Origin of the sequence: Luteolibacter pohnpeiensis (genome assembly GCF_016595435.1) — a bacterium.
Classification (GTDB): Bacteria; Verrucomicrobiota; Verrucomicrobiia; order Verrucomicrobiales; family Akkermansiaceae; genus Luteolibacter; species Luteolibacter pohnpeiensis.
In genome coordinates, this window is sequence record NZ_JAENIJ010000027.1 from 1 (window position 1) to 57,671 (window position 57,671).

Here is a 57,671-nt window from a genome sequence, read left to right on the forward strand (position 1 = left end):
TCGATCGCGGCAAGCGGCGTGATCGATTGGCGGATCATTTCACCGGATTTGTCGCACAGGGGTTTGAAGGGCGCATTCTCTCTTTTGATGAACAATCAGCTCACATCTTTGCTGAGATCGCAGCGCGCCGCAATAAGAAGGAACTTAGCGGAAATGTCGTTGATATGATGATCGCTGGTATCGCCAAGAGCGTAAACGCTTCAATTGCGACCCGGAATACGAAGGATTTCGCCACCTCTGGTGTTAAACTGATTGATCCATGGCAGACGAATAGTTGATGGGGGAGTTCTACGATGCAGTCAGATGATAGAAATTTTCCAGCAAAGCCCCGTTGGTTAGAAGTTTACGTCATCCGAAAGTGATTGATGTTCTGTTCGAACTGAAAGATTTCATCATTGGCGCGGTTATACTGGTTTCTTCCAATCCACTGCCTTCAACTGATGCTTTCAAGACGTGATTTTTTACAGCGTGCCGCCATGTTATCCGGAGGCCTGGGAGCTTTGTCTGCAATGCCTCCGGCCATCTTAAAGGCACTGAACATCGAACCCGAAGAAGGTAGCACCTTCATGGACGCCGAGCATGTGGTGATCTTGATGCAAGAGAACCGGTCGTTTGATCATGCATTCGGAACTCTACGTGGCGTTCGTGGCTACGAGGATCCACGCGCCGTTACCCTGCCTGGAGGCAATCCTGTGTGGCTGCAAACCGACAGCGATGGCGATACGTATGCTCCTTTTGGTTTGAAGATTCATGAGACGAAGGCGACCTGGATGGGCTGCTTGCCCCATGTCCGCAGCTCGCAAATTGCTGCGGGAAACGATGGCAAGCACGATTGCTGGCTGAAGGCGAAGCAATCTGAATATGAGGAATATTCGAAATTGCCCTTAACCCTTGGTTACTATGACCGCAACGATGTTCCGTTTTATTATGCATTCGCAGATGCATTTACGATCTGTGATCAACATTTCTCCTCGGTTCAGTCATGCACCACACCCAACCGACTTTTCTTGTGGACGGGGACGAACCGCGATCCGCGTGATCCCGAGGCTCAGGTTCGACTTGATAATGATCAAATCGACCATGATTCCCATGCCGATTGGACGACGTTTCCCGAGCGCCTGCAGGATCTTGGAATCCCTTGGAAAATCTATCAGAATGAGATCGATTTCCCAACTGGGCTGACTCACACGCAAGACTCGTGGCTTGGCAATTTCGGGGACAATACGATGGAGTATTTTTCCCAGTATCACGTTGAGTTTGCTCCGGCTCATGTTGCTTTTTTGAAGGATCAAATCGGCGATCTAACCAGTCAGTTAGAAGAGGTCGGTGACGGCACTGAAAGCTTGGATGTGGATCAAAATAAAGACACCAAAAGAGCTGAGTTAGCCAAGCTTAAGGAAGAGCTTGAGGCATGTTCACCGGAAGCATTTGGAAAATTATCCGCTCGCGAACGCGCCCTTCATCAAAATGCATTTACGACCAATACGGGTGACCCGCTGCAGCGTGAAATCGTGACTCTCGAATATCGAGATGGTGATACAAACCGTAAAGTCAAAGTGCCCGCTGGCGATGTATTGCATCAATTCAGGCATGATGTGAAGACCGGCAAATTGCCTACGGTTTCGTGGTTGGTCGCCCCGGAAAACTTTTCAGACCATCCGAGTGCGCCTTGGTATGGAGCTTGGTATGTTTCGGAAGTCTTGGATATTCTGACGGGTGATCCCGAAGTTTGGAAAAAGACGATCTTCATTCTAACATATGATGAAAACGATGGCTACTATGATCACATTCCGCCATTCGTTCCACCGCATCCGGCCGAGCCGGGGAGTGGTGCGGTGTCGGATGGCATTGATACCGCTTTGGAATTCGATGAAACCGGCCATCCGATTGGTCTCGGATATCGGGTGCCGATGGTGATTGCATCGCCTTGGTCGCGCGGCGGGTATGTTTGTTCCGAGGTTTTCGACCACACCTCAGTGCTTCAATTTCTGGAGGTGTTTCTGGCGAAAAGAACTTCTTCAAAGCTGAAAGAAACAAACATCAGCACTTGGCGCCGGACGATTTGCGGAGATCTAACTTCAGCCTTTCAATCCAATGGCATGGAAAAAGGGGAGAATCCTTCACCCGTGAAGCGCGACCCGTTCGTTTCCCAAATCCACCGCTCGAAGTTTAAAGGGCAACCCGACAGCTATAAAAGTTTAACGATGGATGAGATTCAGGAAATTCGCCAAAACCCGCAGAAGTCACCCTTGTTGCCGCAGCAGGAACCAGGTGGTCGGCCATCACGTGCTTTGCCCTATGAACTCGATGCCGAAGGTCGCCTGAACCGTGATGAGGAGAAATTCTCAATCATCTTCGAAGCGGGACAACGTGTGTTCGGAGAAAAGAGTGTAGGTGCACCATTTCAGGTCTATGCACCTGGCATTTATCATCGGGATGAGGTCGCGGAGACTTCAGATACGGAGACGACCGACGAGACATGCCGTAGGTGGTCATTTGCGGTGAGTGCCGGTGACAAAATTGAATATTCCTGGCCGCTAGCGGCCTTCGAAAACGGTCTCTACCACCTGCGTAGCTACGGGCCCAATGGATTTTATCGGGAATACCGCGGTGACATGACCGATCCAGGAATGGATATCGGCATTTCCTACGAGACGAATACCGGCGGACAACTTGTGGTGGATCTGAAGAACCTTCAGCGATCGAAATCAATTCGAGTCATCATTACGGATCTGGCCTATGGGAGCGCCCCCATCATCAAGACTCTGTCTCCCAACCAATCGGTTTTGCAGCGGCTTGAACTCACAGGACAGTTCAATTGGTATGATTTCAGCATCACCATCGACGATGCCCCACACTTCCTCAGACGTTACGCCGGTCGCGTGGAAACAGGAAAAGACGGCATGAGCGATCCTGTGATAGGCCGCCGTGGTTCAATGCTCGGAAATGGGATTCAATGAAGATTTTTTAAGCACTAGATGTCTATCAATGCTGTGGTCCCGTGTAACAGCACTTGCTGATACGCTCCTCAGCTGCACCAAGATAGATAATCAGCTCTGACTTGATTTGGCTTCGTTAAGAGCCTTTTCAAACCATGCAATTACTTGTTTGTAATACTCTTCGCCATAAGTGGTAAGAAACGACTGTGTTTTTTCATCTTTGAGATTCCGGAGTGCTGCTGCCCGCTCGGTGCAGTAGGCTTCGGTGAGGTGGAGCCCGCATTTTTGGGTAATTGCTAATTTCCAGTCTTCGTAATTGGTAAACGTGTGCATGTGACGAATCGATGAGCATCCTTATCAAAGATGAATGCAGTTGCAAATGATTTGCATAAAATGCAGAGGGAAGTTAACACCGCTTTGTGAGTACGCCATCTGATGCTGAAAGTAGCGATAGTTCCTTGCCAGTCTTGGGAAAAAGAAAGGTTTTCGCAAGCGGGCTTTGGCTGGGCGGTGTGCCGGGACTTCCCACCATACAAGATATTTCCCAGCCTGTGGTGGAACCTTCACCCAGTCCGATCCAGAACCCAAAAGAGGAGGCGAAGCGAGTCGTGAAACGACTTAACCGTATCGCGGCCGATCACTTGCAGTCCGCAGCGAGGATGGGGGTGAAACCTGAAGACCTGAGTTTCCAATTAGTGATCGATTGGCTTCGGCAGCATGCCGAAGGCAAAAATCCGACATTACGGTCGTGTGGCGATGAAATTCTGGATTACCTCCACCAAGCTCTGATCGACGATCTTTTGTTGGAACCTGCGAATATTCTTTTGGCCACACGGACCGGGCGAGACTCGATCCGATATGATGCGATGGACCCTGCCTTTTGGCTGGAATGTCTGGATCTTTTTGAAACTGCTCTTTCCGAATCTCAATGAATCCGAGTTTTCGTATGGTGGCGTGTTCATGGATCAGGCGGCTGAGGAAAGTCGTTTTGCCAGCTCCCAGAAATCCGGTGATTAAAGTCACATTCATGCCATCAAAGAACGGGGGTGATAGTGCGTCGGGCATAACGGACTAGCGGGCAAGCCGTGTGGGCAGTGCAGTGAAGAAATCGTTGATGCCTATAAACCCTTCATCGCCATGACTCCTTGATCTAACTGATACACAACCTGCCTCGGCTTCGCGTCTGCCAAGAATCAGCATGAGGGGAGTCTTGTCGAGTTGAGCTCGGCGGATTTTTGCACCGATTGGGTCCTTGCTGCCATCGATTGCAGCTCTGACCCGTAGTTTTTTACATCGTGAATGTAGCTCGGCAGCCATCTCCGATTGTCCATCGCTAATGGGAAGAATGCGGATTTGTTCCGGAGCCAACCATAACGGAAAATCGCCAGCGAAATGCTCAATGAGAAGTCCCATGAAACGTTCAATGGAACCAAAGACGGCGCGGTGAATCATCACTGGACGGTGGGGGCAGTTGTCCTTGCCGGTGTATTCAAGGGAGAATCGTTCCGGTAGGCTGAAGTCGACCTGGATTGTCCCGAGTTGCCATGAGCGGCCGAGGGCATCAAGTGCCATGAAGTCGAGCTTAGGTCCGTAGAATGCGGCTTCGCCTAGACCGGTGGTGTGTTCGAGTCCTAGCTCTTTCACCACTTCAATGATGCAACGTTCAGCCGGATTCCAGAGCTCATCCCCACCGGCATATTTGTTCCTGTTCTCTGGATCGCGGAGGGACACACGACATTTGGTTTTGAGATCAAAAACGGCCATCACTTCCTGAACGAGACTCAGACAATTCTTGAACTCGTCCTTCAGCTGATCCGCGGTGCAGAAAATATGTCCGTCATCCTGCGTGAATCCACGGACACGCACCAGTCCGCTCAATTCTCCACTTTGTTCCATCCGGTAAACGGTGCCGAATTCCGCATAGCGCTGTGGCAGGTCGCGGTAGCTTCGAGGTTCCACTGTATAGGCCTGGATGTGCATTGGACAGTTCATCGGCTTCAGCAGGAACTGCCGGTCATCGATGTGAATCGGTTCGTACATACTATCTGCATAGTAGGGATAGTGGCCGGATGTTTTGTAGAGATCAATCGACCCTATGTGTGGCGAATGGACGCTGTCATAGCCGTAGTCAAAAAGCTTCTCTGCTATCAGTTTCTCCAACTCGTTGCGGATGATGGCTCCTTTTGGTAGAAGCAGGGGAAGTCCGCTGCCGATGGTAGGGTCGATGCGGTAGAGCTTGAGCTGCTGACCCAGCTTGCGATGGTCCCGCAGGGCTGCTTGTTCGAGCTTTATTAAGTGATCCTCAAGTTCTGAGGAGTGGAAGAATGCCGTTCCATAAATGCGTTGGAGCTGCGGCTGAGTCTCATCGCCCCGATGGTATGAACCGGCGATTGATTGCAGCTTGAAGGCACCGATTTGGCCGGTGGATTTCAAATGAGTTCCTGCACAAAGATCGGTAAACTCGCCGTTTTGAAAGAAGGTGATGGTTTCTCCTTCGGGGATGTCGGCAAGGCGGCCGACTTTGAAAGCCTGGCCACGGCTCTGGAAATAATCCAATGCTTGCTCACGTCCGATTTCCTTCCGGATGAACTGCTGATCCTCCGCGACAATGGCACGCATCGTTTCTTCAATGGCCGGGAAATCCTCAGGGCTGAAACGGTGCGATCCGGTGACGTCGTAATAAAATCCGTTGGCAGTGGGTGGCCCGATGTCGAGCAGGGTGTCTGGAAACAAGCGTAGGATGGCAGCGCCCATTACATGAGCGGTGGAGTGGCGAAGTTCTTCTAGCGGTGACATGTATGAAATCGAGAAATGGTGAATCCGTGGAGTGGGGCAGGTAGTTCGTGAATGATGATGAATTTCTTACCCACAGCATGGGCCGCCATCGTGTGAGCAAGAAGGTGCAGCGACAGTTGGCGACGATCGACCTCGTAACCCCATCGGACGGAAGCCACCGCTGATCACCCGGCGGACCGGCTGGCCGGTTTTCGGATCGCAGGACAGAGGCGCCTCTTTCATGCTTTGCTTGAGTTCGAAAGCACGGACTTCCGGATAATCTTCGGTTGGGATAGTTTCGTATTGATAGGTGGGCATTTCAGGTGCGGAGTTCGCTAACTTGGAGAGGTTGAATGTCGAACTTCGGGTTTTGACCAAGAAAACGGCACGGGTTATTGTGGAAAACCTCTATGGCTTCTTGAAGGCTGTGACCACGTCGGCGGAATTCCATAATGCATTCCTGCAAGGTGAATGGATCACTCGGTCCCCAATCGGCGGATGAATTCACTAAAATTCGCTCCGTTCCGTATCGTTCCAGTGAATCAACAACACGCTTTGGGCTGCATTTGGTGATAGGATAAAGTGTCATTCCGACCCAGTAACCGGCATCCAGACAAAGGCGGATCGTTTGCTCTTCCACGTGATCAATCCAGATCTTGGAGGGGGCTACATCGAGACCTGCCAGAATTTCCAAAGTGCGTTTGGTGCCTTGCATTTTGTCACCGAGATGTGGCGTGTGAATGAGGACCAGTTGATGGTGCTTCATGGCAAGTTCGACATGTGCCTGCAGCGCGTCGCACTCATTCCGTGTTGAATGGTGGAGACCGGTCTCACCTATGCCCAGAACAGTGGGCCGTGAGAAAAATTCCGGCATCACCTTTAAGACTTCGGTCGTCAGCTCCCTGTTCTCAGCTTCCTTTGGATTCACCGCTACCCATGAGAAGTGCCGTATCCCATAGTGGGCAGCGCGGGTTGGTTCGAAATCACTAATCTGGCGGAAATAATCGATGAAGGTTTCCGGATACCTGCGGTCAAAGCCGGCCCAGAAGGCAGGCTCAGCTACGGCAACGACCCCGGACATCGCCATGCGTTCATAGTCCTGGGCAGTACGGGCAATGGCGTGATAATGCGGCTGAATGATTTGCATGCGATGCTGAGGTCAGGTAGCGGCGAATAATTCCAACAGCATCTCGGTTCTTTCGGAGCCGAATTCCGGCGATGCCAGTTGCTGCAATGCTTGGCGCAGCACCCGCAGTTTTTTGTCATCCGGTGCGGGCACGCCTGATCGCTGGACTGCTGAGTCGTAGCGATCGAACCATGCAGCTAATTCCAGCGCCATGTACCGAGCCTCCAGGAAATAGGTGTCTACGACCTCTTGCGGTTCGAGCATGATCACGAAAGCTGACGTGGAACTTGAGAGGAATGATGATGGACGATCGGACTGCCCTGCGTGAGATCCATGGCAAATGTGAACCTAGCTTCAAAGCTAAGGATTTCGCCATCGATCGCAAACCGGAAGCAATAGATTCCGCTGATCACATCCATCGAGCCAACGGTTTGGCTGCGAACGGTTTTTTCGTGGAGGCTGACGCTAAGTTCGTCCCGGCTTGCCAAGCGTTCGAAATATCGGCGGCGGCCTTCTTCGTTAGCGATTGTTCGAGATGAGAAGGTGGGAAGTAGGACGGCGTCAGCGGAGTAAAGCTCCAAAACTTTCTCAGTCTCACCTTGATTGATTCCGTGGATCCAAGTGTCCAACAGTTGTCTCGAATTTATTGATGCGATCATGGCTAAAAATCAGGCTGTAACCCGATATCGACCAGTTCATCGCATTTGGGTGCGCATAAACTGGAATTTTAAGGATTACGCCTGCGCAAATACATCAGGAATGAGTCACAAATGCAAATAATTTGCAAAAAGAAATTTATGATCACTGGGATATCGGTCGCGCAGGCGAGCCTCATAACTCTAGAATAGGTTTTTGTATCTAGCTGGTTCCTGCTTTCACAATTGCTAAGCCGTTGTCTGTGCCAAGAGAAGTGGCGCTTGGGAGCGGTGAAGAAAGGCCAAGCAAGGTTCCAAAAAGCTAAGCCAAGAAGCCAAGAAGCCAAGACACAATACCCTAAGCGCTGCGCGCTTAGGAAAAAGCCAAGTTGCCAAGGTCGTGCCAAGTATCCGGCAAGCCGAAAACAAGGGTAGGCCAAGCCGAATGCAAGTATTTGCCAAGTTAAAAAACAACGGTCCGGCAAGGCGGGTTTGGCGTATCAGAGGGTGATGACCTCCAACTTTGAACCCTATCTGCCCCTGAACCAAAGCCGTCTTGAGCCTTGGCGCTCAGAAATCATAGCGATGCGCTCAGCGGGTTGGCCGTGCCGGAACATCGCTAACTGGCTCGCCAGCCACAAAAAACTCGAAGTCAGCAGGGAAGCCGTCAGGCAGTATTGTGTCAGACGAAGGATTGCGAAGTGTACAAAACGCCCGTTGTTCGAGAAGGTCGATGATTCGGGTGATGGCGCAGTGGTTACACAAATTCACAGGACTTCACCGGCGAAGTCCCACCGCATTCAGAAGCGGTTTCATTACGACGATCAGAACCCGATTGATCTCAAAAAGATATGATCACCGTCACTCAAATACGGGGAGGGGGAGGATACATGAGCCAGCATCTCTCGATGAATGACTATTATTCAGAGGGAGAAGAAGTGGTCGGTCACTGGTTAGGTAAGGCCGCTGAACAATTAGGGATCGAGGGGCAACCAGTAAGGCAAGCGGACTTCGAAGCTTTGCGGTCCAACCGTCACCCCCAAACTGGACAGAAATTACGTCCACGCAGGGCAAAGGTTGCTTACCATGATTTTGTGGTTTCAGCTCCCAAGTCCGTGAGTATTGCCGCCATGACAGGCGGCGATGACAGGCTGTTGAAAGCATTTGACCACTGCGTAAGGAACACATTCGAGCGCCTTGAGGGGTTTGCTGCCATCCGGGTCAGAACAGGTTCGTCTTATCAATCCGAGGAGTTAAAAGTCACTGGGAATGCAGTGGCCGCAGCCTTTCGGCATGATACAAGCCGCATGCTTGATCCCCAGCTCCACACGCATTTGGTATTCGCGAATTTGACATGGGATGAATCTAATAGTCGATGGCTTGCGCTGCAGCCAAAGCAAATGGCCGAACAGGCTGGTGGAGCAGTCCGTAGAGCATTTTATCGTGAACTCGAACATGCATGTCAGCAACTTGGCTATGAAACCGAACGTGTTGGCGAGGCATTTCGCTTGAAAGGCATTCCTCAGGAAATGGAGGCTCTGCTTAGCCAACGGTCAGTTCAACGGCGGGCATTCGAACACCGATATACGGACGTTTTTGGTCAAGCTCCCGACAAAAAGAGGATCGAACAATTCATCAAGGAAGGGCATTCCTCTGCTACGAAGCGGTTCCGGAAGGAATACACCGCGAAGTTTGGTGCAAGTCCGAATTCAAAACTAGAGCAGTCATTCATTCGTGATTGGCGCTCGGCAAAAATGGAGACTTCTAATCGTAGCAATGTCCATGCTTTGCAGCGAGAACGCCTTGGCGACGTCAATCTAAAACAGCTTGATCGGATTGTCGAAGTGACGAAGCGTTCAACTGAGATCATCATGCAACCAGTACCGCAACAGGAATCGCTCATAAAGCAGATGCCTCCGAAAGTTGGATCTGCAATGAAATCATCAGAACCTAAAGTCACAAAGAAACGAGCGAAGGTAAATCGGATAGAAGCAGCTAGAAGACTGCGACGAGGGATGGCAGTGACAAGAGCGTTACAGGGACAGCCTCGGGGAATAATCCTTCGTCAAATCAGCGAATTGAATCGAAAACGTCATGAACGATAGTACTTTTGAATGTTATGATATAGAACCCGGCTCTCCAACATTGACCTTGGTCTTACCCGATCAGGAAAAGATGCTGCCATGGAGTGCATTTCACGAAGGGGATTTCAAAGAGGATAAGATTCTCCTAAAAATGGACGCTTGGTCCATCCAGATTCTTGGGGCTGATCTTGGGGCACTTTGGCGTGCCTTACAGCTACAGGATGTTAGAGTGATCCGGCCCCTAGATCATGTTGAGCCTGGGGATAGCCATGTGTCAAAGTTGGTTTTAGATGCATCATGAACTGATTTGATTTTAGTATTAATACTATGGCATTTTGGATATTTTAAGATGTATATCAATATGTGCGTTATTTATGATTTTTATTAAATTGTGTGAGTGAATAAAATTTTGAGAAGCTTGGCAATATGGTGATGTAAATCAAAATATGTATTTAATTAAAAATGAAGTATAGACTGGTTGTGGTGCTGTATCAATCAGTGAGACTGGGCAGTTCTGATTAGAGTGGATAGAGCGTATAGGAATCGGTGGAATCACTGACCTGCCAGCCGGAGTTCGCAAGTTGTACACGCAACAAGTCGGCATTGTGCCAATCTTTGTGTCTTCGCGCGTGAAGCCGTTCGGCAGCTAGTGCGTGAACCCATGGCGGGGCTTCTCCCTCGTGGTTCGGAGAAAGTATGATTCCGAACAGATGGAGAACCAAAGCGAAGCCATGCTGATATTGCTCACACTGTGCTTGACTGCAGCGGTCGGCATCGAGATCAGCCGTGATTTTTCGAGTGATGGTAAATAGTCGCCCCAGTGCTTCGGCACTGTTGAGGTCATCACATAGGGCTTCGACGACTGGTAGAAACACACCGAAGCCCTCGGGTGCGGGAAGCAGGTAGCCAGGGTCTCCGCCAAGACGCTGATGGAGGAGACCGAGACGTGAGATGGCTTTCCGTGCTGCGGCTAGTGAAGCAAAAGTGAAGTTCAATGGCTGGCGATAAGTCCCGGACATCAGGACATAACGCAGTTCATTGGCGGAATATCCTCGATTCCGCAGATCTGCCAATGTGTGAAGATTACCCAGCGATTTACTCATTTTACGTCCGTCCACCAGTAAATGGGCGATATGAAACCAGTGTTGAACGAAAGGCTTGCCAGTGGCGGCTTCACTTTGAGCGATTTCATTTTCATGATGTGGAAAGATGAGATCGACACCACCTGAGTGGAGATCGAAGCTTTCGCCAAGATGCTTCATCGACATCGCGCTGCACTCGATGTGCCAGCCCGGGCGGCCCTGTCCCCAGGGGGAATGCCAGGAATTTTCTCCGTCATCGGGCCGATAAGATTTCCATAACGCGAAGTCGGCGGCAGATTCCCGTTCGTATTCATCTTGTGACAGTCTACCAGATCCAGTGGTGATCGACCTTTCGTTCAGTCGGGATAGAGCACCGTATTGTGGGAATGATGCGGTGTTGAAATAAACCGATTTGTCATTCGCAACATAAGCATGACCTTTCGAAAGTAGCTTTTCGATGAGTGCGATCTGATCTGGAATGTGGGCGACAGCTGATGGTTCGATGTGAGGTGGAAGTAAATTCAATTCGGCACAGTCACGGTGGAAGCGCCCGGTCCACTGTCGGGTGAAAGTGGCTAGTGTCTGGTTTTCCGCTTGGGATCGGAGAATCGTCTTGTCATCGACATCAGTTAGATTGCGCACATGTCGGGTAGGGGTGCCTGTCATCTCGACAACACGACGAAAAAGATCCTGCATGACGAAGGTCCGAAAATTGCCGATATGGGCAGGACCATAAACCGTGGGACCGCAGCAATAAAACCGAAGTGTCGTGCCGTCCGATGGCAGGATCGGGCATAGTTTGCGCGACATGGTGTCATAAAGGCTGAGTTGCATGGGACAGGTTTGTTAGATGATAAGAGTTTGAGACATGAAGTTGGGGATCAAGCTTCGTCTAATAATTTTAACAGTACCTCGGTTCTTGGAGTGGAATTGTCTCCGAACGCGAGATAGGCCATTGCCTGGCGAATGGCTCTCAACTGGCTTTCCTGTTCATCAGTGATCTTTCCGTTTACTCTGGCAGCATCCCATTGGTCGAAAATTTCGGCCATTGCCAAAATGGTGTCACGCGCTTCGAGGCATTGATCGTCGATGAGATTTTGAAATGTAGGCATTAAAGGTCAAATTGGTCGACGAAGGTTTCTGATAGATTTTGAAACTGCCTGAATTCTGTATAAATATAACAGTGCGGTTTCAGAGAAATCTCATGAACGTCAATGCTGGTAGTGGTTTGATCGATGATCAGATTCTTATTCAGAAATTTTCTGCTTATGGTGAGAAAGCAAGGCGGGGAGTCGGGTCGGCGTGAAGTTGACTTCCCCTGCACTTGGAGGCGGAGCCGCAAGAAGCTCTTTCAAGGATTGCTGAATCGCTTGAGAATCGAGTTTGATACCGATGAAAACCGCACAGGGTAAGGTGGTTTCAGGCATTTTCCCTTTGAGAATGGTCGGGCGTTCAAGCTCATCGTCCGTACGCTGAAAAAAACAGGCTTCATGTTCACTGTTGATGAGTCTTACAGCGCCTTTAATCCTGAGTATGTGAGCTGGGAATGAGACTAGCCAACGGATGAGATCTTCTTCGCGAAGTGCTGGGAGTTCAATTCGCGTGGCGACGTGGTGATGAGCGTGCCCGATTGGTGCTGACAAATTCAGCTCTGGCTGGGGAATCGCGCTTTGCGACAAAGCCCGGATCACTTTTGCGAAGTCGGGAATAGACAGAACTCTTTCTGCATGCGGATTAATTTTTGATAAGTCGGTTCTGAGTCGTAGTTGTTGCTTTAAGGAAGCAGCAGAGCTTCGGTTCGTCAGGATATGGCTTGCTGTTGCTGCCTGTGCGCGCTCCAAACTCCGATCCCAAGGTAGCAGCCGTTTTTGCCAGCGTTTTTCATTGATTATGTTGACTTGTAAGACCGGACCGAAGCGTTGGAAATGTCGAGGCAGCAAGGTGACGAGCTCGATCAGCGGATAGGGATCGGTCGTTCCATTTGCCTCTATGAAAACTATTGGTGGTGGCTCATTTCTGATTGCATGCAGTGTCCGGTTCAGCGCGTCGCTTGATTCGCAACAGACGCATCCAGCAGAGATGGCATGCACTTCGTCGACGACTCCCTTCAAGGTAGCTGAGTCGATTTCAGCGTTCAAGAAATCGTTTAGAATGACATAAGGGCGGCGAGCGCAATCCGACAACAGGGGTAACAATTCGCGGAGGAACGTCGTCTTTCCGGCACCTAGGAAGCCGGTGACAATTACCAATGGTATTTTGTTAGAAATCGTTAGAGTGTTACTCATCTTCGGGAATTTTCACGCTTGGGCCAAAATGCTGCCTGGCGTGTTCAAGCAATTCATTGGGATCAAGTTGAGGGCCGATGCAGATCGCGGATGTCGGAACCCGGTCGCTGATGGGGACTTCGAGAGGTTTCGGCATGGTATCGAGTCCGACCCGTTCGAACAATTTGCGACATCCAGGTTCCTCGATAAGGGTGACGAGCGCTTTTGCCCTGATGACGGATTCGGGCAATGACGCCAACCAGGAAGTAACCTGTTTTAGTCTGAGGCGAGGAGGGAGGAGAATCTGACAGCCAGTGAATGTGTGCGAAAGATGATGTCCGTGTTGGTGATGAGCGTGAGCGGAGGGATGTTCTTCAGTTTTGCTAACGACAACGGGTGACGAGGTGGCGATGACTCCTGCTAAATTTGCCGCCAAGCGACTTGCGATGGTCCTTGATGCGTAGGGATTCAATTTTTGAATCTGGGTAAATAATTCCTTCCGTTTGGACTTCGGCACAGAATCCAGGTGGCTCAGCAGAAAATGGCTCGCGGTTTGCAGCTGCTGGACTTCGAGTTCATCGTAATAGCCACGGTTGCCGAAATGCCTGGCATCAATGACGCCGATTTGCCAGCGCGGGCGGAACCGGAGTTTTCGCTCGAGCAATGTGAATGATTCTAACAGCGGAATGGGGTCCGCAGTGCCATTGAGCTCCACCAACAAAACATCACTGCGTGTTGTTTGAGCTGCGACAGCGAGATCTACCAAATCTTTCAAGCCACTGCAGCAAGCGCAGCTGGAAGCAAGTGGGGCAATGGTAGCTGCTTTTTCCTGCAAGGTTTCAGCATCGAGGTTGGCATTCTCGTAATCGTTGAGAATAACGTCTGCGGTAAGTTGATGCGGCACGAGTTGCTGCAACAGATCACGCAGGAAGGTGGTTTTCCCAGCTCCCAGAAATCCTGAGATCAGCACCATGGGACGCATGGAAACCAGTTCTGGCAAAGGTTCAAGAAGCATCACTCAAAGACGAGTCGGATTCGGGGTGTCACCATAAACTGCAACGGGGTCGAATGCTTTGCCGGTCTCAATAAAGGTCAGCTGGATGGGTTTTTCTGACTTTCGACCTATCGGAACCTCGCGATAGAAACAGCTCCGGTAACCGACGTGACAGGATGCCTCCTGGCCACCACCAACCGGAGGAGTGAGTCCTACTTCGATTACCACGCAATCCTGATCATCATCGATCAGCATGCGTTTCACCTGTTGTACCATTCCTGAAGTCTCACCCTTTTTCCAAAGCTTGCCGCGGGAACGCGACCAATAATGAGCAAGGCCGGTCTCAATGGTCAGCTGCAATGCTTCCCGGTTCATCATGGCAAACATCAACACTTGCCGTGTGTTCGAATCGAGGGTGATGCAAGGAATCAATCCATTGCTATCAAACCTAGGAGCAAACTGATCGCTTTCCTCCACTTGCTCAACGCTCAATCGATCACGATAAATTCCAGTATTCTCTGAGTTGCTCACGGAAGGAGTAAAACCTGCGCGATCAGCAAACGCAAATAAATTGCATTAAAAATTTTGATGCACCAAGACCAAACAAGTGTCGTTAGAGGGGATCGCTCCGTTTCCAATCGGAACCCCTAATGTCAAATCTCAGCCCATCCAAAGGGCCTTCGACTACTTCAGCGACCAGAAATTGAAGCGAGCAAAGGGTATTGGCGGGGATGAGAATTTCTCCCTTGAATCCTTCAGGATAGTCTTGGCCAACCAAACGCTGGGTTGAGAAATCCTTGGCCAATCGGGCATAATTTCGGCTTGAGTTCATTCGCACGCCATCGCTGAAGGTTAGCTGCGAGTGCCTGTGGGCTGAGAGGGAGCTGTGCGTTCGGCCGCAGCCTTGGAGTAGGCACGGGCCCTCGCATCCTGAGGTTCAGCTGCGCTGGGGATAGCACACTCGCAGTTGGTGCAGCATTCCAGGTCCTCCTGAAGCATGCCCATTTCGGCAAATGGCTCCAGTGCCTTAACGTCCAGACTGAGTCTAGTTGCGATTTCTCGGGCGATCACTCCAAACCTCGCGCGGAATTTATAGATGAAGCAGAATTTTGCTTCCCGGTGCTGCAGCAGCGGTCCGCTGTAAAACAGATTCGGTGTGATGGTGCTTTCATCCGCCTCCTCCGTGAATACGACTCGGCCTTTTTGAATTTCGAAATGTTCGATGACCTGCATCAGGCTGCCGAGGAAACCTGTTGCCAGAATCGGTTGGGTGGAGATGGTGAAAGGAATTTCGTCGCGGTCGAACAAGACCCATTTACCACCGGTCGATAGCACGCGCGAGATGTCGGCATTGCGGTAAAGGTGGAGGCGGCTTTCGCGGCCGGGGAGGGTTTCTCTCAAACGATCCCTGGTGTAAGGACTCAGGGCTGCGCTCGGATCGGTGGAAGAATCTCCCCATGGCTCGCCACGTGAGAATAGGTGAACGGTTTTCCCCGCACGCAGCAGATGAATAGCAGCATCGATTCCGCTTTCATATCCACCAATCACTGCAAATTCATTGCCGGATAGCTGATTCCAGTCCGTGACCTTGGTGTTGTGGATACAGTGTTCAGCTCCATCAATGTTGTTTTCGAGTGGATAGAAATATTCACCCGCAGCCCAAACAACAAAACGTGATGTGAAGCGGCCGGAACTGGTTTCCAATTCAAAGCACGAGTCGGAGCTATTTGGCTCGGAAGCGTCTTTGCGGATTTCTTCGACGCGAATATTGCATCTCACATCGATCTGATGATGGCTGGCAACCGCACGCAGATAGGTCGCATATTCTGCTCCTGTCGGGTGTTCAGAACGCAGAAAATCAGCCGGAGAGGTGTCTGGTGTAATGGCGTTCAAATCCAGGTGCTTGAATGGATTTGAGTAAAACGACGGTGTGATCAGGCGCATTTGTTTAGGCCAGTGACCGAAGGACGCACCGATGGTTTTGGCTTCCAGGATCGCCATTTTTTTCACTCCACAAGCTTGGAGGGCAACTGCGACTCCAAGTCCTGCGGGACCTGCGCCGATTATCAGCACATCGAAATGGGTTTCGGAGGATGATTGGATTGGATTCATGGAATAATGAGGCCGAGTATGATTGCGACGATGACGGAGGTGAGCGCTTGTCGACCTGCAAGCTTTGCCGCAACCGACCAGCCGAGTTCATTGCGGACTGTCCAAAGGGTCACAAGGCAAGCGGTGAGAGTTCCCGCCAGCCAGACCAGGGTGAATGCCTGACCGGTGCTCAAGGTGGCAGCCATGGAGCCGTTTCCTTGATTGATGATGAGGAGACCGTCCTTGCGGAGAATCGAAAACACTACGGCTGGTGCGGTCCATCCGGGGAGATGGAAAATGGACAATGCTGGAGAAAGAAGGGTTGCCAGTGTTGTAAGTAGGCCGATTTGTTCGAGCACGGCACCGACGATGCAGATCAGCAGGAAAATTGGCATCGCCTGGAATAGAAACTGGAGCAGAGAGGATTTGATCTTCCACCAAATCGCCAGAGGTTTCGGCCACTGGAGGAAGGATCTTTCACGTGATGGCAATAGCACCCGATTGGTGGCGGAGCCATTCCAGATTCGGGTATGGATCAAGCTGACCACAAACAGCAGAGCAAGGTACGGTGCAAATAGTAATCCGTGGCCACTTGCGCCGAGAACGGACAAGGTTGCGCCGATTTGGTAACTGCAGGCACTGCCGAAGGTGATCATGGAAACGCACGATCGGCGGGTGCAGCGTGAGCAGGCACGGCTTTGCTGCACGGCGACTACATTGCAACCATAACCAGTTAGAACAGGCATCAAGTCCCGACCTCCCAATCCAAATGCCCTTAGCAACGGATCCAAGCTGCGAATCATGCGGTCCTGGAGTCCGGATTGTTCGACCAAAGCAGTTGAGATCGAGAGAAACAAGACCACAGGGAACGCCCATAAAAACGAATACCACCCGAGTGTGATCAGACCGTATTGGCCGCAGAAAATAGCAGCAAGAAATGGTGGCAATAATTCACCTAGCCAACTCGTCAGCGATTGGATCACGGATCTGTCGATCATTGGCTGAACCGCATCCGCCAAGCGGAAGGCGGCGATCACCGGTAGCGCCCACAAGGCCCCTAACAGCAGGATGGAAATCAATGGCCCGATGATCGGGCGTTCGAACCAAGACGCGTTCGGCAACAGCCCCCAGCCCGGAACCGGCAAAGGTGGTTTGGTGGTGCCGGGTTTGCAGGCGCGGGCGATCGCCCTGAGAAGGTCGGTGCGGTTTTCGGGGCTAAGCTCCCGTGCGTCGAGCGTCACCACGGGAACAGCAAGAGAGGACTGATAATGCGCGGCAAGTCTCTGAACCTCGGTCGGATTTTTATCGGAGAACGTAACGGCAATGGCGATCCGTTTGCCTGCCAGTTTGATTTGCTTGAGCAGCTCACCCAGCTCATGTTGCAGATCAGTTCCACGAACTACGAGAAGTATCGTATCAGTGCTGCTGATCCGATCCATGGCAAGGCGAGTGGTGAGAGGATCTCCTTCAAGTCGTAAGCCGGGAGTATCCACCACATCACAGCGGCAGTCGTGGGAAAAACAACTCCTGCAACGGACGGTTGAGCCACGGAAATTCGCCTCCTCACCGGAAGCTTCGCGCGTAAGGCCGCGGAACAAGGAAGACTTCCCGGAGGACTCGAAGCCTGCGAGAACCAGACTTGGAACATTCAGCTCACTCATATTCGCGGATCGATTTCTTTATGAACCTATTTGTCCGCTAGAGTATGAGGTGCGCTGTGACGAATATTTTTCCCTGAAAATCATACAGTTATGTGTCGTTTGATCGGCGGCGAAATATCCACGAAAGCAAAAATAATGCAACTGCAAAAAAAATGCATCAGCATTACCGAATACAATTCGATGATTTGCATGAGTATAAAATTACCACTTGCAAAAAATGTGCGTTAATGTCTGCTGAGTCCAGTTGCGAAACGCACTTAGTCTAAAAAATGAACCTCAGAAAGTAGTCTAATGAATTCAAAAAAAATGCATCTACCTTTGGCAGTGGTCGTCTTTTTCTGTTTAGCGTCTATTGGCTTCTCTGAAGAGGTCGTAAAATGGCCGAATCTCAGAAAATTGGATGAAGTCGCAGAGAAGTGTGAAGCTTTAAGCGAGATTAAAGATATTAAAGCATTACGAAATATAGCAACTACAGCCAAATTAGCTTCAGAGGCTGTGGAAAAAGACAAGATTCCTGCAAACGCTAAAGATCCTCATAAAATAAAAACACTTCAGTCTGATCTTAAGAGTTTAACGGATCTCTTGGACCATCCTGCTACTCAGGATGGCGAAGAAGTGATGGACCTCTTGGCTGGTATTCATCCGATTGTTGAACAGTTAATGGAAGCGGCTGGGATGCCACATGTACACGAAGCAAAGCCGCAACAAAATCATGGCGATGCCAACAAAATCATTTCGCGATGAACAACAGTATTAATACGGTTGAAATCCGAGATTGTGGTTTGATTTTAGGACATTCAGGACAGGAAGTTGTAGAGTTTCGCCTCCCAGAATTTCAACTGAAAGCGCGTGAGCAAGTTGCCTTAACTGGACCAAGCGGCTGTGGCAAATCCACTTTGTTAAATCTCGTTTCAGGTTTAAAGCGGCCTGATGCAGGTGAAATCCATGTCGCGGGCCGAAGGATCGATGAGCTTAGTACAGCACGAATGGATGCTTTTCGAGGCCGGGAAATAGGTTTCGTATTTCAAGGGTTCAGTTTGTTGGGACCTTTCACTGCACTTGAAAATGTTGCGATTGGACTCCGTTTTGGCTCAAGGCCCGCAGTCACAGAACGATCGGAAAGAGCATATCAGTTGCTGGAAAAAGTTGGCTTGAAAGACCGCATAAACTCCCGTCCGGATCAGCTTTCGATGGGTGAGCGTCAGCGAGTTGCAATTGCAAGGGCCTTATCAAACCGGCCACAACTTCTACTTGCTGATGAGCCTACCGCTGCTTTAGACCCTGATACTGCGTCCGTGGTATTTGATTTGATCCGCTCAGTATGCCATGAAGAAAACTGCGCACTTCTCTTTGTAACACATGATTCCATGCTCGCCACGAAGCTGCCCAGGCAGTTCGATTGCCGTGGCTTAGTTCATACTCGGAAGGAGGTAGCCGCGTGAGCTTGTGGAAAATGGCTTGGCGATACCTCTGGAGTCGGCGATTGGTTACGATTTTGACTCTTGCTGGAATCACTCTGGGAGTTGCCTTGATTTCATCCGTATTAACTTTGCGCCGTCAGAGTGAGACGAGTTTTTCAAAAGAAAGTGGTCAGTATGACTTGGTCGTTGGTGCTAAAGGTAGTCCTTTACAACTTGTCCTCAGTAGCATCTATCAACTTGATATTCCTACAGGAAATATCCCTTATTCGAGGTACCTAGCGTTGAAAAAAGACCGCCGGATTTCAATGGCTATTCCGGTGGGATTGGGGGATAATTATCATGGATTCAGAATTATCGGCACAGAACCAAGCTTATTCGATTTAACCGATCGTGGCGACATTAATAAAAAACTATTCTCTTTCCGAGAAGGACGTTCATTTCAACAAGATCTTGAGGCAGTCATAGGTGCTGATGTCGCACGCCAGAGCGGGCTTAAAATCGGTGATTCATTTGTCGGGACCCATGGATTGGTTTCGACTGCAGGATCTTCCCAACACACTGACTTTCCTTATCGAGTTGTAGGGATTCTGAATTCTAGTGGAATGTCTACAGATCGAGGAATCTATGTTAGTCTGTCCTCTGTCTGGAGAATCCATGAAAAAGAAGCTGAGATACATGCCAAGCTTGCTGGTATTGATCCTGTAAAAGGCCTCAGTGAAAATCGTGAAGTTACTGCTGTTCTATTGAGACTTAAAGCCGTTGGAATGAGACTATGGATGACGCAAGAAATTCAAAAGCGAACTGAATCCATGGCGGCGATTCCAGTAAATGAATTGCATAGGCTCTTTGTCCGGATTCTCGAACCAGTTCAGAACGCGCTCCTTGGTATCGCCTGCTTAGTGGTTTTGGTATCGGCACTCACAATCGTAGCCACCTTCTATCAAGCTGCGGAGAGGCGCCGAGCCGATCTCGCGATTATGAGAGCATTAGGAGCTCATCGGAGAGAAATTCTGGCACTGGTTTTAACGGAAGCACTTATTCTTACCGTGCTTGGCATCGGCTTTGGTATGCTATTAGGGCACGGTGGTCTTTATGCCGCGAATCAATCCTTACGAAATTTATGGGGAGTTTCCATCCACCCTTATGAATTGGATCGATCTGAACTTTACTCACTCTCTATCATTGCTGTTGGTGGGATCATTGCTGGCCTTCTGCCTGCTATCCTCGCCTATAGAAGAGAGCCTACTGATGATTTGTCAAAATCTTAAAATTGTATAAATTATTTATTGAATATTTGACTTGAAAAATACTTTTATAATCCGTGTTATGAAGATGATGAAAATTACCTATATTATGGGTTGTTTGCCCCTATTGTTGTCTAATGTGTCTGCGAAAGCCAATGATGGTAGCGTGAAAATTGTTACTTTTAAACTCTTGGGTCTCGGTTCACATCCTGACGGAAGACCACCAATTTACCCCCGATCGATTAATGAACTGGCAGGGAAAAAAGTTAAAATAACTGGTTTTGTGTCTCCATATGATGATCCGAATCATATGATTAAATTGATGCTTACAGAGGGTGCGGTTGGTTGTTTTTTCTGTAATCCTCCAGAAGAAAATGGTGTTGTCCTGGTGAGGTTTCCGAAAAATGCAAAACCGTTAAAATGGGATAGTGATACGCTTACAATCGAAGGTGTTTTTCATCTTATGGGAAGTGATAAAAATGATGATGAGTCTAATGGTTTCATGTATATTATAGATGATGCTCGGGTGGTTAAATGATTGATGTGTTGTGAAATGTATCTTCGGATATAGCATTGCGTAATCTGTAAAATCCTCTTTTGTTTGATTGGATCAGCTTGCGCCAAATTGGCTTTCGTTTGAAGAGATTGGATAGTGTATAGCTCTGTGATCCAACTTCTGCTAATAATTGTTTGCCGTTGCACCACGGATGATTGTCTTTACCTGCTTGATAAAGAATTTCTAGTGCTTTTGCCTGCATTGAACCGAAATGATATTGTTTTCCTTCTAAATGAATTGAACGGAAGCTGGGTGTAAAAGTTGAATTATGAGCTATTTTATCTGTAATCAGCTGTAGGTTCCTATTAGAATTGATACTTCCGGAAAGTGCTTGCTCAAATTTAAGCCGATCTCGTTCCAATATCATGAGGTCATCTGGCATGACTGCAATGTCGTCAGCGGAATCCGGTAGGATGTAATTCAAATTATTGTAGGTATCATGAAATTCCCGAAGTCGAATGGTGCCCATACGAAAGAGTCGATGACAATGCTCTTTGGAAAGCTCAGTGTATCCCTCCCAATGGTGCATTCTTACTGATTCTGTTTGTCGGTTTGTTTTATTTCGCTCTATGACGCTCATGACGGGAAGCCAGACGTGAGCAGTTAGGTATCCAGAACTCAGCCAATGCCTGACCTCGATATCATCGACCTTCCAGTGCATGCCAACTTCACGAAGTGTGAGCCAGGTTCGCTTTGGTATTTTCAGGGACATATTGCACTCCTTTTTCAGCTTATGTGCACACCCCTCCATTTATCCGGAGGATAAAATCCCCGAAACAGATCGAGGTGTCAATGGCGAGGGCGATGTAAACCAACTGGCTTCAACGGATTTGAGGCGATCTGTACGATTCCCGCTGCTTGTACAGGCTCCATTGCACACTCCGGTATGGGAAACGAGGTGAGTTATTACCCAAATGAGGCAGATTCGTGCTTAGCGACTGGAATATTTGAAGTATTTTATAGTTACTGCAGATGATGGCACTATAGGGCACATCCAACATCCAGCAACTTCAGATTCCGTCAAAGCGGCATTGGTAATCATTTGATTTTCAATAGCCGATTTTTCACGAGGTGAGGTTGCCGGATGTGCCCTTAAGAAATCGAGGATTTGGCGATGATCAGACTTACCAGTAGCTTCATTCCGTCACGAACTCCCAACTGGCCTTTCTCGATGTTGACTCTGCCGTTGTCCTCTTGGGTTTTCAGCCCCTGTAGCGTTGCAAGCATAATGCCGGCGAGCGAGGCATCCGGGATAGCTCCTTGCTGACTGTTCTCCCGGGTTTGCGTGACGATAGCACAGAAGGAGTCGAACGCCATGCGTGCACCGCGCGCCAGATCCTCAGTCATCTCGACTGTCGTCATATCTGCCGCAAAAAGAAGGTGATATCGGTCCGGGTATGTGACGCTGTATTCAATAATGATATCGAGTGCCTGTTCCAGCTTCACCAGAGGATGATTGGTTTGAGTCTCGTGCAAATGATCCAGTCGCTCGGTCAATGTGAAGAACTCTTCGGCGGCTACCGCTGCAAGCAAGGCTTTTCGGCTCTTGAAGTGCTTATACGAGGCATTGTGAGATAGGCCGCACAGATGCCCGACCGCCCGCATGGTCACAGCGTTCTCGCCCCCCGTATCCAGAAGTTCTCGCGCGGAATCGATCAACCTTTGTGGGGTGCTTAACTCAGCAACTGCGGCTCTTCTTCGGTGGTCAGCTTTACTAATGTTTTTGTCTGGTCCCATAGTTGTTGCGCTTTTTCACCATCATAAGACACGCGGGATGATCTCGCCTCGATCAATCGTCCGTTGCTTGACTGAAGATATTTACCGGAATCATCCGCATATTGTTTTTCGACGGCGATGTCAGCAAGTCTGTTTCCGGAAAATTCGAGAGACCCCGTTGTCACACCCGCGTGTGCAACTAGCCATTTTACGGGCGGGAGTCTGAAAAATGCCTGAAGGGGCAGGGGGAGATTTCGTATCAGTCCTGTTTCCGGAATTGCACCCGGGTCATAGGCTATGGAGGCAATATGGCTTTCCGATTTTCGCAGGCGTCGGTGCAACTCATAAGCCATCATCACCATACAGAGTTTGGAGGTCGAGTAATGTCTGCCGCCAGCCAGCGGTTTCTGGCCATCCTTGCCGTCATGGGCTAGAGCGAACGCATCCGGTTCAGCGGCTCGTCCTACCATTTTGCCGTCCATCGTGTCGGGATCGTGGGTTCCACTGACTACTAAAAGGATGCGGCCCTTGGGAGCAATCGCGTCACATAACAACTCAGTTAGCAAGAAGTGTCCGAGATAGTTTGTGGCGAAAGTCTTCTCATAGCCGTCCTCGCTGTACGACACAGGACCGCTAGAAGAAACACCCGCGTTGCAGATGAGCGCTTGAAGTGTTCCGCATAGATGCTCCGATAGGATGTCCCGCACGATCTCAGAGGCTACCCTGACCGACCTCATAGATGAAGTGTCTAACTGAATTGTCCAAACTTTGACCCCGTAACTGCGTAATTTTTCTGCGGCGGGTTTCATTCGTTCCATGCTTCGTCCGGCCAGGATAAGATCTTTCCGGTGATGACACGCTAGGCGTTCCGCACATTGGAATCCAATGCCGGTATGGCCTCCAGTAATAAGAACTATGGGCATAATAGGTTTTCAGGGTAGCAATTTAATTTTCCGTTTGATGATTAGTCCGTCTGGTTGACGGCGTCAACCTAAATGTTTATTTTAAACACGAGATGATAGCCTAACAAGCGCGTGCTCGGGTGGGCAGCTTGAACATTTTGATCAAGAGCGGAGACGCCAACGCTTGTCATAATTAAGCTGAGCTACCTACAAAGATGAATGCCTCCGGCGAAACGGAGTTTAGGTATGTCTTCTCCGATAGCGAAAAAAATGACAAACATGGCCGCTACTCTACTACCGCGAGGCAGGGGAGAAGCTTTGGAAGAAAGTCACCGGCGACCTCATGTGCCGGATGCTCAATGGGGAGTCGAAACCTCACCCTTTTCGATCGTCGAAAACATCGAATATGGCGGCGAAGCTTACTCCATTGGCTTTTTTGGTCCCTTTCTAGTTCCGTAGGTAGTGCTATTAAGCATTCGCACTGGCTTGACTCTTTGGCACTGCTTGCTGAATTGAACTACCTCGAGGAAATGGACCACTTCTTGAGCTAGTTGTTTGAATTTAAAATCTGCACCGATCGCTAAACTTGAGTTTGAGCATGCCGATTTACACTCAACGGACACCAGGTTAGCACCACGCCTGCACCTACTGATGTGTCCCATGCTGTGCATGATCAATACGAACAGAAAGGAACGATCATGACAGATACGATTGTTAATTATGAAGACATTGAAAAGACCCCTGCGGCTGAATTACTTGAGCTGAGCCATGAGCAACTCGATGCCTTGATAAAAAGAGCTGAGCGGGCAGCATACCGAGCTGATACGGTGGTTCATTGGCTCCGTGGCATCAAGGTGGAGAAAACATTTCGGGAAGCTGGAAACCGTAACCATGGAGGTGCTCAATGAATGACTTTCGAAAATCACCTCGTTCTTCACTTGCTGGAATGCTCGGAAGATCAGCGTTGAGTGAAGAGGAAATTGCTGACCTGCGGAAGAAAGCATGGCATCAACAATCCTTACTCATCGTGAATGCGGCAGATTCAAGACTTTCGTCAGTAGAGCAATTCCGCTTAAGGCAAATCGCACAACGTCTTTATGGGGGAGGAACTGGCAAATGAAAATTCTACCAACGTTGTATTGGAATGAGAAGATTGTGATGGGTTATCTCATCCAGGCAGCATCGATCCATCGTCGGCAACCAGAGCCTCGGGTGGCTGGCTATCATACCTTATGGCCGCCAATGCTCCGTGATGATTGGGAACGCCTCTATGACATCATCCATGGACCATTTCGCATGGGGCCTCCGATGCCTGCGGAAGTTACGTATTCGGAAAGAGTGATGGAGTGGCTTGGCCTTTTTGATCGGTCTCGCCAGCAAATCATCTGGATGCGTGCCAATCGTATTCCATGGAAAATTCTCGTGGATGAATTTGACCGGAGCAAAGTCTCTCTCTGGCGTGATTTGAGTGAGAGCTTGTCGGTTATCAAATATCATCTCAACCGAATTGATCCTAAAGGAGACGATTTCAAAGCGTTAAGAAGTCGAGCCTGGAGTGTTTCAACACCATGAAACAAATTGGCTGAAACACTTTTCCTATTTTTAGGGTAGGATCATTGTAGTTTGGAAGAAATCCCGCTGTGGGATTCAACCGCGAAGCCTCCGGCACCCATTCGGTGCCGGAGGCTTTTCATTTTTACATCGTAAGAAAGGAAAGAACGATGACTCAACGAACCCAAAACGGTCCACTCGAAACCCTTCGAGACGGATTCCTCAAAGTCACTCTATGGCGCAACGACGGTGAGAAAGGGCCCTATTTTACTGCCAGCTTTTCAAAAACCTACGAAAAAGACGGAGAGTTGCACGACGGCCACAGTTTCCATAGTTCGGACTTATTGGCTATTTCCGAACTTGCCCGTCAGGCCTACGCCAAGATCCGGAGACACCGTACTTCGGTTGGCAAAGAGAGAGCTGGGAATCCAGAACCCTAGGAAGATCAAATGATCTAAAAAACTTCGGTCATCGTTCGAGCCGATGTGATCCAGCAATCAAGTCGAGTTTTGAAGCGACCCGCATGCCCTACCGGCATTCGGGTCGTTTTATTTTTGCGAGCAAAAGGAGACAAAAATGAAGAAGCATGCGCCGACAGGCGAAAAATCGGGCTTATCTGCCGTCTATCAACGTGTAACTCAACGGATTCTTGATAAATTGGAGGAGGGGGTTGTGCCTTGGCACTCTCCGCATACTGCGACGGTAGGATTTCCCTGCAATTTCCAATCCCAAAACTTGTATCGGGGCATCAACGTGATGTTGTTGGCGATGGCTGGCTACACTTCGCCATATTTTCTAACCTATCGCCAAGCCTTGGAGATGGGAGGGCAGGTGAGACGTGGTGAATCTGGCTATCCAGTGATCAAGTATGGTTCCTATAAAAGGCAAGACCAAGAGGACGATGAGAAACCCAATCTCTATCTACGCCTCTATACCGTCTTCAATGCCTGCCAAATCGATGGCATTAATTTTCCGGAACCAGAACCGCAACCATTTACTCCGTCGCAGCGAGTAGGAGTGGCGAAGAGCTTGGTCGAAGGGATGGTTAATCCACCTGTCATCCACGAAGGTAGATCGGTTCGAACCTGTTACGATCCACGATCGGATGAAATCGAAATCCCGAACCGTTCCTACTTTGAAAATGAGGAAAGGTTTTACAAAAGTTTATTTCACGAATTGGTCCATGCAACTGGATCGTCGAAACGCTTGGCGCGCAAATCCCTCATCGATAATAAAGGGCGTCTTGCCGGTAATCGTGTGGTTTACTCCAAGGAAGAGCTTGTCGCCGAGCTTGGGACGGCTTTTGTTTGTGCCCATGCGGGGATCGTCATGGACGACCACGATCATTCAGCGTCCTACATCCAGTCCTGGCTTCGTGTTCTCCAAAGTTCCGATAACCGTCGATGGTTAATTGAGGCTGCCGCACATGCCCAACGAGCTGCAGACTATCTGATCGGCTACACTGCGGAAGGAGAGTCTCATGGACCGAACTGAAGAGCTACGTAAGGAAGTGGAGCGTCTCAAATCTCTGGTCGAGATTTATGAAACTCGAATGTTAACCAAACAGGAGGTGGCGAAACGTCTTGGAATGACCGTGTCCTGGCTCGATAACAGTCAAAGCGAAAAAGCCGTGCGACTTCGTTCTCTAGGTATCCGCTATGGCCGTAGCCATTCATCGCCAGTGCGATTCCCTGCTGCAGCGGTTACCAAGCTCTGTTTGGAAAATGAAGATCCGGGAACTCCGTGGGAACCCTCCAGCCCATCGATATGATCTGCCCACCATTGCATCAATTGTCGACGCTCAGGTAAGTATTCGGCATGATTGTAGGCGGCACGCACTCGATTGCGTTCCGTGTGTGCCAGTTGGCGCTCGATTACGTCGCGATTGAAGCCATTTTCGTTGAGGATGGTCGAAGCAGTAGCTCGAAAACCGTGCGCTGTCGCTTTGCCTTTGTAGCCCATTCGATGCAAACCACGCAGCAAACTATCGGGGTGCATCGGGACAGCTGGGTTTTTATAACTCGGCAGTAGGAAATCTCCTTCACCATGTATCTGGTGTAGCTGGGCAAGCAGATCCTTTACTTGTCGTGAAAGGGGAACGATGTGCTCAGTGCGCATTTTCATCCGATGAGCAGGGATCCGCCATAAGCTCTCCTGCAAGTCGAACTCCGACCAGCGGGCATGACAAAGTTCCTGAGGTCGGACAAAGGTCAAAGTTGTTAGCTTCAGGGCAATCTGAGTTTGGGTGTGGCCAGGATAGTGGCTGAGCTTGGCAAGGAAATCTGGAAGATCCTTTTCCCTAAGATAGGCGTGGTTCTTCGAGCGATGCGTGGCGATGGCTCCGCCCAGATCTCGAGCGATATCACGTTCCAGGTAGCCGCATGCGATGGCGTAGCGGAAAATCTGGCTGCACCATTGTCGGGTGCGTTCAGCCGTATAAGCTGAGCCTCGATCCTCAATGGACCTTATGGCCAACAACAATTCTGGCGCGGTCAATGATTTTGCTGGAGAACGCCCGAGCTTGGGAAACAAGTCGTTTTCAAGCACGCTTTGGATGCGGGTCCTGTGTTTTAGAGAAAGATGGCTGACTCGTTTCTCAAGCCACTCCCGAGCGATGGCTTCGAAACTGTTATCGACCTGAATTTGTTCGATGAGCTTCTGTTTTTGTTTTTCATGAGCCGGGTCCATTCCATTTGCTAGCTTTTTGCGTGCTTCGTCCCGTTTGCTTCTTGCGAGCTTCAGAGAAACATCCGGATAGACCCCGATGGCGAGGGTTTTATATTTGCCGTGAATGCGATAGTTCATGCGCCAATATTTTCCTCCGTTGGGTTTGATGAGAAGATAAAGGCCATTTCCGTCGGAAGCTTTGTAAGGTTTTGCTTGAGGAGGAAAGGAACGGCAGGTTTTGTCATTGAGTCGCATGTTGGGGGTATCTCCTGTGGTTGGTTGCGAGGTCCCCCTTATAATACCCCCAAAAGCGATCGGAGTACAAGAATCTGATTATAAAAATATAGAAGAGATACATCAAGGAAAGTGAAGGTTAGCAAGGGATATGTAGAAAAACGTAGACATGTGGATAAGTAAAATTGGAGGCACGGACCGGAGTCGATTCCATCCTCTAAGTCTCTGACGAAGTATGCAAAAACTGCATAATCCACAAAAGATACCCTCAAAAATACCCTCACCTTCTTTGATTTACTGCGTTTTACCAGCGATCGCTGAAAAGCGTTCATATTTGCCAAAGAAAGGATTCTTATGTTCAATACTATAACTTCATCTTGGCAGTTACTCCATTGCTATCTGTATACACAAATGGTGTCGGTGCTAACCAGCGTGCAGGCAAGATGTGTATCGGTAAACCGATACGATCTTGGCAAGGAGGCGGCTGCCCGCCCCTCCATTGCATCCTCCAGGGATCAGAAATTTATTGTAGTCACTACGAATTTTAGAGAGGTGTGTCATTCCTAGACCAGCTTCACCCAGACACCAAAAGAAGGTGCGTGTCGTCAGTTTTCGTACCACGCGCTCAGAATATGCGCGCTTGGAGTTTAACTCGGCCGCGACGCTGATTCAAATCAATCAGATCGCTCGGGACCGAGTACTCGGTCAAGCGATCCATCCCGTCATTGAAATCGTCCCGAAAGTAGATCCATCGCTAATCCAAGAAATCCATTATATCGGGCACAACCTGAATCAATTGGTAAAGAATGCTCACATATTCGGTATAGTTTCACCGGACGTGGAAGCCTTGTGTTTGCGGATTGAACATTTGATCAATCGTGCCATCGCTGAGGATATTGACTAATGGTGCCATTTATCACCAAAGGTGGTGAAAGCTTTCGTCGTGCATGGGCCTACTTTTGTCACGACAAAGGAGCTCCATCATCCGATCGTGTTGAATGGATTGAATATCGCAATCTAATGACCGACTCCCCAAGCACGGCATGGAAAATGATGGAATACACCTATCGGTCGCGCAACCACTTAAAAACTGTGGCGGGAAGGGGAAAAGGAGGGCGGAATGTCACCAAGCCATGTATTTCCTATTCCTTATCCTGGCATCCTGATGAAACACCCGATAGAAATGAAATGTTGTCCGCTGCTGTAGCGACACTTGAAGCCTTGGAAATCCAGGACCATCAAGCGATGATTATCTGTCATAACGATGAACCTCATCCACATGTTCATATAGTGGTTAATCGAATTCATCCTCTTACTGGCCTGGCCGCGACGATGGCAAACTCAAAACGCAAGCTTTCAGCGTTTGCGTTAGATTATGAACAGCATCATGGGGTGATTCTATGTCAGGAGCGAGTACAAATTACTAATTTAAGAAAAAAGGAAAGTCGACTTGAGTTTTAATAATACGAGTTATTTGTAAGATGTGATTTATATTTTATTTTTATTACATGTCTATAGGCTTATGGGGCGATCGGAATTTATAAGCGCATTTTAAACTGTAAGCGATTAAAGCTTCATGACGCAATTATTGTTTATTGCATTATTATGTATTGAAGTGTAATATGAATATCATTATAATAAATAATGTCACCCATGAGGATGTATTATCAGATAGCCAGTAAAGAGTAAATTTATAATTAGGTATTTTATGCTTTTCGTAATCGGTAATCATAATTACAAGCAATAAATTAGAGACTGCGAAAAAATACTAAATGATCAAATTTTGATATGCAATCTGTTTCTTGGTTATAGAAAAAATACGGAATGTCAAGTTATCTGTGTAGTCTAACAGATTTGGAGTGGGAGAGATACTTCGCCCGCTTCTTCCTGCCCGCAACTCAATGTACTAGCAGGATTGGCCACCAGAACACTCCTCCAAGACCATCATCAATGGCATTATTTATATCATTCGCACGGGCCGAACGTGGAAATTTATGTCCAACGACCTTCCCATTGGAAAACCGGATATCATTATTTACGTTCGTGGCCGAAGCCGGAACTTTCGGAAAAGATCCGCTATGCAGTGCGTGACAAGGTCCAGATTGCCAGCGAGAAAAAAGCTCAACCGCAGAAATTGCCGATAGCCAAAGCGTTCGCACAGCTAGCCAAACCGGTTGAAGTGGGTAAGAAAATTACAGGGAGAAAGAGACATATTCTGGTAGATACGCTTGGCAACATACTTATGGGCACATCCGACAACCTCACATCGTAAAAAATCGGCTATTGAAAATCAAATGATTACAAATGCCGCTTTGACGGAATCTGGAGTTGCCGGATGTGCCCTTATGCTCAAGATGACTGCAGCAGATGTTCAGAACAGGGATGGAGTCCGTCTTTTCTTTGCTCTGCTGACCTATGCGTTCGACTGGCTCCTGTTGATTTGGGTGGACGGAAGATACTCAGCAAAACTTGAGCAGGATGACGCTGAGATACCCCGAGATCGTCGGATAAACTTTAGATCGTTAAGCGGAGCGATGATGTCAAAGGATTCAAAGTCCTGCCGAAACGTTGGATCGTGGAAATGACTTTCTGTTGGTTGATCCAATCGCGTAGGCTGGTGAGGGATTTTGACGTAAAAGTCAACTACTCCGAATTGATAATATATCCATCCATAAGTAAATGGATGCACAAGTAACTCGCCCGTTGATCCATTTTACAGACAGCCTCTTAGATCCTAGGGGGCTGACCCAGCCCCTATTGACAAGTTTAAGCGGGAGCCGTTTTACGCGTGGACTAGCTATGGAACGATGGATTGAGCTGACGGCGTCTTGCTCGATCAAAGTAGTTTTAGAACTTCGATGTTTTACATGCTGGGGGATGTTTTTACGGAGATCCTTGTAAAGGCCATATAATTCCGATGAATCACCCATCGCGTAGTTTTCAGGGGGATTTTTATCAATGCTTCCCGTTGATAATGAGCAAGTTGCATATTTTCACATCTTTGTGCTAAAAAATGGAGACGGCATTACAAAAATTGTCTATTACAATTTAAAATTTAAAAATTTTTGACGAATTGTTAGATGTCTAGTTTGTATGCAGCCGTGTTTTATTTAAACATGATCCTAAAAAAGTGCTTCATAACTGCTTGTGTTGGAGCTATTCTTGCCAGTGTGGAGACCTCAACAGCAGGAGAGGTTGGGAAACTTAGTCGAGAGCTGTGGTTGGGTGTTTCTGGCACTTCGACGGCTGGATTATATGAAAATCCTGTTCTTTTTGAAGCACCCGATACGAAGGATCTCGTTGATTCGGATTCTATCCCGGCGAACCTTGGTGACAATTATATCCAGCGGTTGCGTGGATATTTGAAACCTGCAGTTACTGGGAATTACACATTTTGGATCTCTTCAGATGATTATTCTGAATTGTGGCTTTCAACCTCAGAATCAAAATTTGACAGGACAAAAATTGCTTTCCTTGCCGGTGCTTCGAATGTGGATGCTTGGGATGATCAGGCGAGTCAAATGTCGATCACGATTACCTTGCAAGCTGGGCAGTCGTATTTTCTAGAAGTTCTTCACAAGGAAGGGGCAGTATCAGATCACGTTGAATTGGCCTGGCAAATCGCTGGGGGAACTCGAGAGCTTATTCCTGCAGCCAATATGGAATCATTTACTGTCGATTCCAATGATCTGAATGAGAACGAGTTACCTGATGATTGGGAAACGCAATTTGGCTTGAATACAGCGTCATCGGCAGATCAAGGGGCATTGGCTGATCCGGATCACGACGGTTTTTCTAACTATGTCGAAGCTGGTCTGGGTTCGGACCCATTGACTCATAGCCGTATACCAGGTGTTTTAACCATGGAAACCTGGAATGATATTGGTGGAGCAAGAGTTGAGGATCTTACATGGAATCCACGTTTTTCAAAAAAACCAGATAGCATTGATTATGTGACATCAGCAGCTACTCCAACGGATCGTGCAGAAAATTTCGGTAGTCGGTTGCGCGGCTTGATAACTGCTCCTACGACTGGCGATTACACGTTCTACATCTCTGGTGATGATAACTGCGAGTTGTGGCTTTCAGGGAATGAAAGTCAATTCAGTAAAGTCAAGATTGCTGGGATGTATGGCTCTAGCAACGTAGAACAGTGGGATAAGTATGTAAGTCAAGAATCTCTGACCGTTTCACTAACGGCTGGAGAAAGCTACTACATTGAGGCTATCTTAAAGGAATCAAAGTTTGGTGACCATATGGAAATCGGCTGGAAAACGCCTGGCGCAACATCTGTAAGCGTGATTCCAGGTAGTTCACTTTCAAGCTATGCGTATGATTTAGACGATCCGGATGGTGATGGAATGCCCACAGCTTGGGAATCTGCGCACGGACTAGATCCGATGAGTGCGATAGGGGATGATGGCGCAGCGGGAGACCCAGATCAGGATGGGATTCAGAATTTATTGGAATATGAATTTAACTCTGATCCATTCAGTATTAATTCTATCGCCGGGGGGATGACTCGTGAGGTATGGAGAAATGTAACGGAGTCAGACATTGATGAATTCCGATCAACTTCCCGTTATTGGGGAATGGTGGATGATCTTTCTGTTTTTAATGGTGCATTATCACCAGTTAATGACGGTTCGAACTTTATTGCTAGAGGGCGGGCTTGGCTGACAGCACCCGCTACAGGAGACTATACTTTTTGGATTGCTTCTGATGATGATAGCGAACTTTGGCTCTCGCCTACATCATCAAAATTCGGACGAGTCAAGATCGCTTACGTCAGTGGGGCTACCGGCCAGCAAAATTGGGATTCGAATGCATCGCAACAATCGGCTACGGTTCATTTGGTCGAAGGTGAGAGTTACTTTTTAGAAGTATTGCATAAAGAGGGTGGGGGAGATGATCACTTTTCCATTGCATGGCAAATTCCAGGCGGGAGCCGTGAAGTTATCCCTTCATCAGCATTGAATTCGTACACGTTCGATCCAGATGATGTGGATCGAGATGAATTATCTGACACGTGGGAGGCGGTCTACGGTTTTAGCCTTACTGATAACGGGACATACTATCCAGATCAGCATCCAGCGGCAGACCCTGATGGTGATGGAGTTCCAAACTATCTCGAGAGTCTAGCAAATGTAAGTCCGTTCAAATGGAGCCGGGAAGCTGGAGGATTAACCCTGGATACATGGGACGATCTCAATGGTGTTGCCGTTTCCCAACTTACACAAAGTGAGCGCTTTCCACTCTATCCGGATCATTCCCAATTGGTTACTTCGGCAAGGACACCTCAAAACCAAGGCGATAATTTTGCATCACGAATGAGAGGGGTTGTAATACCACCGGTTACAGGAGACTACACGTTTTATTTGTCTAGTGATGACCATGGGGAGCTCTGGCTTTCAACCAACGAGAGTCAATTTTCGAAACAGAAGATTGCTTGGGTTGATGGGGCCTCAGGAGTCGAACAGTGGGATTTATACCCCACTCAAATGTCCACTACCATCACACTGCAGGCTGGGCAAAAATATTACATTGAAGCACTTACCAAAGAATCCATTGGTAATGACCATATGGAGATTGGGTGGCTGATACCCGGAACATCGGCAGTTGAGGTTATCGATGGGCAATACCTTGAGGGTCACTGCCGCGATGCTGAAGATCCTGACGGCGATGAGTTACCAACCTCATGGGAACAACAGTATGGATTTGATCCGATGAGCCCAGCTAGCTCACTTGAGACCAATCGAGATCCTGACATGGACGGGATTCCAAACTGGCTGGAATATCAAAATGACACAGACCCACTATCAAGTGGCGTTATATCAGGGGCATTACTGCGTGAAGTTTGGACGAATGTGCAGGTTGATACCTTACAGCAATTTGTCCAAAGCGAAGCTTATTATCAGGCTCCCCAAGAAACAAGCTTACTATTTGGTGCAGAGGCTCAATATGATTCAGGTGATGATTATGTAGAACGACTTCGAGGAGCTTTGATCGCTCCAGTTACAGGTGATTATACATTTTGGATCTCGAGTGATGACCATGGAGAGCTTTGGCTTTCTTCAAACTCATCAAAATTTGGTCGTAGAAAAATCGCATCTTGTATCTGGACTGCAAGTGGACAGAACTGGGATAGTCAGCCTTATCAGAAATCTGAGACAATTCATCTAGAAGCAGGTCAACACTATTTCATCGAAGCATTGCATCAGGATGTTTCCGGCGGTGATCATCTCGAGATTGCCTGGCAGGTGCCTGGTAGTAGCCGAGAGCTCATTCCGTCCAGCGCACTCCAAACCTTCCTTTCTGATCCGAATGATCAGGATCACAATGAGCTACCAGACGATTGGGAATCCACCTATGGATTTACTGGGATGGTTGGCGGTGAATATTCACCACTGGCAGATCCAGATGGTGATGGCATTCCAAACTGGGCAGAAGCATTAGCAGGTGGTGACCCTTTCCACAGTGGATCAATATCAGGATTCCTGTCGTTCGAACGATGGAACGATATGCCTTACTACTCCTTGCATGAAACTGTCGCGTCGGAGAAGTTTTATGGCGCTCCTGATGAAACAGGTGTATTGTCTGATGGAACAACCGGAATCATGGCTGGCGAGTATTTTGCAAGTCGTGCGAGAGGCTATATCGAAGTGCCTGTTACCGGGAGCTATGAATTTTGGATAGGGGCGAATACATCTGCAGAACTTTGGTTATCTACGGATCATACAAAATATGCCAAACAGCGCATTGCCAGATTGGATTCAGATATCGGTAGTGGTCACGGCATCAACTGGGCTGATGCTGGAGCGCCATGGGATTTATTCAGCTTCCAACGTAGTGAACCGATACAACTTGAAGCGGGCCAGAAGTATTATATCGAAGTGGATCATCAGCGTGGGCACAGTATTTTAGCTCATTTCAGTATCGGCTGGGCACGCGATGGCGGTGACCGGACGTTGGTGCCTTCTTCAGCGCTTTCTACCTATGTGCAAGAAGCCGAGGACGCGGACGACGACTTCTTGCCTGACGCTTGGGAAGTTTCCACTGGTCTTGATCCAGTGGATAATGGACGTCTAGATTTGGTTCACCAAGGGGAACGTGGAGATTTCGATGAAGATGGGATTACCAACCGCGAAGAGTATCTACTCGGCACGAATCCTTGCTTAAAAGATACTGATGGCGATGGAGTCTCGGATTACGATGAATTACATACTTACGGGACTTCTCCGACGAGTTCCAATTTAATTACTGAAACGGAGGTCTCAGCTCCTACGTTAACAAACTACAATGCAGCAGGAACTACAGGTGTTTGGCAGGTCATTGATGGCGGGCTGATTGGAGATTCATTCCGTGGCACCATTGAGTGGAATTTTACAGTTCCACAAGATGGGTGGTGGTTCGTGGAGGTCGCTGGACGACTTCGGGGTAACCTGCGTCAAAGCGAAGATTTGGACCTTGGTGTTCAGATTGATAATGCCACGATGGCTCCACAAACCATGGAGTTTTTGAATGGCCAGGCATCTGCGCTGAAGGTGTTGACGCCATATTTACAAGCAGGCACCCATACCTTCAAACTTGATATTCGCAATGAAATTGGTCGTAGAACTTTCCAAATACAAAGTCTCCGAGTTTTCGATGCTAGTGGATTTGATAGTGATCTCAACGGTAGGCCAGACTGGCTCGATACTCAGTTGACAACAGCTAATACGGTTGAAAATATATCGTCCGAAAGCTATGTTTCACCACTGTTTGTGGAAGGCCATGCTCGTTATAGAGGTGCCACCTCCATAAGCGCGGCTACGTCATCAGTCATCGTCAATCGTGGATTGGGTGATCTTCACTGGTATGCGAATGCTCCACTGGAATCTACTGGATCAACTACGATTGAAATACTTCAGGAAGGGGAAACTCAATCTCATGGAGTGAGCTGGGAGAGATGGAACGTTCTTGATGGTAATTCTATTACAATTCGGTTGGGGGACTCCTTAAAGTTGGGCGGCTGGATTGCAGAAGGTGATACAGGTACTGTAACCCTTACTCTAGATGGCGTGACACAGACTATCGATGCCGACTCCTCATATGTTCATCAATTTACTTCGGTTGGAACTTATACAGTCAATGCTGAACATTCCAGTTCCGTCACAGGCGCATGTGTAGTGAATGTGGTTGATGCCGATTTCGGCAGTCCTATGGCATTTTATTCTGATACCCCGACCTGGAGGAGTTTTCCGGATGTTGCATCATCGCTAAGCGTGGATTCAGAGCCTAGCCTGCTGATTGATGACGCCATTGCAGAAGGGGATGGACAGAGACTATATTTCCGTCCATTACGATCCGGCACGCACGTGGTAGCTGCTAGGATTGGTTCCGATGGGCCAATTGTTGCCCTTGGGACGATTCCTACTGTAGGTGTATCAGATGCACTTCGTAATGATGCAGCAGTCTATATTGGATCAACTGAGGATGGTTACCGTGTTCTTAGAACCCCGATTGTGGTGACAGATATCCAACCTGGATGGACGGTTGTTATCACCATTTCAAGAGCGGGTGTCACTTTCCTGGATGGCACTACCGAATTGACGCTTACCTATGAAGATTTTGTCAACGGGGTAGCTTACGTTGACTTTAGGTATCCCCCGGACATGGAAGGTGGGTATTGCCACTACACTGACGTATATGATGAGGAGGGGCGTAATTTGGGGCGTCGTTGATTTCATTCAGGAGGAACAAAATTTCATAACGGATGAAAAGAAAATATCTCATTGCGTCTTTATCGATATTAGCAATTGGAACAATCTGCATTGTAGGGTGGAGGCTATCTGATGGGCAAAAATACCCCGTCGCGAAAACTGCGAATAAGAATGGTGCCGAAAAGCACAATTCTGAGTCTGTAGTCCCAACTAAGCCTAGCGCAATCGAGACAATAACGAATGCTTCATTGGATTGGGAACAGCGGGTTCAAGCAGTTAGGGATTTGCCAATCCAACTTGAAGCAAGTCAGATTGAGCAGCTATTTGCCTATCTTGAGCAGCCAACCCCCAAAGACAAAGAGTCTTTTTACCTTGTATGCAATGAAATCATGGAGGTGCTTCGCAAGCGTCGTCTAGCTCCGGATGAGTATTCAATCAATCTGATGAAACTAATTGAGTCTCCATCAGCGAATCCTCTGATAAGAGACTATGCCGTACAGCATTTAGCGCAGTGGATTTCAGGAATGGATACATTTGCGATGGAAAGTAATCGTGAGTTAGCAAGTCAAACTTTCGACGCTATGTTAGTAGAAGTGAATGATCCAGCTAATTATGGATTGACGATGACCGGAACCACTCTTTCTTCTCTGGCGGATGCAGTCAATAAAGGGAATCCAGACTTGGCAGACAAGAGAGAGGCTCTCGGAGATGTCTGCATGGCGATTATCCAGAAAGATGATTACTCAGCTGTTAATCGCTCTACTGCGATTCAGGTGGCCGCTAGATTGGATACTCCTGGTCTAGGCGCCATCTGCAAGACGATCGCCGCGAATGATTCTGCTCCTGTAGACCTTCGCTTGAGCTCCATAGCTGGAATCGGTCTTGTAGGCGGATCTGAAGATATTGAATTTCTGAAAACCTACGCAGATCAAAATGTTTTTAAATATGCTGTAGCTGGAGCGCTGAAGCGGTTGGCTAGCAAATAATAAATTTGTAATTTTTTAAATATTCTCGAATGAAAAGAACGTCCAAATTTCTCAAGAGACAACGCCAGCTCGCTATGGCCTGTTTGATCTCTGCTAGTGGGCTAGTTGCTACCCAATCAGCTTTCGCAACCAATCCAAAGACCCCACCTGGAGAGAAAGAAAATGAGAATCAAACCACCGATGGTGAAGCTCTTGACCCTGATGAAGGGAACTCGGATTGTTCGGGTGCGGAAAACCCCAGCGATACTAATACCAATTCGATAGGTAATGGATCTGGGGATAATTCAACCTGTAAGGTATGTGAGAAGAATGATTCTACATCACCGGATGAAGGAGGCTGTATCCGCGAAAAAATTCCATTTGCTATAGCTCCTAATGAGCCGGATCTTCCCGATGGCGTGCTGCAGCTTTATATTGATGCAACCGATTCTAATCTGGGTTCGCGGAAGTTCCTCGAATACTTTAGCCTGCCTGAAATGCAGATGGGTGATTTGGAGAACAATTCTTCAGACACTGGAATGAGTATCATTCAAGCAGGTGGCACCAATTTGACGTTCAAACTTGGAAACATCATTCCATCGGGTTCATCTTCAGCTGTTGGCTCCCCTATGGGCTCAGGAGCTTACAGTCAGGCCCGCGTGTCCTGGGTGAATTCAGCGGGAAGTTTTACTTCGAAGTCATCAGCAACTTTAGTACGACATTTCCGGGGATCAAACGGATCTGTCGATTATCCATCGTATGGTGGCAAAGCAGTCCGCTATACCACGCGCAAAGGGAGAGTCTACAATTTCCCGCTCGCCGGAATGGAAGTCATTCGCGAACGCGCCAACGGCGAACTAGTCATCAACGGTGAGCTGGGTGATGGTGTTCCACGTCAGGTCAAAACGGTAGCCGGACTGTTGGATATTGTAGTGCTTTCGACACGTTCTTACGAAATCAGACGATATGATCCATCCCAAGTGGGAAGTAAAGTTAGTGGTCTCTTCACCACGACTGGAAGTCCATTTTTCACCATGAAAGTGGAGGCTCCAGCAAATACAACCGACGAGCTGATTATTACCAAAACCGAGGGAACCGTGGTCACGGTGACTCACCATGAATGTGAGTTCAATGTAGGAACTGAGGTTTGGAATCAGGAAATCACGACCGGTGATTTTACATACACACGGAAACTTGAGCGGGGACCCTCACCTTTTGGAACTGGCTATAAGCGAGCAACATGGCAAGCTAAAATTGACGATAGTCCAGGGCAAACTTATTCAACTAGCACGGATCCGGATTACGAGCTTAAAGCGGATACCTATTACTACAGCCCGGTTTCTTCCACAGAAACGTTTTCCGACGGATACCAGAATACTTTGGGTCAGACATTATCAACGCCAACTTGGGACCCTAATGGAATTGGTCGACCTAGCACCCAAACTTCACCAAGTGGCGGGGATATCAGCTATTCTTATGGCGGGGCACTTGGGCGCATGACTGGCCGTGTAGCGACATCCGTAGCTGCATCCGGCAGTGGTGGAGGATCGCCTGCATCATTGAGCCGGAGTTATGTGTTTGACTCGATTATTTCAAACCAGACTCGGAAGTTGGCCGATTTCCGTCCCAGTAAGACAACTATTGAAGAGGATGGGGTCGTTACCGCAACAAAGTATTTTGTAAGCTACTCAGAAAACGGTGATTATATTGAAGCTGAGCAAATTACCCCTAGTGCATCCGCTTCATGGGATGCTACTGGAAATATTAAATCCTATAAGAAATGGTTTGGTTCAGGTGTAAACATAGGCAGGCTTGCATTCGAAAAGCATCAGGATGGGACTACTTCAAGTTACGACTACACGAGCTTGCCTGATTATGGCCTTCAGGTGACAACTTTGTCTGAGCTTGACGGCAATGGTGATCCTGTAACTGGATACTCGAAGCGATCAATCGTCACGCGCAACGCCTGCGGATGGCCAACGGCGACGACAAACGGAGTTTGGACAGGTAGTGCGTGGGTTGATTATGAAACCATCCATGAGACACGAGATGCGCATGGGCATGTTACGTTACGTACGCGAGAAGACGCAATCACCCAACAAACACGCACATTGCTGCAGCAGTCTTGGGACGGCGACTTGCTGACAAGCAGCACTGATGAGAATGGAGTGACCAGGTCATACACCTACTTTTCGGGCACTAGCGTCCTGCAAACGGTTACCAGAGAGGCAATCGCAGCTCAGGGAGATTACCCAGCACAAGCTGAAATCGTAACCACGTATAGCGGGAGCTTTACCGTCAATGCGGATCAAGTTCCGGAATGGCTATCTCGCACTACCACCACCACTGGAGGAACTCTATCCTTGGTAGAAACCGATGTATTTGATCACAAGGGACGAATTATATCGCATACTGATCCTGATGGATACGTTACTACTACGGTGTATTCTGATCATGATCTCAAACAGACAATAACTTATCCGGATACAAGCATTAAAGTTACTCGCTGGGACTCTGATGGGAACGTGCTTAGTATCACGGGTAGTGCAGTCGTTGATCGATATTTTCATTACGCACCTCGTCTAAACAATGCAGGTGGAATACGTATTACGACTTATTATGGTGTAGATAATGGTCTCCGCTATTCCATTGAGGAGAAAGATGGTGCTGGACGGCTGGTAAAGGAAGTCAATCCAACTTTCAATGCACAAGCTGATGCAGAAACTATTTATAGTTACTCTACTGATTTTCCAATAAAACACCCTCAGAAAATAGAGCGAATTAATCAGTGGGAAATTAACGAATTAAATAGCGTTGGAGAGCTGAATCATTCTGGAATATCAATTGATGACGATGAGCTGGTAACTAATTCGGCCACGGATCGAGTTAGTCGTACCTCGATATCTCATGAATCCGACTCCAACGGCATATGGGAAGTCACCAGATTATATGTATGTCCTGCCGAATCAGATTCGGCTGAAAAGTTAGTAAAAACTAGTAGGATAAAGTTGGGTGGATTTACAGGTAATACAATAGCAACTATCGAGAAATTAGATATTTCTGAAAACAATGAGACCACAGCAACAGTATTGAGTGGATCGGTTCGGATTGAAAGCATTACAGCTGACAGTTTCACCGGGTCGATTTCCAGTACCTTTTACGGTGATCGTTTGGTCGAGAAATCACTTCCAGGTGTTACCGGATCGACAAAATTTGGTTATGATGCATTGGGCCGTCGGAGCTCTACTAAAGATCCTAGACATGTTAACTCTTCAAGTGTGGTATATACCGCAAATGGCAACTTGATCGCCTCGGTATCGGATGCTGCTAACTATACCACTAGTTATTCCTATTACCCCAATGGCACTGTCGGTGGAGGGGAAATCAAAGCTATTACATTACCGGATACGACAGTTGGCTATCGTTTTTATACACTCCGTGGCGAATTGCAAGCGAGTTGGGGCAGTTTAACAAACCCCACTTGGCGGGAATATGATATTTATGGGAAGCTGAAAAATCTTTATACATGGAAAGAGGATCCGGGTTTCGATTTAAATAACATGCCGTCTTCCCCTCCAGCCGGATTTGCAAAGACCACTTGGGAATACGATGCTGGGACTGGGCTAGTTGCTAATAAACGAGACGCTACTCAAAATGGGGTTGATTACGAATACGATCGGCGTGGTCTTCTTGTTAAAAGAAGCTGGGCTCGCATCGTGGCTGGTTCCCGCCTAGAGACAGACTATGACTACAACTACTTCCGTGAGCTGCACCAAATCGATTACGCGGATGATACACCCGATGTTACGATTAACTATGACAGACTTGGTCGCGTTGAACATAGAGACAACGGAGTTGCCGCAAGTGATTTTGTTTATAGTCCGACTTCCTTGCTTGTTGATACGGAGACGATAAGTTATGACTTAGATCAAGATAATGCACCCGAATTAGTACGAGTTCTTGATCGAAGCCAAGATGTCTATCTTCGCAATTCAGGCTGGGAACTGATGGATGGTACGACCATCGAAGCTGCGACAGAATACAGCTACGACACAGCTGGACGATTGAAGACGGTGTCAAATCCTCAATTATCAGGTCATGAATTTGATTATTCGTATGATCCTAGTAGTTATAGTCTATTGGAAACGGTCACAGGTCCGGTCCATACTGTCAACAATGTTTGGGAAGACAATCGTGATGTTCTCGATACAAAGGAAAACAAAATTGGCACAGTGGTAGTCTCAGCCTATGATTACACGGAGAATGGTATTGGTCAGAGAACTTCGGTTGCGCAAAGCGGCAGTGCTTTTGCTGCCAGTCGGAGTTCGGACTGGGGCTATGATAGCCTTGGCCAATTGACGAGCTCCGATTCAAGCGTTGCGGGTCATGACCGATCCTACTTATACGATGCGATCGGAAATCGTAAGAAAAGCTCGAACACTCTGACCCTGCCTGCAACTGACAATTACACATCAAATAATTTAAACCAATACAGTGCAGTTGGAGCGATTAGTCCGCAATATGACTTAGATGGCAACGCGACCGCTTATCCTTTGCCGGTTGCTCCGTCGGCAAATGCCACCCTGGTCTGGGATGCGGAAAACCGCTTGATTTCATCAACTGTGAGCGGCACCACCACCACATATCAATACGATGCAGATTCAAAGCGCATCGCGAAAACCACCGGAACGACGTGCAATTATACCGTCTACGACAAATGGAACCCAATTGCTGAGTATACCAAAGTTGGAGCTGCAGTTGCGGAGTTGCAGCAATCGAACCTCTGGGGATCTGATCTTAGCGGAAGTTTGCAAGGAGCTGGCGGTGTTGGTGGTCTGTTATCGGTGAAACTAGGTTCTTCAGTTTACTGCCCTACCTATGACGGCAATGGTAACGTAAGCGAATATATTGGATCGTCGGGAAGCATTACGGCTCACTTTGAGTATGACCCATTTGGTAATATCACAGTCAATACCGACACTCTTGGACAGTTTCCGATTTGCTTTAGCACCAAGAAACGGGACGTTGTAACGGGTCTGCTTTACTATGGTTATCGTTATTATGATACGTCAACGGGTAGATGGCTATCCAGGGATCCGATCAAGGAGAAAGGGGGGGAAAACTTGTATCGGTTTGTCACGAATAGCAGCGTCAATATTCTCGATCGACTGGGCTGCGATCCAATGGGACATCATCAAGTCCCGAGAGCAGTGTCCAAAGGGATGTCTAAGGAAATTCGAAAAGTCTTCGATAAGCCAGAAAATAGAATTGATAAACCGGGCTACAAGTCCCACGATGGAAAGAACTATAACGGAGTCTCTAGACAGGAATATCAAGATGCAGTTAATAAAGAATTGGACGATTTCCTTAAGGAGAAAGGCAAGTGCAAAGACGATATGACTCCGGACGACGCTCAAGAATTCGCTGACCGTATAAAAAACTCAGATGATCCCACAATCAAGGACTACAATGAGGGGGTTAAAGCGGAGATGGAAGCGGAGACAGCGGAAGCGGCAGAAGGAGCGGAAGGAGCGGAAGCAGCAGGAGGAGCGGAAGCAGCAGGAGGAGCGGAAGCAGCAGGAGCAGCGGAAGCAGCAGGAGCAGCGGAAGCAGCAGGAGCAGCGGAGGCGGCAGAAGCTGGTATAGGAATTGGAGAATTGCTTGAGTTCTTAGTGCCGTTTATTTTCCTTTGATTGTTTATTAAAACATAACAGGTGTATTCGTGAAATATATGAGTGGTCATGATTCCGATATTCCCGATCTTGAGGAGATTCTGAGATCGGCAAGTGATTCAGAAATAATATCCTCAGTTTATGGGGCCGTCGAGGATGCGTATGGATATGATCGAATTGTATCATGGAATGAAGATGTTCCGTTGACGTGTCGAGTTATTGGTCATGTCGTGTCGACATCGTGGTATCTTCTTGGTGAAGGTTATGCGCGATTATTTAATCTAAAATGTAATCACGAGGCTTTTGTTGAATGTTTTAGAATAGTCGGCCTCGATGGGATTGCTGATATGGTGAGATCCGATATTGAGGTTGTTGGGCCGGAAGTTCTTGGTGATACAGACAAAATTATCGAGAAATATGGCTCATGGAACGATTTTGAGAATTTCTGTAGCGGCTCGGAAGATATGTTTATGGAGCATGAAAAGGAAATTCGTGAAAGGATCGTGGCTTTTATTAAAGAGAATCTGAGCGAGTTGCGAAGCATCGGGCCGGCGGTCTGGCACAAACTACAGGCGCGGCGAAATAGAGCGCATAGTACTTCTTCCTGAGTGGTAGTATGATCAAGTGGACTTGTTACCTTTAAATAGAGTGTAGGTGAGTCGGATTGTTTTTGGTTTAGGCGGCTAATTCGGCGGCGAGTGGGGTGGTGTAATTTAGGGGGGGAGTGGAGACGGCTGGTGTGGTAATAGACTTCGATGGATTCAAAGATTTGTTGGCACGCGGTTTCCTAGGTTTTGAATATGCCGTTTGCTGTGACCTGACGCATTCCCCTAGAAATTAGTGAGGCAATTGATATTCCGGGTGTGAATCATTGCGCGTTCCTCATGGACGTGAGATTCGGGGCTGTTTTCACGCTACCAGATCCATTTGACGTGGTCGAGAGGAGGTCCTTATCCATTGAATAGCTCGAATCTCGGAATGATCCGTTGCTTCTTGTCGGCGTAGATCGCAGCGGTGATCTGGATGTCGCCGTGGCGGAGGTGGCGGGATGCAGCGTAAATACCTTGTTCCGAAGCGATGATTGCGCCGACTTCCTTCCTGAGTTCGTGAATGGGCTTACGGGCCGTCACGCCTTGGCTACGCAGCCACCGAACCAGCTTTTGGAAATGCGTCTGGCAGCGATACGCTCCCTTTAGTGCTTTGTTGGTGCTGGGATCGGCTTTGGATTCGATCACGAATTCCCCGGTAGCTGTTTTGGAGAATTCCTTGAAAACCCGCGCCAGCTCTACACACAGATCAATCTCACCAGCAGAATCGTGGCTTTTGAGACGGTGGTATTGGCTGTCTTCGACATGGAGAACATGGTTTTTGAAATCAAAGCGCTCCCACAGGAGATGGTCGATTTCAGAAGCGCGAAGCCCGCAATACAGGGCCAAGAGAAACACCTTGTAAGCTTCCGGCTCTTCTTTACGCAAGGTTTGTTCTGCCGCTCTGAGAATTGCTGTCACATCCATTTTGCTCTGATACCGGGCGGGTTTGATGTTGTCGATTGTAACCCCATCGAAGGGGAGGGCTTCGGGCAAAACCAATTCCTTGGCGATCAGGGGTATAATTTGTTTCGAGAACAGCGCTTTTGCGTTCCGAATTTGACTGTTTACCGTTACTTCCGCCCGGCGGCGGGACGCGGGATCGTGCATGGCCTGATCCAGCCGGAAACGCTTCCATGCATGAATATCGCTTGAGGTGACATCGCGAAGAAGTACTGCGTCGACGCGTTTTTTCCAGGTCTTTTCAATACTAGAGTCCACCGCCTTGGTGGACTGGCCTTTCTCAATATCATGTATCCAAGCCACGATCTTGCGGAAAGCCTGAACGTAGGTCTGGAAGCTTTGCTGGCGGGTGGTTGAGTATTTCCGCACCTCCTGAATGAAATCGCCCACCGAGGCGGCATCCTTCAGCGCTTCTCGTTCGACTGCTTCCGGCTTGAATTGTTCGAGGGCAGCATCCCATCCCTCGGCGACGATCACTCCGTAGATTTTCGCGGAGAGGCTCGCGGCATTGTCCTTGTTGGAGGTTCGGAGAGGGAAGCGGACTCGGCGGTTCCGGTGAACGATCCGAACGCTGTAATCCGGCGAAGTTTGGCCGGATTTGCTCGTGACCTTTTCTACGCGGTTTTTCCAGTAAGCCACCTTCGTCCGGGAAATGCCCAGTTGGGACGACTGGGCAGAAACTGGGCAGAATGAAACGGATTTCTCTGTCTTACGTTGGCTTTTCATGACGGGGAAATTTAGTCAAAAAATACCTGTAATATCAATAAGATAAACAGGTTATTAAATTAATTCCGAGTCGACGTGCGACAAGCTGAGACAGGGTGAGATAGATATTTTTCTAGACTAAGGATCTAGTGGGGAGACCCGTGGAGGTTCGAGTCCTCTTTCGAGCACCATCCTGTTGGATATGTGGAATACATGAAAGGCGAAGGAAGCAATTCCTTCGCCTTCGTTGTTGTTACGGTTTTGCGCTTCCGAGATGGTTGCTGGTGTTGCGGGGATTGCTGGTTCGTTGTGAATTCAGGATTTCCGGTCTACTGCGATCGCGAGCGCATTCAAGACCCAGGGGTCATGCTTACCGATTCGCAGCAGGGAATGAAAGAGGGGGGGTGTTTCTGATATTTTGATAAGTAATTGAAACCTGAGAATTGTCTTCCTGTCAGTAAGATGACCGCTCAAAGTTCATTCGCAAAATGCCTGCCTGCAGATCCAAGTTTTCTCCTAAGCCTGAGAAAAACAAACTCTTCGAATCCTGGAACTGGGACGCCGCCCGCTCGATCCTTAGCGCGAAGGACGCGCCGAAATACGAGAAATACATTCTGAGCGCCAACAAATAGTCCTTTCTGGATCATGAGCCGCGCCCTGAATTAGCGATACAAATGTCCTCTGAATACCAAACGCGTAAGGAAATCATCGACCTCCGTCTCAAAGGCGCCGGATGGGATGTCTCCGATCGTACTCAGGTAATCAACGAGTTTTTCGTTGCTAGCGGCTCCAGTGCCGCTCTGCGCGAAGATCCCGTTCCATACGGCTCAGCCCGAGAATTCAGCGACTACGTCCTCGTCGGTAAAAACGGTAAACCGCTCGCCGTCGTCGAAGCGAAGAAAACCTCGAAAGACGCCGAAATCGGACGCGAGCAGGCCAAGCAATACTGCTTCAATATCCAGATCGAGCAAGGCGGCGAGTTGCCCTTCTGCTTTTACACGAACGGCCACGACATCTTTTTCTGGAACCTCGGCGAAGCTCCTCCTCAAAAGGTCTACGGTTTTCCAACCCGGCAAGACCTCGAACGCCTGCTACATCTCCGGAAGCACAAGAAGCCGCTTAACAGCGAACTCATCAACATCGCCATCGCAGGCCGCGATTACCAGTTGCAAGCTATCCGCTCTGTAATGGAGGGCATGGCTCAAAATCGTCGTCAGTTCCTGCTCGTCATGGCCACGGGCACCGGCAAAACGCGCACCTGCATTGCTCTTGTCGATGCCCTCATGCGGGCGGGCGTCGTACAGCGCACGCTCTTTCTCGTGGATCGGATCGCCCTGCGCAACCAAGCCCTCGACGCCTTCAAAGAGCACATCCCCGATGAACCTCGCTGGCCGGAGCCCGGCGAAAAATCCATCACCACCGACCGCCGAATCTACATCGCCACATACCCGACGATGCTCAACATTGTCCGCGACGAAGAAAACACACTCTCCCCGTTCTTCTTCGACCTTGTCGTCATTGATGAGAGCCACCGCTCCATCTACAACACTTACGGCGAGGTCCTCGACTACTTCCATGCCATCAAGCTCGGTCTCACCGCCACACCGCGCGACGTCATTGACCACAACACCTTCGCTCTCTTCAATTGCGAGGACGGTCTGCCCAGCTTCGCGTTTTCCTACGACGAGGCCATCAGCCACGTCCCGCCGTATCTCTGCGACTTCCGGGTCCTGAAGATCAAAACCAAGTTTCAGGACGAAGGCATCAGCAAGCGCACCATCAGCCTCGAAGACCAGAAACGGCTCATCCTGGAAGGCAAAGACATCGAGGAAATCGTCTTCGAAGGCAGCGATCTCGAAAAGACCGTCACCAACCACGCCACGAACGCCCTCATCGTGAAGGAGTTCATGGAGGAATCGATAAAGGACCCCAATGGCGTCCTTCCCGGCAAGACCATCTTCTTCTGCATCTCCATCGACCACGCCCGCCGCATCGAGCGCATTTTCGATTCCCTCTATCCCGAATACAAAGGCGAACTGGCCAAGGTCATGGTCTCCGACGATCCCCGCGTTTACGGCAAAGGCGGGCTGCTCGACCAGTTCACCCGCAGCGACATGCCCCGCATCGCCATCAGCGTGGACATGCTCGACACCGGCATCGACGTGCGAGAAATCGTGAACCTTGTCTTTGCCAAGCCCGTTTTCAGCTACACCAAGTTCTGGCAGATGATCGGTCGCGGCACCCGCCTGCTTGAGAAAAACAAACTCAAAGCCTGGTGCCCCGAGAAGGACGTGTTCCAAGTCATCGATTGCTGGGACAACTTCGACTACTTCAAGCTCACACCCAAAGGCAAGGAGTCCAAGCCCCAGATCCCGCTGCCCGTCCGTCTCGCGGGCATCCGCATCGACAAGATCGAGGCCGCCCAAGTCCTCGGCCATCCCTCCATCGCCCAGAAGGAAATCGCCGCCCTCCGCGCTCAGCTGGCCGCCTTGCCTGCAATGTCCGTGACAGTCATGGAGGCCCGCGCCGAGCTTGCCCGCTGTGGGGCTGATGCCTTCTGGAAACCCCTTACCGCCGATGGAATCGCCTTTCTCCGCCACGCCATCCAGCCGCTTTTCCGCGTTGTTTCGCAGGCCGACTTCAAGGCCATGCGCTTTGAAAAGGATGTGCTGGAAGCTTCCCTCGCCCAGCTTAAAGGCGAGAAGGAAAAGTATGCGGCCCTCACGCAGAGTCTCACCGCGCAAATCAGCGAGCTGCCCTTGTCCGTGAACGTTGTCGCGCAGGAGGCCGGACTCATCCAGAAGGCGCAGATGAACCACTCCTGGGCTACGATGACCGATCAGGGCTTCGATCACCTGACTGAGCGTCTCGGCCCGCTCATGCACTACCGGGATAGCCGACCCGAGGGCAAAGGACCGGCCAAGTTCAACTTCGCCGACGTGCTGAAATCCAAGGAATACGTCGAGTTCGGCCCGGAGCACGAATCCCTCAGCATCGCGCAGTATCGCCAATTGGTGGAGAAGAAGGTCAATGAACTCACCGCCAGCAATCCCGTCCTCCAGAAAATCCGCGATGGGCAGCCGGTGACCGAGGAAGAGGCAGAGGCTCTCGCCACCCAGCTTCACGATGAGCACCCGCACATCACGCTCCAGCTTTTGCGGCGGGTCTATCATCATCAAAAGGCCCCGTTCATTCGCTTCATCCGCCACATCATTGGCATCGAGGTGCTGGAGAGCTTCCCGGATACAGTCTCCCGATCCATTGACCAGTTCATCACCGAGCATCCCACGCTCACCAGCCACCAGCTCCAGTTCCTCGGCCTCCTGCGCGACTTCCTCATTGAGCGCGGCGACATTGAGAAGCGTGACCTGATCCAGTCCCCTTTCACCATCCTTCACCCGAGCGGGATTCGTGGCGTCTTTTCGCCCGCCGAAATCAACGAAATCCTCGCGCTAACCGGACGCCTCGTCGCCTGATATGCTCCAACTCAACGCCAAGCTCAAAGCCCTCATCGACAAACTCTGGGACCGTTTCTGGTCCGGCGGCATTTCCAACCCGCTCTCCGCCATCGAGCAGATCACCTACCTGCTTTTCATGAAGCAGATGGACGAACTCGACCTGAAGCGCCAGCAGGACGCCGAGTTCACCGGCGACACCTACACGTCCCGCTTCTCCGGCAGATACTACCTGCCACAAGACCGTGCCCGGGCGCAGGAACTGGAACAGCCGAAGGACAACGAGACCGCCGCCGAAAGGAAGGCCCGCGAAGATGAGTTGAAACGCCTGGCCATCGATAAGGCGACCCTCCGCTGGAGCTACGTCAAAGAGATAACGCCAGTTGCTGACATGCTCACCCACGTCCAGACGAAGGTCTTCCCCTTCATCAAGGATCTCAACGGTGACGGCAGCGCCTTCACCCGGCACATGGCCAATGCAGTCTTCATCATCCCCAGCGCCAATCTCCTGCAGGGCGCCATCCAGATCATCGAGGACATCTTCATCGAGATCGAGCGCGACGCCCGCGATTCCGGCCACCTGCATCAGGACATCCAAGGCGATGTCTATGAAATGCTGCTCAACGAAATCAGCAGCGCCGGAAAGAACGGCCAGTTCCGCACCCCGCGCCACATCATCAAGCTCGTCAGCGAACTCGTGAATCCCCAGCTCGGCCACCGCATCTGCGACCCCGCCTGCGGCACCGCCGGATTCCTCCTGGATGCCTACCAATACATCGTCACCCAGCTCGCCGTGAAGAAGGCGAAGAAAGGCCAGACTTTCGCGGCCGACGAGGACGGCTTCATCCGCACCAGCGTCAGCGGCCAGCTCACGCAGGACACCAAGGACATCTTAGAGCAGAGCCTGCATGGTTACGACTTCGACAGCACCATGGTCCGCCTCGCCCTCATGAACCTCATGATGCACGGCATCGACAATCCCCGTGTCGATTACCAGGACACCCTCAGCAAGAGCTTCACCGAGGAGGGCGACTACGACATCATCATGGCCAACCCGCCCTTCACCGGCAGCATCGACAAGGGCGACATCAACGAAAGCCTCCAGCTCAACACCACCAAGACCGAGTTGCTCTTCACCGAGCGCATCTTCACCCTGCTCAAGACCGGCGGCACCGCCGGCATCATCGTCCCCCAAGGCGTCCTCTTCGGTTCCAGCGGCGCCTTTGTCGAGGCCCGGAAGAAACTCGTCGAGGAGGCCGAACTCAAAGCCGTCATCTCACTGCCCAGCGGCGTCTTCAAGCCCTACGCTGGCGTCGCCACCGCCATCCTCGTCTTCACCCGAGGCGGCAAGACGGAACACACCTGGTTCTACAACCTCGCCAACGACGGCCTCTCCCTCGACGACAAACGCCAGCGCATCGAGGGCAGCCAGCTGCCCGATGTCGTCGCGAAATGGAAGAGCCGCGATCCGAAGGAAGCCAGCGACCGCAAGGCCAACCACTTCTTCGTCCCCGCCAAGGAAATCCGAGATAAATCCTACGACCTCTCCTTCAACCGCTACAGTGAGGTCGAGCACGACGAAACGGTCTATGAGGAGCCGAAGGTCATCCTCCAGAAGTTGAGGACGCTGGAGGACAAGATTCAGGAGGGAATCACAGAACTGGAAGGGATTCTGAAGTGATGGAGCTCGTTCCAGTTTCCAAACTAGCTACCCAGATCCGGGGCGTGACCTACGCCAAGGGTGACGCGATTGACACTCCTAGACCGGGATACGTGATGCTTCTCCGTGCAAACAACATTGGTGAACACGGTTTGGAAACGGAAAATGTTGTATATGTTCCCGAATCTCGCGTGGCTTCGAAACAGCGGCTTCTGCCCGGGGATATTGTCATTGCAGCTTCGAGTGGGAGTCTAGATGTGGTCGGGAAAGCTGCGCGCGTAATCGAGCCGCTTGATGCTACGTTCGGTGCTTTCTGCAAGGTTGTTCGACCCGGCAAGGGGGTGAATTCCTCCTATCTGGCCAGTTTCTTCCAAACTGAACACTACCGCCGCACTATCTCCCGTCTTGCTGCTGGCGCGAACATAAACAATCTGCGGAACGAGCACATCGACAACCTCGAACTCCCGCTTCCTTACAGGGACGGCAAGCCCGATGAGGACGAACAAAAGCGAATCGCAGCGGTGCTGGACAAGGCCGATGCCCTCCGGCGCCAGCGCCAGGAATCCCTCCAACTCACCGAAAAACTCCTCCAATCCGTCTTCATCGACATGTTCGGCGATCCGGTGATGAATCCGAGCGGGTGGGATACGCTTCCTCTGGAGAAACTTTGTGAAAAGATCGTTGATTGCCCACATAGCACCCCCGTCTATTCGGAGACATCAACCGGATTCTACTGTGTGCGTTCCAGCGACATTCAGAATGGCAAACTCGATCTGGCCTCTGCTCGGCAGGTGTCAGAGTCGGTTTTCAAGGAACGCATTGCGCGGCATGAACCTAGCGCCGGAGAAGTTATTTACACCCGGGAGGGTGGACGGCTCGGTTTCGCAGCACAAGTTCCACAAGGGAAGCGCATCTGTCTGGGCCAGCGGATGATGCTTTTTAAGGCGAGGAAAGATGTGTCCACGAATACATTCCTCGCAAACCTCCTTAATTCTGAAGGCATCCGCCGCAAAGTTCTCAACCTCGTAGGCGGAGGAGCGGCACCGAGAGTCAACATCAAGGATTTGAAAACGCTTATCGTGTTTCAGCCGCCGTTCGAATTACAGGAACGATTTGAGGCATTTGCCGCATCGCTTCAGACTCAGGAGGAGTCGCTCGCGCAATCAGCGAAACAGGCAGAGCGATTGTTTGGTTCTATCCAACAGCGCGCCTTCCGAGGCGAACTCGACCTGAGCCGCCTGGTTCTTGACCCGGCAGAAGATCGGCTCACCAGGATTGCACCGACCAATCCCATCACCAAACCAAGAAAGCCAAAAACAGCGGTCCGCTTCCTTGAAACTCCACCTGCGCTTGAGCCAAGCCTCAAGAAGCTCGACCGCACCGTCCAAAAAGGCGACCCGATTCCATGGTCGTTGGACTATTTCAAATTCCGCATTCTCGCCGTCCAGCCGCGTCCGTTTAGCTTTTCAGATCTGATGCAAAAGGCAGAGGCCGTTTTCGAAGAGCCACCTCCGTATGAGACGATTCGAGACCTGATCTTCGACCTGCTCGGACAGGACGGAAAGCCCGCCTTCCTGCGCCAGCGTTTCGACCTCCAAACCGACGAGGAAAGCAGCGAGATCACGGGCCGGAAGGAAATCGTTTTCGAGCCCGTGTCATGAAGCTCCTGCGCCTAAAACTGGACTCGGACTTCCGCAGTCTCCGCGCAGGCTTCGAAGTGGATTTCCTGCGCGAGTGGGACCGTGACCGCTTCGACGAATTCCATCCCTACTGCCTCGTTGGTCGCAACGGCAGCGGCAAGTCCAACGTCCTCGAAGCCCTCGCCGCGATCTTCTACCACATCGAGAGCATTTACCTCGGCGACCGTCCCGATGATTTCGAGCAGAATCAATACAAGCTTTTCTTGATCCCGATGGACTCGGGTGAGGAACTTCCTAAGAAAGAACAGTCGGCAGTTTGTATTGCCAAAAATGCACGCGGACTAGCGGTGCGGATATTCGATCAGTTCGGGGCAATTTTATTCGATGGAACAGAGACCGAGCTACAAGACCTCGAGAAGGTTGAGAATCTTAAGAGCAAACTCGGGCCGTTTCTTGACAGAGACGAAACTATTTTTTCACAGGACCAGCAGTGGCAAATTGTCGAGGCTGCCCTTGTTAGTGCGGACATACCAAATCCAGGATTTTGCCCTCAGGTATCCGAACCGGACGCCTTTGAGCTGGAATACCTCATACCCGACCTTCCGTCAAAGCGAGGGAAGGTGATTGCCTTCTACAAAGGCCAACTCGTTGCCCACATTCGCATTGCCAAGGAGGTCGGCCAAAGCCCTGTCATCCGCTACGCCGCTGGATCTCCGGACTCCAAAGAGCCAGGAGAGGAGCTGAGCCGACAAGAGGTGCCGTTTTACCTGCCGCAATACGTCCTCGGCTACTCCTCGGGCCACAACGAGATCCTCAGCCTACCGTTTTTCAAGATGCGGCTGATCCACTTCGATGAATACCGTGACAAGCTCATTCAGAGGGTGGATTACCCCGGTCGCCCGGAAGGCCGGATGATCTACCTCGATGACCAATTCAGCCAGGTCATCCTTCTCTGCCATTTCCTCTTCCCGAGCGAGGCGATCACCCGCGTCTTCAAGGACAGGATCGACCTCGAAGGCTTCCGCTGCTTCCGGCTCATCATCCGTCGTTTCCACCGCATCGAACTGGAGCAGGCACCATCCGCCAATCCCGCTTCCGCCCAGGAGTCCAAGCCGAAGGAGACCGCCGAACTCACCGAAAACCTCTCCGGCATCATCGACAAGCTCATCAAGTGCGCCACCACCTGTTACGAGGATCGGACGCCGTATCCAGATGATGACGACGCTCACGACCTCTACATTGACTACTGGATCGACGACGATGGTGAGGCCCGGCGCGCCTTTCACACCCATTTCGCCGATAGCACCGGTGGTTCTGAAGAACTCAACAAAGCCGCCTCCGCGCTGAACCTGTTCCATGCGTTCCAGACCCTGCTCACCCTCAACTACTACAAGGTCGATCCGCAAACCAAACAGGAGCTCTACGAATCCGCCAGCCTCTACGTTAACGAAACCATCCCCACACCTGCCTCCCATGAGCGGATCGCCCGCTTCAAGGACAGCCGAATCCTCAAGCCAGGCGTCAACGAGCGCATCTACCTCAAGGCACTCTCCGACGGCGAACACCAGCTCCTCCACACCATCGGCCTCTGCCTGCTCTTCCGACACAAACCCGCTCTCTTCCTCCTCGACGAACCCGAAACCCACCTCAACCCAGATTGGCGAGCCTCCTACATCTCCACCCTCCGCGCCGCCCTCGAAGCTGACGAAGCCACCAAGAATGTGATGCGCGAAGTCCTGCTCACCTCGCACTCACCCTTCATCATCTCCGACTGCCGCAAGGAGAACGTTCTCGTCTTCAGCAAAGACCCCGAGACACGCGAAGTGACCTGGGCCCGCCCCGATTTCGAAACCTTCGGGGCCTCCGCCAACGCAATCACGATCAAGGTCTTCGGCCAGACCGAAACCATCGGCGACTACGCCATGAAGACCATCACCGCCTTCCGCCAGCGCCTCGACGCGGGCGAAGACCCCGACAAACTCATCAAGGAAGTGGGGAAGGAACTCGGTGATTCCGTGGAGAAGGTCCTGTTCGTGAACCAGGCCCTCAACAGGAAGGAGGACAAGTAGCGCCATGCTTTTCAACTACCGCTACGTCTCGCACCCGATCGAGACCTTCCAGGTCTGGCTGGATCACCTGGTGAAGAGTGTCTGGTGCCGCAACGATGGGGCTCCCTACTCAATCGACCTTCTTCATCCGGACCTGAAGGGGGTGATCCTCGATATCTACAACACTGAAGAGGATACCACGAAGGGGAAGACAGGGGACTGGCTTTACGGTCCAGTTCAGCGAATCGACGCGCTTTTTCAAATAAAACTCGATACCCTTCAACGCACCCAAGTTGGCAACTGGTATGACCACAACAACGACATCGAAGCCCTCTGCGGAAACGATCCGAAGAAGATACCCGGGACCTACGCGGACCTACGTGCCATCAACGCCGATTTGGAGAAGGAGTTGAAGGACTTCTGCAAGAGCCTCTTTACTGACGTGATCCATTTGAAGGCCGTCACCCGCCGAACAGCCGAGATTGACTCCCACTACGATGCCTTCGTGACCGTGAATGACGAAGGCAAATGCCCCTATTGCGGTTACGGCGACATCAAGGGCCTATGCCACAGCAAACGGGAAGCCTACGACCATTTTCTCCCCAAAGGCACTTATCCCTTCAATTCCGTCAATTTCAGGAACCTCGCGCCGATGTGCCACGAGTGTAACTCCAGCTACAAATTGCAGAAGGACCCCGTTCGCCACATTGATCCGCTGCACATAGCCAAAACGTCAACTCGCCGAAAAGCTTTTTATAGCTACGCCACTGCTTCTTCTGACATCTCCATCGACATCGCCTTCATCACCACAGACATCGCAAAATTGGATAAAACCGACATCTCCTTGACCATCACCGCCTCAGGCCGAGACGAAGAGGTCGAATCCTGGAAAGACGTCTTCGGCATCGAAGAGCGCTACAAAGCCAAATGTTGCGCCAAGAATGACGGGATGGCTTGGTTGAGCCGTGTCGTTGAAGAATATGAAAACTATGGCCTGACCCGTCAAAAAATGCTCGAAGCCGAATTACGTGCCGCTCAGAGCAAACCTTGGAATGACGTCAACTTCCTCAAGGGACCCTTCCTCGTCGCCTGCCAAAAGGCCGGCCTCATTTAGCTTGTGATGGACGGGCTGTCGGATGCGAGCTACATTGGCTCCACCGGCACGTCGGTGGATGAGACGGCATTCGGCAAGGCGACCTTAAAGAACTTCGGCGGTGAGGACTACCGGGCTGCCTGCACAATTATTCCATCGCCGAGTGCATCGACGACAAGACACCGCTGCCGCTCTACTACAGCTCGCTCCGAACGAGAGGTTGGAGCGGTCCAAGGGCAGCGATGTGTAATTTTCAATTGAATGGTTTTGAGGTTCGATGAAGTCGGGGATTCGTGGGTTTCGCCCCTTCAGGGCTCGATATTTTTGTTGGGATTGAAACCCAGGGTTTCACCCTGGGCTGTCTCATTTGGCCCCGTCGGGGCGGGAAGAGGGTCCCGTTGGGCAAGGGAGAGGGCTCAGTTGGGGAAGGACGAAGGCCCCGTTGGAGCGGGCGGAGTGAGGTGGGACCGTAGGTTTTGGCATGTTTGTTCCAACTCTCAGAGTTGCCTTGCAGGGGATTTTTTCGGAGAAGTGGGAATGGCCGGACATCGGATTGAATCGACACCCTTTGCGAAGGTGTATCCGCTTTACCTTGCGAAGGTGGAGAGGAAGGGCAGGAGTAAGGAGGAGCTGGACGAGATCCTCCACTGGTTCACGGGTTGGCAACCGCAGGAGTTGGAGGAGGAAATTGCCCGCGAAACCCGCTTCGATGAATTTTTCGCGAGAGCACCGCATTTGAATCCGGCCCGGCAGTTGATCCGTGGGGTGGTTTGCGGTGTCCGCGTTGAAGAAGTGGAGGATCCGTTGATGCGGGAAATTCGCTACCTCGATAAATTGGTCGACGAACTCGCGAAGGGTAAGGCGATGGAGAAGATTCTGCGCCGTGATGCTTAGTAATTGAGAAATGCACCTATCCCATCAGTTGGCGGATTCAGGAAAACTCAGGCGATAGAAGAGGCGGGGGACGACGCTGGGGTCGGTGATGAGGTCCAGCTGGAGTTGGGTCTGGGTGGCGTCCTTGGTGGTCGCGGGATTGGCGAGGTAGTCGATGCCTTCCACCATTGGGCTCCAGTCATTCAGGTTCTCGGATTTCTGAAGGGTAGGGAGCACATCGGTCGCATCGTTGCGGTAAGTGACTTGTAGTAGTTGCCCTTCTAACAAAGGGGAGAGTGTTGGATCGGCTGCGGCGGTGGGATCGGCTCCCAAGGCGTAGTCGCCAAAGTTGGAGATGCCATTGCCGTTGGCGTCGGCCGCAGGATCGAGCTCTGGATAGAGGGTGGCAAAGGTGACTCCGGAGGGGCCTTCATAGGCTCCCAGATCGATCACGGAATTTTGAACGCGGGGTTTTCCTGCGAGATCGAGCGATGAGTCATTGGCGGCATCGTCCCCGGCATCGAGAGCGGGCGAACCGGTGAGCAGGCGGAAGTCGCCTGCAGTCGAGGGAGTGCTGGTCGGAGAAATGGGATCAACGAACCTGAGATCGAGCTGGGCATCGGTGCCATCGAGATTGCCGGAGCCGGTTGGGTTCCATTGAGCCAAAAGGCTATGCGAGAAAGTGCCAAGACTCGAGTCCATTTCAAGCGTCGCTGATGCGGAATCGACGATTCCTCCGGCCGAGTTGTTCCAGATGATGCAGTTGTAAAATTCGGCGCCAGCCAGGGTCGATGCGCCGACTCCGCCACCTGAAAACAGGGCGCGGTTTCCGCTGATGGTGCAGTTGATCAAGGTGGCGGTGATTTCCTCGAGATAGATGCCCGCTCCTTGCTCGGCCTGGTTTCCTGAAAACAGGCAATTTTCGATGGTGACGTCATCGGACTCGATTTTGAGGCCGCCGCCCCGGCCGGGGGAGTCGCATTGATTGCCTTGGAAGGCGCAACGTTCGAGAGTCACCTGGGCACCGGACTCGATGACCATTCCGCCACCGCCGCTGAAGGTTTGGGAGTTGTCGATGAGGTTGTTCGAAAACGAGCTGTCGGTCATGACCAGGGAGACGGGGCCGGCGACGAGCATGCCGCCTCCTCCGGCGCTGCCATTGGCTTCATTGTCGCGGATGATCGAATTTTCGATGTGGCAGTCTCCCATGCGCAGTGCGATCCCGCCGCTATGGCCCAGAGCGAAATTTCCGCTGATGATGAGATTTTGCAGGGTGAGGTTTTCTCGATTGTCGATGCCGCCCGCCTGAAAGTTTTCCGAGCCGTCGTTGAGGCTGGCAAAGCCTGCGGTGACGGTGAGTCCATCT

The 57,671-nt window shown here is 50.1% G+C and carries 44 protein-coding genes and 3 pseudogenes (1 of these 47 running past the window's edge); 27 read left to right on the forward strand and 20 right to left on the reverse strand.

The window, feature by feature from the left end:
* Together JIN85_RS15085 and JIN85_RS15090 are read left to right on the forward strand one after the other, a co-directional pair.
* A partial coding sequence (locus JIN85_RS15085; protein ID WP_325109541.1) for a PIN domain-containing protein occupies positions 1 to 278 on the forward strand: 278 nt, incomplete at its 5' end.
* Between the two features lie 162 nt (positions 279 to 440).
* The gene (locus JIN85_RS15090; protein WP_200272213.1) at positions 441 to 2,960 is read left to right on the forward strand and encodes a phosphocholine-specific phospholipase C; all 2,520 of its coding nucleotides are present in this window, start codon (positions 441 to 443) and stop codon (positions 2,958 to 2,960) included.
* A gap of 90 nt (positions 2,961 to 3,050) precedes the next feature.
* On the opposite strand, the gene JIN85_RS15095 is transcribed toward JIN85_RS15090, so the two are convergent.
* The gene (locus tag JIN85_RS15095; RefSeq protein WP_200272215.1) at positions 3,051 to 3,272 is read right to left on the reverse strand and encodes a hypothetical protein; all 222 of its coding nucleotides are present in this window, start codon (positions 3,270 to 3,272) and stop codon (positions 3,051 to 3,053) included.
* Positions 3,273 to 3,547: 275 nt separating this feature from the next.
* Between JIN85_RS15095 and JIN85_RS21420 the strand changes: the two genes are divergently transcribed.
* Positions 3,548 to 3,871 (forward strand): hypothetical protein, encoded by a 324-nt coding sequence (locus JIN85_RS21420; protein WP_234047454.1) that lies wholly within the window; start codon positions 3,548 to 3,550, stop codon positions 3,869 to 3,871.
* 16 nt (positions 3,872 to 3,887) lie between these two features.
* On the opposite strand, the pseudogene JIN85_RS22125 reads toward JIN85_RS21420, so the two are convergent.
* The 6 genes and pseudogenes from JIN85_RS22125 to JIN85_RS15125 all read right to left on the reverse strand — a co-directional run.
* Positions 3,888 to 4,004: pseudogene (locus JIN85_RS22125) on the reverse strand (GTP-binding protein); the annotation flags it as partial.
* A gap of 6 nt (positions 4,005 to 4,010) precedes the next feature.
* Positions 4,011 to 5,735, reverse strand: coding sequence for a threonine--tRNA ligase (gene thrS, locus JIN85_RS15105; protein WP_200272219.1), 1,725 nt, complete (start codon positions 5,733 to 5,735; stop codon positions 4,011 to 4,013).
* A gap of 66 nt (positions 5,736 to 5,801) precedes the next feature.
* Positions 5,802 to 6,032: an FmdB family zinc ribbon protein gene (locus JIN85_RS15110; RefSeq protein WP_200272221.1), complete on the reverse strand. Its 231-nt coding sequence runs from the start codon at positions 6,030 to 6,032 to the stop codon at positions 5,802 to 5,804.
* Position 6,033: 1 nt separating this feature from the next.
* Positions 6,034 to 6,861 carry a TatD family hydrolase gene (locus JIN85_RS15115; RefSeq protein WP_200272223.1) on the reverse strand — a complete coding sequence of 276 codons (828 nt, stop codon included), beginning with the start codon at positions 6,859 to 6,861 and terminating at the stop codon, positions 6,034 to 6,036.
* A gap of 12 nt (positions 6,862 to 6,873) precedes the next feature.
* Positions 6,874 to 7,104 (reverse strand): hypothetical protein, encoded by a 231-nt coding sequence (locus JIN85_RS15120; RefSeq protein ID WP_200272225.1) that lies wholly within the window; start codon positions 7,102 to 7,104, stop codon positions 6,874 to 6,876.
* A gap of 2 nt (positions 7,105 to 7,106) precedes the next feature.
* Positions 7,107 to 7,469 (reverse strand): nuclear transport factor 2 family protein, encoded by a 363-nt coding sequence (locus JIN85_RS15125; RefSeq protein WP_200272227.1) that lies wholly within the window; start codon positions 7,467 to 7,469, stop codon positions 7,107 to 7,109.
* A gap of 857 nt (positions 7,470 to 8,326) precedes the next feature.
* Here JIN85_RS15125 and mobF point away from each other — a divergent pair.
* On the forward strand, positions 8,327 to 9,580 hold the full coding sequence (gene mobF / locus JIN85_RS15130) for a MobF family relaxase (protein ID WP_325109552.1): 1,254 nt from the start codon (positions 8,327 to 8,329) through the stop codon (positions 9,578 to 9,580).
* A gap of 497 nt (positions 9,581 to 10,077) precedes the next feature.
* Here mobF and cysS read toward each other — a convergent pair whose 3' ends face one another.
* From cysS to JIN85_RS15165, 7 genes are all read right to left on the reverse strand, one after another.
* On the reverse strand, positions 10,078 to 11,475 hold the full coding sequence (gene cysS, locus JIN85_RS15135; protein ID WP_200272230.1) for a cysteine--tRNA ligase: 1,398 nt from the start codon (positions 11,473 to 11,475) through the stop codon (positions 10,078 to 10,080).
* Positions 11,476 to 11,522: 47 nt separating this feature from the next.
* Positions 11,523 to 11,753: a hypothetical protein gene (locus JIN85_RS15140; protein WP_200272232.1), complete on the reverse strand. Its 231-nt coding sequence runs from the start codon at positions 11,751 to 11,753 to the stop codon at positions 11,523 to 11,525.
* A gap of 135 nt (positions 11,754 to 11,888) precedes the next feature.
* Positions 11,889 to 12,926 carry a GTP-binding protein gene (locus tag JIN85_RS15145; RefSeq protein ID WP_234047455.1) on the reverse strand — a complete coding sequence of 346 codons (1,038 nt, stop codon included), beginning with the start codon at positions 12,924 to 12,926 and terminating at the stop codon, positions 11,889 to 11,891.
* Entirely contained in the window at positions 12,919 to 13,920 is a 1,002-nt protein-coding gene (locus JIN85_RS15150; protein ID WP_234047456.1) for a GTP-binding protein, read from the reverse strand. Before JIN85_RS15150 ends, JIN85_RS15145 begins: the two co-directional genes overlap by 8 nt.
* 3 nt (positions 13,921 to 13,923) lie before the next feature.
* A complete protein-coding gene (gene hisI, locus JIN85_RS15155) occupies positions 13,924 to 14,430 on the reverse strand; it encodes a phosphoribosyl-AMP cyclohydrolase (protein ID WP_325109557.1) in 507 nt (168 codons plus the stop codon).
* 321 nt (positions 14,431 to 14,751) lie between these two features.
* Positions 14,752 to 16,011, reverse strand: coding sequence for an NAD(P)/FAD-dependent oxidoreductase (locus tag JIN85_RS15160; protein ID WP_200272238.1), 1,260 nt, complete (start codon positions 16,009 to 16,011; stop codon positions 14,752 to 14,754).
* Positions 16,008 to 17,651 carry a nucleoside recognition domain-containing protein gene (locus JIN85_RS15165; RefSeq protein WP_200272240.1) on the reverse strand — a complete coding sequence of 548 codons (1,644 nt, stop codon included), beginning with the start codon at positions 17,649 to 17,651 and terminating at the stop codon, positions 16,008 to 16,010. Before JIN85_RS15165 ends, JIN85_RS15160 begins: the two co-directional genes overlap by 4 nt.
* A gap of 291 nt (positions 17,652 to 17,942) precedes the next feature.
* On the opposite strand from JIN85_RS15165, the gene JIN85_RS15170 reads away from it, so the two are divergent.
* From JIN85_RS15170 to JIN85_RS15185, 4 genes are all read left to right on the forward strand, one after another.
* Complete coding sequence (locus tag JIN85_RS15170) at positions 17,943 to 18,395, forward strand: hypothetical protein (RefSeq protein WP_200272242.1); 453 nt, start codon at positions 17,943 to 17,945, stop codon at positions 18,393 to 18,395.
* Entirely contained in the window at positions 18,392 to 19,093 is a 702-nt protein-coding gene (locus tag JIN85_RS15175) for an ABC transporter ATP-binding protein (protein ID WP_200272244.1), read from the forward strand. Before JIN85_RS15170 ends, JIN85_RS15175 begins: the two co-directional genes overlap by 4 nt.
* 41 nt (positions 19,094 to 19,134) lie before the next feature.
* Positions 19,135 to 20,340, forward strand: coding sequence for an ABC transporter permease (locus tag JIN85_RS15180; protein ID WP_200272246.1), 1,206 nt, complete (start codon positions 19,135 to 19,137; stop codon positions 20,338 to 20,340).
* 64 nt (positions 20,341 to 20,404) lie between these two features.
* Positions 20,405 to 20,854: a DUF3299 domain-containing protein gene (locus JIN85_RS15185; RefSeq protein ID WP_200272248.1), complete on the forward strand. Its 450-nt coding sequence runs from the start codon at positions 20,405 to 20,407 to the stop codon at positions 20,852 to 20,854.
* Here JIN85_RS15185 and JIN85_RS15190 read toward each other — a convergent pair.
* The 3 genes from JIN85_RS15190 to JIN85_RS15200 form a co-directional block, all read right to left on the reverse strand.
* Entirely contained in the window at positions 20,847 to 21,623 is a 777-nt protein-coding gene (locus tag JIN85_RS15190) for a hypothetical protein (protein WP_200272250.1), read from the reverse strand. The genes JIN85_RS15185 and JIN85_RS15190 overlap by 8 nt on opposite strands.
* A gap of 341 nt (positions 21,624 to 21,964) precedes the next feature.
* The gene (locus JIN85_RS15195; RefSeq protein ID WP_200272252.1) at positions 21,965 to 22,531 is read right to left on the reverse strand and encodes a TetR/AcrR family transcriptional regulator; all 567 of its coding nucleotides are present in this window, start codon (positions 22,529 to 22,531) and stop codon (positions 21,965 to 21,967) included.
* Positions 22,532 to 22,545: 14 nt separating this feature from the next.
* Positions 22,546 to 23,511, reverse strand: a complete 966-nt coding sequence (locus JIN85_RS15200; RefSeq protein WP_200272254.1) for an SDR family NAD(P)-dependent oxidoreductase — start codon at positions 23,509 to 23,511, stop codon at positions 22,546 to 22,548.
* Between the two features lie 677 nt (positions 23,512 to 24,188).
* Here JIN85_RS15200 and JIN85_RS15205 point away from each other — a divergent pair.
* The 4 genes from JIN85_RS15205 to JIN85_RS15220 all read left to right on the forward strand — a co-directional run bounded on the left by JIN85_RS15205 (position 24,189) and on the right by JIN85_RS15220 (position 26,535).
* On the forward strand, positions 24,189 to 24,398 hold the full coding sequence (locus tag JIN85_RS15205; protein ID WP_200272256.1) for a hypothetical protein: 210 nt from the start codon (positions 24,189 to 24,191) through the stop codon (positions 24,396 to 24,398).
* 94 nt (positions 24,399 to 24,492) lie between these two features.
* Positions 24,493 to 25,062, forward strand: coding sequence for a DUF6362 family protein (locus JIN85_RS15210; protein ID WP_200272258.1), 570 nt, complete (start codon positions 24,493 to 24,495; stop codon positions 25,060 to 25,062).
* A 149-nt stretch (positions 25,063 to 25,211) separates the two neighbouring features.
* Positions 25,212 to 25,481, forward strand: a complete 270-nt coding sequence (locus tag JIN85_RS15215; protein ID WP_200272260.1) for a hypothetical protein — start codon at positions 25,212 to 25,214, stop codon at positions 25,479 to 25,481.
* 136 nt (positions 25,482 to 25,617) lie between these two features.
* Positions 25,618 to 26,535, forward strand: coding sequence for an ArdC family protein (locus tag JIN85_RS15220; RefSeq protein WP_200272262.1), 918 nt, complete (start codon positions 25,618 to 25,620; stop codon positions 26,533 to 26,535).
* A 162-nt stretch (positions 26,536 to 26,697) separates the two neighbouring features.
* On the opposite strand, the gene JIN85_RS15225 is transcribed toward JIN85_RS15220, so the two are convergent.
* Entirely contained in the window at positions 26,698 to 27,963 is a 1,266-nt protein-coding gene (locus JIN85_RS15225; protein ID WP_200272264.1) for a tyrosine-type recombinase/integrase, read from the reverse strand.
* A 574-nt stretch (positions 27,964 to 28,537) separates the two neighbouring features.
* On the opposite strand from JIN85_RS15225, the gene JIN85_RS22315 reads away from it, so the two are divergent.
* The 8 genes and pseudogenes from JIN85_RS22315 to JIN85_RS15260 all read left to right on the forward strand — a co-directional run bounded on the left by JIN85_RS22315 (position 28,538) and on the right by JIN85_RS15260 (position 43,889).
* The gene (locus tag JIN85_RS22315; RefSeq protein WP_425494632.1) at positions 28,538 to 28,846 is read left to right on the forward strand and encodes a plasmid mobilization protein; all 309 of its coding nucleotides are present in this window, start codon (positions 28,538 to 28,540) and stop codon (positions 28,844 to 28,846) included.
* Positions 28,846 to 29,403, forward strand: a complete 558-nt coding sequence (locus tag JIN85_RS15230) for a relaxase/mobilization nuclease domain-containing protein (protein WP_200272266.1) — start codon at positions 28,846 to 28,848, stop codon at positions 29,401 to 29,403. The genes JIN85_RS22315 and JIN85_RS15230 overlap by 1 nt, the downstream gene beginning before the upstream one ends.
* A 657-nt stretch (positions 29,404 to 30,060) precedes the next feature.
* Positions 30,061 to 30,197 (forward strand): annotated as a pseudogene (locus tag JIN85_RS21425) (transposase); the annotation flags it as partial.
* 263 nt (positions 30,198 to 30,460) lie between these two features.
* A pseudogene (locus tag JIN85_RS15240) lies at positions 30,461 to 30,574 on the forward strand (IS5 family transposase); the annotation flags it as partial.
* Between the two features lie 448 nt (positions 30,575 to 31,022).
* Entirely contained in the window at positions 31,023 to 36,665 is a 5,643-nt protein-coding gene (locus JIN85_RS15245; protein ID WP_200272270.1) for a PA14 domain-containing protein, read from the forward strand.
* A gap of 32 nt (positions 36,666 to 36,697) precedes the next feature.
* The gene (locus JIN85_RS15250; RefSeq protein ID WP_200272272.1) at positions 36,698 to 37,630 is read left to right on the forward strand and encodes a hypothetical protein; all 933 of its coding nucleotides are present in this window, start codon (positions 36,698 to 36,700) and stop codon (positions 37,628 to 37,630) included.
* Between the two features lie 29 nt (positions 37,631 to 37,659).
* Complete coding sequence (locus JIN85_RS15255; protein ID WP_200272274.1) at positions 37,660 to 43,302, forward strand: RHS repeat domain-containing protein; 5,643 nt, start codon at positions 37,660 to 37,662, stop codon at positions 43,300 to 43,302.
* A 38-nt stretch (positions 43,303 to 43,340) separates the two neighbouring features.
* On the forward strand, positions 43,341 to 43,889 hold the full coding sequence (locus JIN85_RS15260; RefSeq protein ID WP_200272275.1) for a hypothetical protein: 549 nt from the start codon (positions 43,341 to 43,343) through the stop codon (positions 43,887 to 43,889).
* 342 nt (positions 43,890 to 44,231) lie between these two features.
* Here the strand turns inward: JIN85_RS15260 and JIN85_RS15265 are convergent, their stop codons facing one another.
* Positions 44,232 to 45,557 (reverse strand): tyrosine-type recombinase/integrase, encoded by a 1,326-nt coding sequence (locus JIN85_RS15265; RefSeq protein ID WP_200272277.1) that lies wholly within the window; start codon positions 45,555 to 45,557, stop codon positions 44,232 to 44,234.
* Positions 45,558 to 46,024: 467 nt separating this feature from the next.
* Here JIN85_RS15265 and JIN85_RS15270 point away from each other — a divergent pair, with 467 nt between their 5' ends.
* The 7 genes from JIN85_RS15270 (at position 46,025) to JIN85_RS15300 (ending at position 56,326) form a co-directional block, all read left to right on the forward strand.
* Complete coding sequence (locus JIN85_RS15270; RefSeq protein ID WP_200272279.1) at positions 46,025 to 46,168, forward strand: hypothetical protein; 144 nt, start codon at positions 46,025 to 46,027, stop codon at positions 46,166 to 46,168.
* Positions 46,169 to 46,210: 42 nt separating this feature from the next.
* On the forward strand, positions 46,211 to 49,012 hold the full coding sequence (locus tag JIN85_RS15275; protein ID WP_200272280.1) for a type I restriction endonuclease subunit R: 2,802 nt from the start codon (positions 46,211 to 46,213) through the stop codon (positions 49,010 to 49,012).
* A 1-nt stretch (position 49,013) separates the two neighbouring features.
* Positions 49,014 to 50,672 carry a class I SAM-dependent DNA methyltransferase gene (locus JIN85_RS15280; RefSeq protein ID WP_200272283.1) on the forward strand — a complete coding sequence of 553 codons (1,659 nt, stop codon included), beginning with the start codon at positions 49,014 to 49,016 and terminating at the stop codon, positions 50,670 to 50,672.
* Positions 50,672 to 52,312 (forward strand): restriction endonuclease subunit S, encoded by a 1,641-nt coding sequence (locus JIN85_RS15285; protein ID WP_200272285.1) that lies wholly within the window; start codon positions 50,672 to 50,674, stop codon positions 52,310 to 52,312. Before JIN85_RS15280 ends, JIN85_RS15285 begins: the two co-directional genes overlap by 1 nt.
* The gene (locus JIN85_RS15290; protein ID WP_200272287.1) at positions 52,309 to 54,360 is read left to right on the forward strand and encodes a restriction system-associated AAA family ATPase; all 2,052 of its coding nucleotides are present in this window, start codon (positions 52,309 to 52,311) and stop codon (positions 54,358 to 54,360) included. Before JIN85_RS15285 ends, JIN85_RS15290 begins: the two co-directional genes overlap by 4 nt.
* A 4-nt stretch (positions 54,361 to 54,364) precedes the next feature.
* Positions 54,365 to 55,453 (forward strand): hypothetical protein, encoded by a 1,089-nt coding sequence (locus JIN85_RS15295; protein WP_200272289.1) that lies wholly within the window; start codon positions 54,365 to 54,367, stop codon positions 55,451 to 55,453.
* Between the two features lie 516 nt (positions 55,454 to 55,969).
* Positions 55,970 to 56,326: a DUF2200 domain-containing protein gene (locus tag JIN85_RS15300; protein ID WP_200272291.1), complete on the forward strand. Its 357-nt coding sequence runs from the start codon at positions 55,970 to 55,972 to the stop codon at positions 56,324 to 56,326.
* 24 nt (positions 56,327 to 56,350) lie between these two features.
* Here the strand turns inward: JIN85_RS15300 and JIN85_RS15305 are convergent, their stop codons facing one another.
* Positions 56,351 to 57,671 carry the 3' end of a right-handed parallel beta-helix repeat-containing protein gene (locus JIN85_RS15305; RefSeq protein WP_200272293.1) on the reverse strand. It continues 1,760 nt past the right edge of the window, so the window shows 1,321 of its 3,081 coding nt (coding positions 1,761-3,081); its start codon lies beyond the right edge, outside the window; it ends in the stop codon at positions 56,351 to 56,353.

Coding starts and splice junctions, on each gene's coding strand:
- JIN85_RS15090 (WP_200272213.1), top strand. CDS start 441: ATGCTTTCAAGACGTGATTTTTTACAGCGTGCCGCCATGTTATCCGGA.
- JIN85_RS15095 (WP_200272215.1), bottom strand. CDS start 3,272: ATGCACACGTTTACCAATTACGAAGACTGGAAATTAGCAATTACCCAA.
- thrS (WP_200272219.1), bottom strand. CDS start 5,735: ATGTCACCGCTAGAAGAACTTCGCCACTCCACCGCTCATGTAATGGGC.
- JIN85_RS15110 (WP_200272221.1), bottom strand. CDS start 6,032: ATGCCCACCTATCAATACGAAACTATCCCAACCGAAGATTATCCGGAA.
- JIN85_RS15115 (WP_200272223.1), bottom strand. CDS start 6,861: ATGCAAATCATTCAGCCGCATTATCACGCCATTGCCCGTACTGCCCAG.
- JIN85_RS15120 (WP_200272225.1), bottom strand. CDS start 7,104: ATGCTCGAACCGCAAGAGGTCGTAGACACCTATTTCCTGGAGGCTCGG.
- mobF (WP_325109552.1), top strand. CDS start 8,327: ATGATCACCGTCACTCAAATACGGGGAGGGGGAGGATACATGAGCCAG.
- cysS (WP_200272230.1), bottom strand. CDS start 11,475: ATGCAACTCAGCCTTTATGACACCATGTCGCGCAAACTATGCCCGATC.
- JIN85_RS15140 (WP_200272232.1), bottom strand. CDS start 11,753: ATGCCTACATTTCAAAATCTCATCGACGATCAATGCCTCGAAGCGCGT.
- JIN85_RS15145 (WP_234047455.1), bottom strand. CDS start 12,926: ATGAGTAACACTCTAACGATTTCTAACAAAATACCATTGGTAATTGTC.
- JIN85_RS15150 (WP_234047456.1), bottom strand. CDS start 13,920: ATGCTTCTTGAACCTTTGCCAGAACTGGTTTCCATGCGTCCCATGGTG.
- JIN85_RS15160 (WP_200272238.1), bottom strand. CDS start 16,011: ATGAATCCAATCCAATCATCCTCCGAAACCCATTTCGATGTGCTGATA.
- JIN85_RS15165 (WP_200272240.1), bottom strand. CDS start 17,651: ATGAGTGAGCTGAATGTTCCAAGTCTGGTTCTCGCAGGCTTCGAGTCC.
- JIN85_RS15170 (WP_200272242.1), top strand. CDS start 17,943: ATGAATTCAAAAAAAATGCATCTACCTTTGGCAGTGGTCGTCTTTTTC.
- JIN85_RS15175 (WP_200272244.1), top strand. CDS start 18,392: ATGAACAACAGTATTAATACGGTTGAAATCCGAGATTGTGGTTTGATT.
- JIN85_RS15185 (WP_200272248.1), top strand. CDS start 20,405: ATGATGAAAATTACCTATATTATGGGTTGTTTGCCCCTATTGTTGTCT.
- JIN85_RS15190 (WP_200272250.1), bottom strand. CDS start 21,623: ATGGAGGGGTGTGCACATAAGCTGAAAAAGGAGTGCAATATGTCCCTG.
- JIN85_RS15200 (WP_200272254.1), bottom strand. CDS start 23,511: ATGCCCATAGTTCTTATTACTGGAGGCCATACCGGCATTGGATTCCAA.
- JIN85_RS15205 (WP_200272256.1), top strand. CDS start 24,189: ATGACAGATACGATTGTTAATTATGAAGACATTGAAAAGACCCCTGCG.
- JIN85_RS15210 (WP_200272258.1), top strand. CDS start 24,493: ATGGCATCAACAATCCTTACTCATCGTGAATGCGGCAGATTCAAGACT.
- JIN85_RS15215 (WP_200272260.1), top strand. CDS start 25,212: ATGACTCAACGAACCCAAAACGGTCCACTCGAAACCCTTCGAGACGGA.
- JIN85_RS15220 (WP_200272262.1), top strand. CDS start 25,618: ATGAAGAAGCATGCGCCGACAGGCGAAAAATCGGGCTTATCTGCCGTC.
- JIN85_RS15225 (WP_200272264.1), bottom strand. CDS start 27,963: ATGCGACTCAATGACAAAACCTGCCGTTCCTTTCCTCCTCAAGCAAAA.
- JIN85_RS15230 (WP_200272266.1), top strand. CDS start 28,846: ATGGTGCCATTTATCACCAAAGGTGGTGAAAGCTTTCGTCGTGCATGG.
- JIN85_RS15245 (WP_200272270.1), top strand. CDS start 31,023: ATGTCTAGTTTGTATGCAGCCGTGTTTTATTTAAACATGATCCTAAAA.
- JIN85_RS15250 (WP_200272272.1), top strand. CDS start 36,698: ATGAAAAGAAAATATCTCATTGCGTCTTTATCGATATTAGCAATTGGA.
- JIN85_RS15255 (WP_200272274.1), top strand. CDS start 37,660: ATGAAAAGAACGTCCAAATTTCTCAAGAGACAACGCCAGCTCGCTATG.
- JIN85_RS15260 (WP_200272275.1), top strand. CDS start 43,341: ATGAGTGGTCATGATTCCGATATTCCCGATCTTGAGGAGATTCTGAGA.
- JIN85_RS15265 (WP_200272277.1), bottom strand. CDS start 45,557: ATGAAAAGCCAACGTAAGACAGAGAAATCCGTTTCATTCTGCCCAGTT.
- JIN85_RS15270 (WP_200272279.1), top strand. CDS start 46,025: ATGCCTGCCTGCAGATCCAAGTTTTCTCCTAAGCCTGAGAAAAACAAA.
- JIN85_RS15275 (WP_200272280.1), top strand. CDS start 46,211: ATGTCCTCTGAATACCAAACGCGTAAGGAAATCATCGACCTCCGTCTC.
- JIN85_RS15280 (WP_200272283.1), top strand. CDS start 49,014: ATGCTCCAACTCAACGCCAAGCTCAAAGCCCTCATCGACAAACTCTGG.
- JIN85_RS15285 (WP_200272285.1), top strand. CDS start 50,672: ATGGAGCTCGTTCCAGTTTCCAAACTAGCTACCCAGATCCGGGGCGTG.
- JIN85_RS15290 (WP_200272287.1), top strand. CDS start 52,309: ATGAAGCTCCTGCGCCTAAAACTGGACTCGGACTTCCGCAGTCTCCGC.
- JIN85_RS15295 (WP_200272289.1), top strand. CDS start 54,365: ATGCTTTTCAACTACCGCTACGTCTCGCACCCGATCGAGACCTTCCAG.
- JIN85_RS15300 (WP_200272291.1), top strand. CDS start 55,970: ATGGCCGGACATCGGATTGAATCGACACCCTTTGCGAAGGTGTATCCG.